The organism is Psychrobacter sp. 5A.1 (genome assembly GCF_030407455.1).
Taxonomy (GTDB): domain Bacteria; phylum Pseudomonadota; class Gammaproteobacteria; order Pseudomonadales; family Moraxellaceae; genus Psychrobacter.
The window spans coordinates 1-57,671 of the sequence record NZ_JASDDJ010000005.1; the positions used below are offsets into that span (position 1 = coordinate 1).

General features: G+C 43.5%; 52 protein-coding genes (1 of these 52 running past the window's edge). 25 read left to right on the forward strand and 27 right to left on the reverse strand.

The genetic code is table 11. The features are described 5' to 3' along the window. Window positions 1-356 precede the first annotated feature (356 nt). The 7 genes from QL982_RS01900 to yfaE all read left to right on the forward strand — a co-directional run bounded on the left by QL982_RS01900 (window position 357) and on the right by yfaE (window position 4,392). Complete coding sequence (locus QL982_RS01900; protein ID WP_290164798.1) at window positions 357-608, forward strand: type II toxin-antitoxin system Phd/YefM family antitoxin; 252 nt, start codon at window positions 357-359, stop codon at window positions 606-608. Continuing rightward, window positions 598-885 carry a type II toxin-antitoxin system mRNA interferase toxin, RelE/StbE family gene (locus QL982_RS01905; RefSeq protein ID WP_290164797.1) on the forward strand — a complete coding sequence of 96 codons (288 nt, stop codon included), beginning with the start codon at window positions 598-600 and terminating at the stop codon, window positions 883-885. The genes QL982_RS01900 and QL982_RS01905 overlap by 11 nt, the downstream gene beginning before the upstream one ends. Before the next feature lie 86 nt (window positions 886-971). Then, a complete protein-coding gene (locus QL982_RS01910; RefSeq protein WP_290164796.1) occupies window positions 972-1,409 on the forward strand; it encodes a hypothetical protein in 438 nt (145 codons plus the stop codon). Between the two features lie 76 nt (window positions 1,410-1,485). Then, a complete protein-coding gene (locus tag QL982_RS01915) occupies window positions 1,486-2,319 on the forward strand; it encodes a hypothetical protein (protein WP_290164795.1) in 834 nt (277 codons plus the stop codon). A gap of 50 nt (window positions 2,320-2,369) precedes the next feature. After that, complete coding sequence (locus tag QL982_RS01920) at window positions 2,370-2,741, forward strand: hypothetical protein (RefSeq protein ID WP_290164794.1); 372 nt, start codon at window positions 2,370-2,372, stop codon at window positions 2,739-2,741. 131 nt (window positions 2,742-2,872) lie between these two features. Next, complete coding sequence (gene nrdB / locus QL982_RS01925; RefSeq protein ID WP_290164793.1) at window positions 2,873-4,006, forward strand: class Ia ribonucleoside-diphosphate reductase subunit beta; 1,134 nt, start codon at window positions 2,873-2,875, stop codon at window positions 4,004-4,006. Between the two features lie 119 nt (window positions 4,007-4,125). Then, entirely contained in the window at window positions 4,126-4,392 is a 267-nt protein-coding gene (yfaE, locus tag QL982_RS01930) for a class I ribonucleotide reductase maintenance protein YfaE (RefSeq protein WP_290164792.1), read from the forward strand. 124 nt (window positions 4,393-4,516) lie between these two features. Here yfaE and QL982_RS01935 read toward each other — a convergent pair whose 3' ends face one another. Beyond that, window positions 4,517-5,842: a trypsin-like peptidase domain-containing protein gene (locus QL982_RS01935; RefSeq protein WP_290164791.1), complete on the reverse strand. Its 1,326-nt coding sequence runs from the start codon at window positions 5,840-5,842 to the stop codon at window positions 4,517-4,519. A 353-nt stretch (window positions 5,843-6,195) separates the two neighbouring features. On the opposite strand from QL982_RS01935, the gene QL982_RS01940 reads away from it, so the two are divergent. Continuing rightward, window positions 6,196-7,020, forward strand: coding sequence for a Nif3-like dinuclear metal center hexameric protein (locus QL982_RS01940; RefSeq protein ID WP_290164790.1), 825 nt, complete (start codon window positions 6,196-6,198; stop codon window positions 7,018-7,020). A 1,040-nt stretch (window positions 7,021-8,060) separates the two neighbouring features. After that, complete coding sequence (locus QL982_RS01945) at window positions 8,061-9,269, forward strand: transglycosylase SLT domain-containing protein (RefSeq protein ID WP_290164788.1); 1,209 nt, start codon at window positions 8,061-8,063, stop codon at window positions 9,267-9,269. Window positions 9,270-9,411: 142 nt separating this feature from the next. Here the strand turns inward: QL982_RS01945 and QL982_RS01950 are convergent, their stop codons facing one another. From QL982_RS01950 to QL982_RS01960, 3 genes are all read right to left on the reverse strand, one after another. Continuing rightward, complete coding sequence (locus tag QL982_RS01950) at window positions 9,412-12,405, reverse strand: LysM peptidoglycan-binding domain-containing protein (protein WP_290164787.1); 2,994 nt, start codon at window positions 12,403-12,405, stop codon at window positions 9,412-9,414. Between the two features lie 184 nt (window positions 12,406-12,589). Continuing rightward, window positions 12,590-13,084, reverse strand: a complete 495-nt coding sequence (locus QL982_RS01955; protein ID WP_290164786.1) for a hypothetical protein — start codon at window positions 13,082-13,084, stop codon at window positions 12,590-12,592. A gap of 252 nt (window positions 13,085-13,336) precedes the next feature. Further along, window positions 13,337-14,623: a hemolysin family protein gene (locus QL982_RS01960; RefSeq protein ID WP_290163492.1), complete on the reverse strand. Its 1,287-nt coding sequence runs from the start codon at window positions 14,621-14,623 to the stop codon at window positions 13,337-13,339. A gap of 514 nt (window positions 14,624-15,137) precedes the next feature. Here QL982_RS01960 and yajC point away from each other — a divergent pair. The 6 genes from yajC (at window position 15,138) to QL982_RS01990 (ending at window position 21,960) form a co-directional block, all read left to right on the forward strand. Then, window positions 15,138-15,467 carry a preprotein translocase subunit YajC gene (gene yajC / locus QL982_RS01965; protein WP_290163490.1) on the forward strand — a complete coding sequence of 110 codons (330 nt, stop codon included), beginning with the start codon at window positions 15,138-15,140 and terminating at the stop codon, window positions 15,465-15,467. A gap of 539 nt (window positions 15,468-16,006) precedes the next feature. Further along, window positions 16,007-17,884, forward strand: coding sequence for a protein translocase subunit SecD (secD, locus tag QL982_RS01970; protein ID WP_290163488.1), 1,878 nt, complete (start codon window positions 16,007-16,009; stop codon window positions 17,882-17,884). Between the two features lie 9 nt (window positions 17,885-17,893). Then, window positions 17,894-19,156 (forward strand): protein translocase subunit SecF, encoded by a 1,263-nt coding sequence (gene secF, locus QL982_RS01975; RefSeq protein ID WP_290190137.1) that lies wholly within the window; start codon window positions 17,894-17,896, stop codon window positions 19,154-19,156. A 232-nt stretch (window positions 19,157-19,388) separates the two neighbouring features. After that, a complete protein-coding gene (locus tag QL982_RS01980) occupies window positions 19,389-20,792 on the forward strand; it encodes an MATE family efflux transporter (protein WP_290163483.1) in 1,404 nt (467 codons plus the stop codon). An 87-nt stretch (window positions 20,793-20,879) separates the two neighbouring features. Next, on the forward strand, window positions 20,880-21,611 hold the full coding sequence (locus tag QL982_RS01985; protein WP_290163480.1) for an AzlC family ABC transporter permease: 732 nt from the start codon (window positions 20,880-20,882) through the stop codon (window positions 21,609-21,611). Continuing rightward, a complete protein-coding gene (locus QL982_RS01990; protein WP_290163478.1) occupies window positions 21,601-21,960 on the forward strand; it encodes an AzlD domain-containing protein in 360 nt (119 codons plus the stop codon). Before QL982_RS01985 ends, QL982_RS01990 begins: the two co-directional genes overlap by 11 nt. Window positions 21,961-22,234: 274 nt before the next feature. Here the strand turns inward: QL982_RS01990 and purF are convergent, their stop codons facing one another. The 11 genes from purF to QL982_RS02045 all read right to left on the reverse strand — a co-directional run bounded on the left by purF (window position 22,235) and on the right by QL982_RS02045 (window position 33,085). Then, window positions 22,235-23,770, reverse strand: a complete 1,536-nt coding sequence (gene purF, locus QL982_RS01995; protein WP_290163475.1) for an amidophosphoribosyltransferase — start codon at window positions 23,768-23,770, stop codon at window positions 22,235-22,237. Window positions 23,771-24,006: 236 nt separating this feature from the next. After that, window positions 24,007-24,504 carry a CvpA family protein gene (locus QL982_RS02000; protein ID WP_290163472.1) on the reverse strand — a complete coding sequence of 166 codons (498 nt, stop codon included), beginning with the start codon at window positions 24,502-24,504 and terminating at the stop codon, window positions 24,007-24,009. A gap of 30 nt (window positions 24,505-24,534) precedes the next feature. Beyond that, window positions 24,535-25,569 carry a quinone-dependent dihydroorotate dehydrogenase gene (locus QL982_RS02005; RefSeq protein WP_290163470.1) on the reverse strand — a complete coding sequence of 345 codons (1,035 nt, stop codon included), beginning with the start codon at window positions 25,567-25,569 and terminating at the stop codon, window positions 24,535-24,537. A 225-nt stretch (window positions 25,570-25,794) separates the two neighbouring features. Then, a complete protein-coding gene (locus QL982_RS02010) occupies window positions 25,795-26,196 on the reverse strand; it encodes a hypothetical protein (RefSeq protein ID WP_290163468.1) in 402 nt (133 codons plus the stop codon). Between the two features lie 196 nt (window positions 26,197-26,392). Beyond that, the gene (gene gspM / locus QL982_RS02015) at window positions 26,393-26,962 is read right to left on the reverse strand and encodes a type II secretion system protein GspM (RefSeq protein WP_290163465.1); all 570 of its coding nucleotides are present in this window, start codon (window positions 26,960-26,962) and stop codon (window positions 26,393-26,395) included. A 32-nt stretch (window positions 26,963-26,994) separates the two neighbouring features. After that, window positions 26,995-28,248, reverse strand: a complete 1,254-nt coding sequence (gspL, locus tag QL982_RS02020) for a type II secretion system protein GspL (RefSeq protein ID WP_290163462.1) — start codon at window positions 28,246-28,248, stop codon at window positions 26,995-26,997. Between the two features lie 60 nt (window positions 28,249-28,308). Further along, window positions 28,309-28,767, reverse strand: a complete 459-nt coding sequence (locus tag QL982_RS02025; protein WP_290163459.1) for a phosphoglycerate mutase family protein — start codon at window positions 28,765-28,767, stop codon at window positions 28,309-28,311. A gap of 257 nt (window positions 28,768-29,024) precedes the next feature. Then, complete coding sequence (locus QL982_RS02030) at window positions 29,025-30,317, reverse strand: NAD(P)H-dependent glycerol-3-phosphate dehydrogenase (RefSeq protein ID WP_290163456.1); 1,293 nt, start codon at window positions 30,315-30,317, stop codon at window positions 29,025-29,027. Between the two features lie 112 nt (window positions 30,318-30,429). After that, window positions 30,430-31,089: a nitroreductase gene (locus QL982_RS02035; RefSeq protein ID WP_290163454.1), complete on the reverse strand. Its 660-nt coding sequence runs from the start codon at window positions 31,087-31,089 to the stop codon at window positions 30,430-30,432. Window positions 31,090-31,196: 107 nt separating this feature from the next. After that, window positions 31,197-32,297 (reverse strand): cell division protein ZapE, encoded by a 1,101-nt coding sequence (gene zapE, locus QL982_RS02040; protein WP_290163451.1) that lies wholly within the window; start codon window positions 32,295-32,297, stop codon window positions 31,197-31,199. Between the two features lie 128 nt (window positions 32,298-32,425). Next, entirely contained in the window at window positions 32,426-33,085 is a 660-nt protein-coding gene (locus QL982_RS02045) for an alpha/beta fold hydrolase (protein WP_290163449.1), read from the reverse strand. 302 nt (window positions 33,086-33,387) lie between these two features. Here QL982_RS02045 and QL982_RS02050 point away from each other — a divergent pair, with 302 nt between their 5' ends. From QL982_RS02050 to xseB, 3 genes are all read left to right on the forward strand, one after another. Beyond that, window positions 33,388-33,768: a hypothetical protein gene (locus QL982_RS02050; protein WP_290163445.1), complete on the forward strand. Its 381-nt coding sequence runs from the start codon at window positions 33,388-33,390 to the stop codon at window positions 33,766-33,768. A 231-nt stretch (window positions 33,769-33,999) separates the two neighbouring features. Next, a complete protein-coding gene (xseA, locus tag QL982_RS02055; protein ID WP_290163443.1) occupies window positions 34,000-35,544 on the forward strand; it encodes an exodeoxyribonuclease VII large subunit in 1,545 nt (514 codons plus the stop codon). A gap of 164 nt (window positions 35,545-35,708) precedes the next feature. After that, on the forward strand, window positions 35,709-35,954 hold the full coding sequence (gene xseB / locus QL982_RS02060; RefSeq protein WP_290163441.1) for an exodeoxyribonuclease VII small subunit: 246 nt from the start codon (window positions 35,709-35,711) through the stop codon (window positions 35,952-35,954). Between the two features lie 7 nt (window positions 35,955-35,961). Here the strand turns inward: xseB and pncB are convergent, their stop codons facing one another. The 4 genes from pncB to QL982_RS02080 form a co-directional block, all read right to left on the reverse strand. Continuing rightward, window positions 35,962-37,188: a nicotinate phosphoribosyltransferase gene (pncB, locus tag QL982_RS02065; protein ID WP_290163438.1), complete on the reverse strand. Its 1,227-nt coding sequence runs from the start codon at window positions 37,186-37,188 to the stop codon at window positions 35,962-35,964. Window positions 37,189-37,413: 225 nt separating this feature from the next. Beyond that, window positions 37,414-38,298, reverse strand: coding sequence for an ATP-binding cassette domain-containing protein (locus tag QL982_RS02070; RefSeq protein WP_290163435.1), 885 nt, complete (start codon window positions 38,296-38,298; stop codon window positions 37,414-37,416). A gap of 123 nt (window positions 38,299-38,421) precedes the next feature. After that, the gene (locus tag QL982_RS02075; RefSeq protein ID WP_290163433.1) at window positions 38,422-40,362 is read right to left on the reverse strand and encodes a glycine betaine ABC transporter substrate-binding protein; all 1,941 of its coding nucleotides are present in this window, start codon (window positions 40,360-40,362) and stop codon (window positions 38,422-38,424) included. A gap of 350 nt (window positions 40,363-40,712) precedes the next feature. Further along, on the reverse strand, window positions 40,713-42,197 hold the full coding sequence (locus tag QL982_RS02080) for a coniferyl aldehyde dehydrogenase (protein WP_290163430.1): 1,485 nt from the start codon (window positions 42,195-42,197) through the stop codon (window positions 40,713-40,715). 389 nt (window positions 42,198-42,586) lie between these two features. On the opposite strand from QL982_RS02080, the gene lipB reads away from it, so the two are divergent. The 3 genes from lipB to QL982_RS02095 all read left to right on the forward strand — a co-directional run bounded on the left by lipB (window position 42,587) and on the right by QL982_RS02095 (window position 44,761). After that, entirely contained in the window at window positions 42,587-43,420 is an 834-nt protein-coding gene (gene lipB, locus QL982_RS02085; RefSeq protein ID WP_290163427.1) for a lipoyl(octanoyl) transferase LipB, read from the forward strand. Between the two features lie 183 nt (window positions 43,421-43,603). Further along, on the forward strand, window positions 43,604-44,134 hold the full coding sequence (locus QL982_RS02090) for an inorganic diphosphatase (protein WP_193011041.1): 531 nt from the start codon (window positions 43,604-43,606) through the stop codon (window positions 44,132-44,134). 159 nt (window positions 44,135-44,293) lie between these two features. Then, window positions 44,294-44,761 carry a hypothetical protein gene (locus tag QL982_RS02095; protein ID WP_290163422.1) on the forward strand — a complete coding sequence of 156 codons (468 nt, stop codon included), beginning with the start codon at window positions 44,294-44,296 and terminating at the stop codon, window positions 44,759-44,761. Window positions 44,762-45,064: 303 nt separating this feature from the next. Here QL982_RS02095 and QL982_RS02100 read toward each other — a convergent pair whose 3' ends face one another. The 5 genes from QL982_RS02100 to QL982_RS02120 form a co-directional block, all read right to left on the reverse strand. Then, window positions 45,065-45,370, reverse strand: a complete 306-nt coding sequence (locus QL982_RS02100) for a hypothetical protein (protein WP_290163419.1) — start codon at window positions 45,368-45,370, stop codon at window positions 45,065-45,067. Between the two features lie 179 nt (window positions 45,371-45,549). Next, window positions 45,550-46,167: a hypothetical protein gene (locus QL982_RS02105; protein ID WP_290190138.1), complete on the reverse strand. Its 618-nt coding sequence runs from the start codon at window positions 46,165-46,167 to the stop codon at window positions 45,550-45,552. Window positions 46,168-46,265: 98 nt separating this feature from the next. After that, a complete protein-coding gene (locus tag QL982_RS02110) occupies window positions 46,266-46,412 on the reverse strand; it encodes a transposase (protein WP_290190141.1) in 147 nt (48 codons plus the stop codon). Window positions 46,413-47,027: 615 nt separating this feature from the next. Then, entirely contained in the window at window positions 47,028-47,318 is a 291-nt protein-coding gene (locus QL982_RS02115) for a glutaredoxin domain-containing protein (protein WP_290166034.1), read from the reverse strand. A 434-nt stretch (window positions 47,319-47,752) separates the two neighbouring features. After that, window positions 47,753-48,640: an SDR family NAD(P)-dependent oxidoreductase gene (locus QL982_RS02120; RefSeq protein WP_290166036.1), complete on the reverse strand. Its 888-nt coding sequence runs from the start codon at window positions 48,638-48,640 to the stop codon at window positions 47,753-47,755. Between the two features lie 227 nt (window positions 48,641-48,867). Between QL982_RS02120 and QL982_RS02125 the strand changes: the two genes are divergently transcribed. Next, window positions 48,868-49,269 carry a DUF1622 domain-containing protein gene (locus QL982_RS02125; RefSeq protein WP_290163036.1) on the forward strand — a complete coding sequence of 134 codons (402 nt, stop codon included), beginning with the start codon at window positions 48,868-48,870 and terminating at the stop codon, window positions 49,267-49,269. A gap of 92 nt (window positions 49,270-49,361) precedes the next feature. Here the strand turns inward: QL982_RS02125 and dusB are convergent, their stop codons facing one another. The 3 genes from dusB to QL982_RS02140 all read right to left on the reverse strand — a co-directional run bounded on the left by dusB (window position 49,362) and on the right by QL982_RS02140 (window position 53,410). Continuing rightward, window positions 49,362-50,393, reverse strand: coding sequence for a tRNA dihydrouridine synthase DusB (gene dusB / locus QL982_RS02130; RefSeq protein WP_290163034.1), 1,032 nt, complete (start codon window positions 50,391-50,393; stop codon window positions 49,362-49,364). Window positions 50,394-50,513: 120 nt separating this feature from the next. Next, on the reverse strand, window positions 50,514-52,559 hold the full coding sequence (locus QL982_RS02135; protein ID WP_290163032.1) for a BCCT family transporter: 2,046 nt from the start codon (window positions 52,557-52,559) through the stop codon (window positions 50,514-50,516). Between the two features lie 407 nt (window positions 52,560-52,966). Beyond that, a complete protein-coding gene (locus QL982_RS02140) occupies window positions 52,967-53,410 on the reverse strand; it encodes an HIT domain-containing protein (RefSeq protein ID WP_290163030.1) in 444 nt (147 codons plus the stop codon). A 246-nt stretch (window positions 53,411-53,656) separates the two neighbouring features. Between QL982_RS02140 and QL982_RS02145 the strand changes: the two genes are divergently transcribed. The 3 genes from QL982_RS02145 to QL982_RS02155 all read left to right on the forward strand — a co-directional run. Beyond that, the gene (locus tag QL982_RS02145) at window positions 53,657-54,418 is read left to right on the forward strand and encodes a hypothetical protein (protein ID WP_290163028.1); all 762 of its coding nucleotides are present in this window, start codon (window positions 53,657-53,659) and stop codon (window positions 54,416-54,418) included. 179 nt (window positions 54,419-54,597) lie between these two features. Beyond that, window positions 54,598-56,484: a dihydroxy-acid dehydratase gene (gene ilvD / locus QL982_RS02150; RefSeq protein ID WP_290163025.1), complete on the forward strand. Its 1,887-nt coding sequence runs from the start codon at window positions 54,598-54,600 to the stop codon at window positions 56,482-56,484. Between the two features lie 217 nt (window positions 56,485-56,701). Further along, on the forward strand, window positions 56,702-57,671 hold the 5' portion of the coding sequence (locus tag QL982_RS02155; protein ID WP_290163023.1) for a cation:proton antiporter. It continues 269 nt past the right edge of the window; the window shows 970 of its 1,239 coding nt (coding positions 1-970); the start codon lies at window positions 56,702-56,704; its stop codon lies beyond the right edge, outside the window.

Here is a 57,671-nt window from a genome sequence, read left to right on the forward strand (position 1 = left end):
AGTATTCGATCTGGTATTCTTTTATATTAACTATGGTTATGTCTGATGACAGCATACTTTTTAGAACACCACCAAATATTTTTAAAAGAATTGACTAACTTTGCTTCAAAGAGGCTTTTTAGCCCCGACTATAGCGGTATCCTGCTGACGACGATGGCGATGCAGTCCGTGACTGAACGTAGTATCAGGAATGCGGTCAGACACGATAGACTGCACGCCAGCGGCAAAGCAGATACAAGCGGTAGGCGGGATTGGCTACCCAAAATATTTAAATTGAACACAGTAACAAATAAGACCGGATTTTCGTGCTAAAATTAGCCCTATATTTAGAGCTTAATTTTAACGGAGAATACGTTATGCAACCAATATTTGCGACACAAACAGCCAGTATCTCAGAGCTAAAAAACAATCCTTCTGCCTTGATTAAACAGTCAGATGGTGAATCCATCGCTATCTTAAACCACAACAAACCCGTGGCTTACTTAGTGTCATCAGACGTGTTTGAACGCATGATGGAAGCCATGGACGATATGGCATTAAGCCAAACCGTGAGCGCACGGTTGAACGATGGGCATATACCGATAAAGGTAACATTGGATGACTTATAATCTTGAGTTTCACCCTTTGGCATTAAAAGAGTGGAAAAAGATAGCGCCAAGTATTCAGCAACAGTTTAAGAAAAAATTACAGCAGCGATTATCGAACCCTCATGTGCCTGCGTCAAAACTCTCTGGACACACGAATACTTATAAAATCAAATTACGCACCATAGGTTATCGTCTGGTATATACCGTCAAAGATGATGTGGTGGTGGTTTATGTATTAGCCGTCGGCAAAAGAGAAAACAACAAAGTATATGACAGTCTGGCGACGCGTCAACCATAGAGCGAATATCGTTTATTTTATGGGTTACGTTGAATGCACCCTAGGTCTTAAGCAAACCAACACTGAAATTTATACAAGAATATATTATGCCTAGAATGACACCTTCTTTAGAACAATATTCACTGATGCTTTGTGCTCTATTCTGGACAACTATCACTGTGTTATATGTATTTGGTATATCAGGAGGGCTAGTAGCTATCCTTTCTATCGGTATAGCGCTATTGATCTCTCACTTATTCTATAAGCAGCAAAACCGATTGATGACAGCACATGAACAGCTTGTATTCGCTCGAAAAAGCATATTTAACATTATTACTTTTTCTTGGATACCGTTAGTACTTATCTACTTCTTTTATCTGGATGAGGACAAACAAGCGCTATTCATATCTCTCTTTCATCCAAAAGTATTACCCACCGCTTTTGTCAGTATAGGCATCGTTTCACTGGTTGCCTTTTTGGGGATTTGGGTAACCACCAAGGGTTATACGTATTTATTAAAACGAGACATAGAGAAAAAAGCATAGCAAGTAAATATTGTAGATTCGCATAGTGCGTATCCTCATTTTAGAAATGCTGAGCACATTATCAAGGATAAATTCCATGAAAAATTTTAATATCTCATTACTACTATCGGCGCTATTTTTAACGACTAGCAGTTATGCTGAAACCACAAGTAAGGAAGATGTAGAAGTAAATACACGTGACCAATGTGGATACTATTACAGAGAGGCACTGAGCCATCCTGTTATTAAACGTGATGCTGCCGTGACGATAGATAAAGAGGCTGCTGACTACATTCAACTCAAACGTCGGTTCGCTGACGAATACATTATGAATGCTGATATTGGTAACTTCAGACCGACGGGTGGTGACTATAGTTTTGAAGATAATGAGCAAATGCTACAAGCTCTATCAATGGGTGACATTATATCGCAGAGCACTGCTGTAAAAGAGCTAATAAGCTTATTTGGCTATTATTACTTAGGCGAATACGTGCCAAAGGATGACTATCAAGCCATCGCTTACTTAGAAAAATTGGTTGAATATTATAAACAAGACCGTCCAGAGTATGTTGACGAGCTGATACTAGGTGTGGCTATGTCCTTGAATGGCGGGATCAGCAAAGCCAATCCGCTTTGGGGAAATGATGATCCGACTCAGGTATTTAATTTACTCATAAAAGCAGGGTCAATCGACACAGAAGTGATGATGATCGATGAGGACTTTGATAGCTCAGATGCTAATTGTGTCAAAAACATGCTACCTAAGATTGAAGCGCTTGCTAACCAAGGCAGTCGTTTGGCCATTCATAGGCTAGCAAAGCATTATAAAAAGTTGAGCGCTAAAGGCATGGAAGGAAATAATGAGAAGATGATGTATTGGCAACAAAAAGCTGAAGGAAATCCCCTAATAGGCATCAAATGGTCCATTTAATTTAGGGCATATCATTAAAACACACAAACAATAAAAACGACGGAGGTCATGTGCAATATACCGCAATCATCAAAGACGGTGGTTTGTTTATCCCAAATGTATTTTCAGACCTAAACGATGGTGGATCGCATATCGTGCAAGTCGAGGTTGATATTGCAGAGGTGCGTCAGCAGTTAGGTGTGGATGAATCACCAAAGACAGCGGTCACCAAAAAGGCTGTGGCAAAAGCACCCAAAAAACCAGTATTAAGAGCCACTAAAAAAGATACAAAAAGACTGTCAGAAGATGCTGATGTGAGTACCCTACGCAAAAGCGCACTTGATGAATTGGAAGCACTCGACGATAGTGAGCTGAGCGAGATATTCAAAGCTTATATGAACGATGGACAAGAGTCCTCACAGATATCGTTAGAAAATCTGTAATAGATAACTGGCAATAGCAGATTGATAATAAATAACGTCTAACGCATTTTTGCTCATACTTTTTTACTCATGCTTTAAAACAACATTTTCAAAATTGAATTCACCACCGTATCACTTATAAAGGTAGAACAATGACTTACTCGATTTTTTCTCAAACGCCAAACAATGCGCTAACAGAGCCGATGTTCTTTGGTAATCCAGTCAACGTAGCGCGCTATGATCAACAAAAGCACCCTATCTTTGAGCAATTGATTGAAAAGCAGCTGTCATTCTTTTGGCGTCCAGAAGAAGTCGATGTATCCAAAGACCGTATCGATTTTAGCAATCTGTCCTCACATGAGCAGCATATTTTCTTAAGTAACCTCAAATACCAGACCCTACTCGACTCTATTCAAGGTCGTAGCCCAAACGTGGTACTCTTGCCGCTCGTGTCTATCCCTGAGCTTGAGACGTGGATTGAGACATGGGCATTCTCTGAGACCATTCACTCGCGCAGCTATACCCATATCATTCGCAATATCGTCAATGATCCAAATATTATCTTTGATGACATTATGAAAAACGAGCACATCTTGGAGCGTGCCTCTGATATCGCTCAGTACTATGATGAGCTGTACCGCAACTCGCAGCTATATAGCCTGTACGGCGCTGGTACACACAACGTCAATGGCGAGGAAGTGACTGTCGATTTGCGATCACTGAAAAAGCAGATGTATCTGTGTATCGTCGCGGTCAACGTCTTAGAAGCCATTCGCTTCTATGTGTCATTTGCCTGCTCGTTTGCCTTTGCCGAGCGTAAGCTAATGGAAGGTAATGCTAAAATCATCAAGCTCATCGCTCGTGATGAAGCGCTGCATTTGACGGGTACGCAGCATATGCTTAACCTCATGCGTAATGGTCGTGACGATCCTGAGATGGTCGAGATTGCCGCAGAGTGTTATGAAGAAAGCATCGAGATCTTCCGCAAAGCGGCTGAGCAAGAAAAAGAATGGGCAGGTTACCTATTCAAAGACGGCTCGATGATCGGTCTGAATAAAGACATTCTTTGCCAATATATCGAATTCATCACTAACTTGCGTATGGAAGCGGTTGGCTTGCCAGCCGTGTTCCCGAACTCGAAATCAAACCCGATTCCATGGATCAATACATGGTTGTCGTCTGACAATGTGCAAGTAGCCCCGCAAGAGACAGAAATCAGCTCCTACTTGGTTGGTCAGATTGACTCTGACTTATCAGACAGTGATTTTGATGACTTTGAATTATAAGAGCTTTGAACTTTAAACTTTAGAGCGTTAGAGAAGCACTTTTAATTTAGGGTATGCCCTCATTGTAAACAGTGATGTTTGAGCGCATAAAACGATAGGAAAATGGATAGGACAAAGTGATGACTTGGGTAATGACCAGTAAACAGCAGTTTTACTTGCATGATGACGAGAGTCTGCTCGATGGGCTGCTACGTACTGGACATGATATCAATTATCAATGCCGTGAGGGTTACTGTGGTAGCTGCCGAGTCAAACGCATCGCCAGCTCACACACGGTTGACTATCCGTTTGACCCGCTTGCGATGATTGAAGAAGATGAAATCCTGCCCTGCTGTTGCCGTGTGCAAGGCGTCATCTACCTCAATCATGAGCCTATCGTAAAGTAGAGCAAAATCAACACAAATAAAAACCGCGCTCCTTCTTATAAGAAGCGCGGTTTTTTTATACTATCAGCTAAATGAATGTGCTATCCCATCAACACACGATGAGTCAGCACATTGTCATGACGACTTACTGTGGCGCTCCATCTTGCTCAAACAATTTCATCAGCTCTTCGCGCATACGGTCACGCTCTGCCTTTGACATCATTGGCGTTTCTTCATCACCTTGAATGCTTGGCACTCCCATGCCACCCATGCTCTCATCATGCAGCACGACAGGACGTTCGATCGGTTCTTGTACTGGGCGCTCTTCTAGCTTTATTTTTACTTGTGCATTGCTACCTTGGCGCAATATCTGCGCATCAAGCTCTGTATCTGGTGCCTTGCGCGCGACATACTGAATCAAAGTATTGGCATCGGTCATTTCCACACCATCGATGGTCAGAACGATATCACCGACACGTAGACCACTTTTTGCCGCTGGGCTTTTATCAATGACGTTTAGCACTTCTACGCCCGTTGACGTCTCCAGCTGCGTTGGGTCACGTAGCTGTGACTGAATCTCTATACCTAACCAGCCACGACTGACACGGCCATCTTTGATTAAAGCATTCATCACTTGCTCAACCAGTGCCGTTGGAATGGCAAAACCAATACCCATCGAGCCGCCAGAGCGTGAGAATATGACGGTATTGATACCGACCAATTCACCGCGAGCATCGACGAGTGCGCCGCCTGAGTTACCGGGGTTGATTGCCGCATCAGTCTGAATAAAGTCTTCGAATTTATTGACACCCAGTCCAGTACGTCCAGTCGCTGAAATAATCCCTTGCGTCACAGTCTGACCCACACCAAATGGATTACCAATCGCTAAAGCCAAATCCCCCACGCGAATCGGATCTTCACGGAAGCCAAGTGGCGTCAATCCAGTCATATCGACTTTGATGACGGCCAAATCACTATCAGGATCTGTCCCGATGATTTTGGCGCGGCTCTTGCGACCATCGTTAAACGCGACAGTGATTTCATCCGCTTTTTCGATCACATGCGCATTGGTCACGATGTAGCCATCTTCTGATACGATCACACCCGAACCTAAGTTGGTCGATCCTTGGTCTTGTGCAGGACCACTATGAAACTCAAAAAAACGGCGCAGTACAGGGTCATCCATATAGGGATGCTCTGCCATGGTTTGGGTCGTATAGATATTGACCACAGACTGTGACGCCCGCGCAACCGCATTATGATAAGAAGAGATAGGGGCTGGCGTATCTGAAACTGACTCTGACGCTTGCTGTGCCGCAGGCGGATTTCTTGGTGGCTCCCACGTGGCCTCCGACGTTGACTTCATACTCGTAAACAACCAGATAAACGCTACCAACACTAGCAGCAATAAGACCCAAGGTAACCATTTAAATAAAGACGCCTTGTTATTGGTGTTACGGGATGACGACATATAAAACCTCTATAAATTTAATGCAAACAGACAGTGAAAAACGAATTGAGATAAAAGTGAGAGATTGTCAACTGCTTACTGAGATATTATCAACTCATTCATTGCATGGTCAATTGATCCATCAGCTAGGCAGACTCACATGTATAAATTATAACCGCAATACCAGTAAATAGTAACGTATCGTGTACCATTTCAGTTATCCCGCTTGTCTGCTTGCTTACAACAGCATGTTAAAATAACTTTTATAAAGCTCAAAGCCAAATATTACCAAGCACGACAGATGATACATAATTTTTCTTTGCTTAATCTACCGCACTTTACGACACACACTTCATTGACGAAAGGAAAACACAATGACGGCAAATCATACGATAGCTGAACCTACCAATCCAAGCATTAGCGCCCAGACATTGACACAGTTTTGTGACGACTATTTATCAGCAAATGCGTTTAAAGACTACGCACCAAACGGCCTACAAATAGATGGCGGGCGTCCTATCAAACGCATCGTCACAGGTGTGACTGCTTGCGAAGCGTTGATTGATGCGGCCATCGCTGATGGTGCCGATGCCATTATGGTGCATCATGGTTATTTTTGGAAAGGTGAACCTGCGCCTCTCATAGGCATGAAAGGTCGACGTATCCGCAAATTAATGCAGCATGGCATCTCTATGATTGGCTATCATTTGCCGCTTGATGCACACCCTATCACTGGTAACAATGCACAACTTGCTGACATGTTAGACATGACGATCACGGGTGCGCTCTATCCTGCCGAGTCACACCCTATTGGTAATATTGCCACTTGTACACCGCAAAGTGCTGACGATCTCATTGCAACCATTACTCAAGCACTAGGGCGCACGCCACTACATATCCCAGCGGAGTATCATAAAGACTCAGCTTCTGAGACAAGCAATAAGCAGATAAAACGCGTCGGTATATGTACAGGCGGTGCACAAGATATGATCGAACAGGCGGCCATTATGGGCTGTGATGCATTTATATCTGGTGAAATATCTGAGCGTACCACGCATGTCGCCCGTGAGCTTGGTATTGACTATTTCGCTTGTGGTCATCATGCGACAGAGCGTGGCGGCATCCAAGCATTGGGTGAGATAATCGCTCAAAACTTTGGACTACCTGTGACCTTTATTGATATCGAAAACCCAGCATAAAGCAGTCGCACTGTATCGGTTTTTGATTGAATCTGCTACGGTAGGAGAGCTAAATAAAGGGTTATCAATGATTAGCGTCAATTTATAATTGACAAAGTCTGATTTGGCGCTTACTTGGAATTCGTTAGTCTATTTGTGATTATCACGCACAAAATAGCCAAAAAATGAACCGTTCATGTCTCTATTGTTAAGTTTTATCGCTTTTTTCTTAACTTTACTTGAATAATACAATCAGTAACCGCATATTACTACCTGTAAGAAAGAACGTTTTGTCATGAAACTTCCCATTATTACAGCTTCCGGTTATGGCACTAAAATAATGCTGGTAGTTATCTAAGATTTTATCAAACTATATAAGCGATAAGATTTTAGAGCGCTGCCCATTGAAATACTATGTTTGCACTATATATGTTAGCGACATGGTATTTTTTTATTTTAGGGTCGCGATGACGGTTTTGTATGATCCGTTTGATAGAGCATTTTATAAACTATCAAACGGGTCGTGATGCTTGCCCTCATTGCTGGACAAAAAACTTTCGTAGCCCGCTACCCTATTACCAGTGACTGACGGTGTAGCCCGCTATCAACGTTAGCATAGCAAAAACAGAGGAATTTGCCTCATTGGTGAATGGTTACACCCATGTTTTGCGCGATGTCTTTGTCTCAATGACTTACTCATGACCTTACCTATGTTTGACATATAGTTGTTTGGCCACTAGCCATATTTCGTTATCGATGAAGGAGTCGTCTGATTTATATCCTTCGTGTCGTTGTGCGTTCAGTATTTAAAATCAGTACTTATAAATACGGCTTTAAAACGCTTTTATGACACACCGATAGCTGGCTGACTGACAAACTAACCCACTAACTCTTAGAGAGAGTACGCTAGTGGCATTATATTCAAACAAGATAGCGCTGCATTTATCCTATTAAAAAATGCAACACTATTTAAAATGCGATATCGCTATATGTCAATATTATGGGCATACATTGGTACGCGTTTTTGCGGTAAGAAGGATGGCTAAAATCAGGAGACATCCATGCAGCGTATTACTTATCGTGTAAAAGTATCTGCGCAAGGGGCCAAACGCCGTATTTCTTATCTACTGCGTTCACCTAAACACCTACTGAACACCAAAAGTAACATCGTTTCATCCGTTACCCCTACTGTATCTCATCGTTTTGCCAGAACCAAGAAGCTGGCACAAATATCTAGTATCGCTATGCTCTCTCTACCTGCTGAGAGCCTGACGACCATGAATACCTCAGTACCAGCCTATGACAATGTTATGCTGGAAAACACCTTGACCATTGCAGCGGTGCCAGGCGACAGTACTTACTTTGCGACCGATGGCTTCCAACATGGTTTTGGCTTTGATCTGGTGCGCACTTATGCCGATGAGCTTGGTGTAGATATCGACCTAAAAGCCTATGCAAGTGAAGAAGCGGCGCTAAAAGCATTAAGATTAGGCAACGCTGATATGGCGCTGACAACCGCCAGTACTAAGCTAAAAAACCAGCTAAATCTATCCTCTATCAATGTCAGCTGTGGTTATGATGCCAGCTTGACTAAAAACGGTCTGCATCCTAAGGTGAGTTGGACGTTTAGTTCATCCAATGACCCACTATCACAAAAGGCCAGTTACTTTTTGTGCGATAGCATCAAGCTAAAAAACACACAAAAACTTGCCGCGTTTTATAATCAAAACTTGCTAAAAGACGCCTATAGTCAGGATCATTTTCAAAGAACCTTGACCGAAAAACTGCCTGATTATCAGTCCTCTTTTGAAGAGCAAGCGCGCAATTACAATCATGATTGGGAACTGTTGGTAGCGATGGGTTATCAAGAGTCACATCTCGATGCCGATGCTGTATCACCGACTGGTGTACGCGGACTGATGATGCTGACCAACAATACCGCAAAAGCCATGGGCGTCTCAGATCGCATTGATCCTTATCAAAGCATCGGTGGCGGCGCGCGGTATCTGGAACAAATGAAAACGGACTTCTCTGATGTGCCAAAAACAGATCGAATTTGGTTCGCGCTAGCCGCTTACAATATGGGCCCAAATGCCGTCAAAGGTATTCAGCGCAAACTGCGAGACCAAGGTATTGACGACAAGAGCTGGGCAAATATTTATGCGTATTTGGCAGACAATAAAGCCTCGAATAGTCGCTATGGTCAAGCCATGCACTATGTCAGCAATATCAGAAGTTATCTTGAGACCATCAAAACTCAGACTGTTTAATTCATAGCCTTTTCAGACGTTTTAAAAACCAATGTGTCAAATGCAAAAAAGCTGCTCTTTATAAGAGCAGCTTTTTTATGGTGCGACGTACGATTTATATTGACGCTATTTTTTAAAACATCATGTCGATAATGAGCTATTATTAGCGATTGGGGACCGTTAGACGCTGACCACGCTGCAACATCGTATCGGCTGCGATATTGTTCATATCTGCCAGCTCTTGTGTTGAGACACCATATTTACGTGCCAAGCCAATCAAGCTATCGCCTGATGCAACCGTATAGCTTACCGTCGCTTTTGGCACTTTGAGGGTCTGCCCACGCTGTAGCTGAGCGTTGGTCGCTAAGTCATTGGTCGCCGCCAAATCCTCTACCGATATGCCAAATTGACGCGCTAACGCAATCAGGCCATCACCAGATTTTACTTTATAGCTTTCTGTATTGCCCAATTTTTTGCCACTACTACTCGCGGTACTCGTGTTGTTCGAGCTGTTATTAGTAGTATCCTTGCTTTGGCTGGTCGTACTAGCAACGCTACCACTGGCAGGAATCGTGATACTACGTCCCAGTATTAAGTTAGAACTGGTATTCAGATTGTTCGCAGATGCCAAGTCACTTAAGCCAATATTGTAGCGTTTGGCCACGCCCGTTAAGGTATCACCTGATTTTACTTTGTAACTGATCGCCTTATTATGTAACTGACGATCGACCAGCTCTTTAGAGGCTGGTACTTTGATCGTTTGGCCACGTTGCAAACGTGCTTTTGCATCAAATTTGCTGTTCACGGCAGCAAGCTCAGCCGCACTAACTCCGACGCTATTGGCAATCCCGATTAAGGTATCGCCAGATTTAACTTTATAGTTGGTCGTTGCCACTGAGTTTGAGCTGGCTTGGCTAGTAGAACTACGATCAGCGGTTACAATAGCAGTAAAGTCAACGCTGGCTGGTACTTTCAGCGTCTGACCAACATACAATGAGCTGGTGTTGTTCATACCGTTTAGGCTGGCCAAAGTATCTGTCGACACATTAAACTGGCGCGCCAATGCGATCAAACCATCCCCTGCTTTTACTTTATAGTTTTTAGTCGCTGTGCTTGATTTTTTTGGCTTGGTAGCAGGCGCAGCAGGGGTCGTTGCAGGTGCAGTGACTTTACCGGGGATCAACCAGAGTTTTTGACCTTTTAATAGGTCAGCACGGCTGCTTAGATTGTTATAACTAGAAAGCTGTGTGACGGATAGGCCAAAACGATTGGCCGTACCAATGAGCGTATCACCACCTTGTACTACGTAACTCTCAGGCTGGCTAGCAGCGGCGTTACTAGCCGTGCTTAGTTCATCGATGCTCTTGGCATTGTAGAGATACAAGGTACTACCTGATAGCAGGCTGGCACTGGCATCAATCTGGTTCCATTCTGCGATATCACGCCAGCTAACCCCTGATCTGCTCGCAATATTCGATAAGGTATCACCGCGTTTTACTGTATAAGTGGTACGCGTGCCTGCTGGTTTTGGCTTGCTTACCGAGTTTTTTGCAAAGCTGAGTTTTTTCTCTTCCCCACTGGCTTCTAAAATAGATTGCTGTGTCTGTACGGCTGATAAATTGATGTTGCCATCTGCGTTGATGACATTGGTCTCGGAGGTGTTGCTACGGATCTGACTGGCTATAAAATCGCGTTCTTCTTTGCTGAGCGGTGGCTCTTGGACAATCGTATTGTTTTGAGTAATCTGAGCTGAGGTGGTCGGTAGACTGTTGCTGCTCTTTAGCTCAGCATTGATCTTGTTGGTCTCTGCTGTGGTCAATGGTGGCTCTGTACTCGCTGAAGAACTGCCACTATATACAGAACTGCTGGTCGGTGTGGTAGAAGGTGAGATGTAGCTTGTCGTCTGCTGAGGGACGCTTGCACTGGCAGCATAATCGGCCAATGCACTACCCGTAGATGGCAGTGAAGAGCCCGTATAGGGTTTGTTATTATAACTTGGTGTGGTGGTAGTCGTCGTGCTTGGTGTACTAGCTGCCAGCACGTTACCCGTACCATTACCTCTTAGTGCGCTCAATTTGGAATCGGTATCTAGGCTGACATCATTAGGAATGATAATACGCTGCGGGCCTGAAGAGTCTACTTTTCCTGAGGTGAGCGCTGTATTCAATCTTTCTAACTCATCGTACGTGACACCCGTCAGTTGCGCCACTTCAGATAAGCTGACACCATAGTTGACTGGCACACTACGGAAATGCTGACGGTTAGCAATGGCTGGCAGATACACACCATACTGTTCAGGTTTGGCCACGATTTCGGCCACTGCCAAGAAGCGCGGCACATAATTCATCGTTTCAGTGGGCAGTTGGAGTGACCAGTAGTCTGTTGGTAAGCCTCGCGCCGCATTGGCATCAATTGCCTTTTGAATACGCCCAGGTCCCGCATTGTAAGCAGCCAGCGCCAGCTCCCAGCTTCCAAATTGGTTGTGCAGTGCGGTCAAAAAGTCATAAGCCGCGCGCGTTGATTCGATGACATCACGGCGACCATCATAGGTGTTGCTTTGATTCAAACCATAAATTCGGCCTGTACTTGGGATGAACTGCCATAAGCCTGCGGCGGCAGCACTGCTCGTACCACTTGGATCGTAAGAGCTCTCAATGACTGGCAATAAGGCCAGCTCTGTTGGGATGTTGCGTCTCTCAGCTTCTCGTACCGTATGATAAATATAGCGACTGGCACGCGCCGTTAGGCGGTTTAGATAATCCTGTCTACTGGTAAACCAGCTTTTTTGACCTTCAATACGCTGATTATAAATTGGCTGACCGCCATTCATGCGATAGCCTGCACGCAGACGATTCCATAAATCACCATATTGCTGAATGGCCAGTTTATTGCCTTCCACCATGGTCATGTCAGTGGCTTCCAATAAATCCGCCAACTCATCCAAACTCTCTGCATCTAAAAAGGCAGTTGAATAATCCGTATCACCGGTGGTCGCCCCCTGGTTAGCAGGGCGCTTGGTAATGACAGACGAGCTATTAGTCGCACCTTGGTTTTTTACCGCTGATGTATTGCTACAAGCACTAATCAGTAAAGTGGATACCGCAAGCGTCAATGGCAACGCAATGAATGAGCGAGAGTGTGATAGCACAGTAGACATGGTATGGGAAGTTTCCTAACGACAGAAAATTAATAAGAAAAAGTTAATGGATAGTATAGTACGCAATGTAAAGCAAAGACCAGTCTAATATAAAAGATAATGATAGACGCTTAAGTAGCCAGATTTTGCACACCTTAAGATTCAATGGTCAAATGCACTTTCATCCAAGATAAACAATGATTGGTTAATTAATAGCCACTTGTGAAACTGCACGCAAGAGCACTGCATTACCAGTAGACAACGTTAGTGTCACACGAGATGTGGTGACGAATGAGACTTTCTGACCGTCTTTTACCCAGCTCTCATTTGTCGTCACATTGGCTTTGGCCTGTACCCCTGTAATCACAACATTGTCTACAGAAATATCATAGCGATAATTAGAGGTATCATTCCAGCTATTTTGCAGCAGTTTTAAGTAGGCGTCTTTATCCAAGCTAGTAGACTTGCCCTTTCTAGACAGTGAAATAAGCGCATCATCTGATACCAAGCGTGAGACCTGATTCACATTCTGACTATTTGCTGATGCCTTCATTGCTGCAGCATAGTTCTGTACCAAATCTTCGGTCATAGTAGCCGCTTGTGCACTAATACTAATGGTGCTGGCTACTGCTACAATTGCAGTTATGCTGGCGCTTTTCACCAATAGAGCCAACATCCCTTTTCCCAATAATTTTTTCATGATAATCCTTAGCGATATTTTTTTCGTTAGTGTCATATATTGACGATTAACGCTCTTTTATCATTTATTTTAGCAGTGTATTTATATTGATATAGCTATATAAGTATACGCATATCATGTGCCGAGCCTATCATCAAATTCTCACAGCCATGTGACACCCTGTGTAATTATTGCGAACCAAAAAACACAGAATGCCAAAGCAAATACTCATAAAAAACTGTGCATGGTGACGTTCAGTTGAGCCAACTATTTTTAATTATTGCTGTTTTCAGGTTGCTCATCATCACTGAGCTTCATCCCCAAACGCTCTACACGCCTATCCATCATCTGCCGTGCTAGCGCTTGCATGTCTTCAACACGGTCTATCTCATCGACAATTTCAAGACCCAGTAATGTTTCAAATACATCTTCTAACGTCACGAGTCCTTTGACTTCGCCATACTCACCGACCGTAATCGCAATATGAATACGATTTTTTAGCATCAGCTCTAACAAATCAAAGAGTTTCATTTTGGAAAAAACAAAAGTGATGTCTCTTTTGAACTGCGTTAGTGGTTTGTGCATGGCATGATTGACCTTGGCCAATAGCATGTCCGTTTTTAGGACAAAGCCCGTAATATTATCTAGGTCACCATCATAAATCGGCAGTCGAGAAAACGTCAATTTTGGTCGATCAACCAATAGCTCAGCGACGGTTTTGTTTTCTTCAAACGCCAGCATGACTGAACGGGGCGTCATGATATCTTCGACCTTGATAGCGCCAAACGCGAGCAAGTTACGAATGATACGTGACTCCAACGGATCAATTTGTCCCGACTCTTCACCGATGCTGGCAAGCGCGGCGAACTCACGACGGCTGAACGTTTGAGGCTCTTTGCCGCGTACCAAGAGTTTTGTTAAACGCTCTGACACCCAAATCAATGGATACAGAAGCATAATAATACCGCGAACGAAATAAGCCACCATACCACTTAACTGACGCCAATACACTGTACCCAACGTTTTTGGGATAATCTCAGATAAAAACAAGATAGCAAGGGTCATGATGGCAGAAAACAATCCAAACCAAGCACTACCAAACACAATCGTAGCCTGTGCACCCGCACCGATAGAGCCAAGTGTATGGGCAACGGTATTCAAGGTCAAAATAGCAGCTAATGACTGATCGATATTGTCAATTTTGAGGCCTTTAAGCATTTCTGCTTTTTTGGGGTTCGTTTCTTGCACATCCGCAATAAACGACGGCGTCATGCTCAGCAAAACAGACTCGGCTAATGAACAAACAAAAGAGACACCAATGGCGAGTAAGACAAAAAATATCAATAAAGACACGCTAAGCGTGGTTGGGGCGGCGGCAGCGGTTGGTGTTGCTGCAGCACCGGCTGCCCATACTGACTGCGGTAGCGTCAATACAGCCAAGGCAGAAAATATCGAAAAAGAGGTATAACCAAATCGAGAGCTATTGGTCATTCTTGGGGGAGGTTCTGCAGAGGCGTCTTTACGATGGGCGCGCGGACGACATAAACGAGGTACAAACATAAAAGTGGTGAACAAGTTAGGTAACCTAAAAAGAGAAAAAGGAAAGTAATATAATGAGCAAACCATATCGATTAGCAAAGTAAGACACGCTATCTATTAATCATATGAATAATTGCTTAAAATGGCTTTAATCACTGTTCTGAAGCGATATTTCGCCTCAATAGACAGCATACTAAATGTAGGCAATCATTGCCATTTGATAGTAGCATTGATGCTACCATTTCACAATAAGTCGCTATTTTTAAGTTTTTGTTTTTTGATGACTTTTATTACTCTACTATTAGCGGTTGTATAATGACATCCTCACTAGCCGATTCATCACAGTTATTTAGCCTGAACTTTTATATTAACCATTTGAATATAGTAAAAACATTGTTGTCATACCCGTTGGCTGATAGTATGCCGCTACGCTAAGAAAAACACGCTCAGCCTATGATTAACAGTTACCAAGTCTGGGATTTTTTGTTACTATGCGTCTAATTTTATTATTATCTATGACTTACTGAGAGATATTATGTTCTTATTTATCCAAGCTGCTCATGCTGCACCAGAAGCTGGCGGTGCTGCAGGTCTATTCGGTCAGATTTTACTGCCTGTTGCTTTTTTTGCGATTTTTTACTTCTTGGTCATTCGCCCGCAGTCTAAGCGTACCAAGGAACACCGCGCGATGGTCAATGCACTGACCGTTGGCAGTGAAATCATCTTTGCTGGTGGCTTAATGGGCCGTATCAAAGCGATCGAAGGCGATTATGCCGTTGTGAGCCTAAACAACAATACTGATGTGAAAGTACAACGTGCTTCTGTTATTTCAGTATTGCCTACTGGCACGATCGAAAGTGTCTAAGGAGAATGATCACTGGTTTTTATTAGTGATCGCTCATAGGACATGCTCTCAATTCAAACGATAGTCATCTAACTGGGCTAAATTTTGTCAAACATCACCAAATAGTTGGTCAACATCTCGATATTATCGACACTATTTTTCTTATTTGACGGCAATTTATCTCATTTTTATCGCCATTTTTGAAATGAGGACACACCCTAGTCGTTACATCAATGGATGTCATGACTAAAAAATGACCGTATATGATTTACGGTCATTTTTCGCTCTTAAAACAGCAAGGTAGAATGGCCGTATAAATGAGACTTACTGTTTAGATGTTCTGTCTTTATCCAATTTAACCATATGATTTTTGGTGACTAGATAACGATACGTCTGTATTATTTGCTCTACTGTTTTATGCGTTACTATCATCGCGGATGATCGCAATGGTGCATGATGACGACTGCTGAACATAGCACTCGACCGTTGCTATCGCTAACTTCCCATCTGCTAACTTGTGGCCTACGTCGCCAGTCGTTTATCAACTTAAAGAAGTGATTATGCAATATCCCGCTTGGAAATACTTACTAATTGCCGTCGTGCTATTTGTGGCCGGTCTGTATGCTGCCCCTAACCTCTATCCTGACGAACCTGCCGTGCAGATTACGAGCGCCGCAGCAGGCACGCAACTGTCTGAAGGTATCTTGACCCAGTCCCAAAGCTTGCTCGAAGAAGCTGGTCTAGACAATCATGATGGTACATTTGAGGGCAACAGTGCGCTGGTACGTCTCAACAACCCAGTCGATCAATTAAAAGCGCAAGAAGTGCTACGTAAAAATCTGGGCGAGGACTATGTGGTCGCGCTCAACCTAGCACAGACAACCCCGCAATGGCTACGCGATATTGGTGCAAAACCGATGAAGCTTGGTCTCGATTTACGCGGTGGTGTACGTTTTGTACTCGAAGTCGATATGGATAAGGCACTTGAGCAGCGTTTGACCAGTGCCAGTCGTGATATGCGACGTGAGCTACGTGCTGAGCGAGTTGCGATCAAAGGCATAAAAACCGAAAATCGAGGCGTGGTATTGCATTTTGCTGATACTGATACCCGTAACCGTGCCCAAAACATACTGCAAGGCTCGATGAGCAATACCTTTAACTTGCAGTCTTCTATTGATAATCAAGGTCCTGCATTGGTTCTATCGTACAACGATGCGACGCTTGACGAAATCAATAGCTATGCGGTCAATCAAAACTTGACGACCCTACGTAACCGTATTGCCGAGCTTGGTGTTACCGAAGCCTTAGTGCAGTCGCAAGGTGCTAGTCGTATCGTCGTCGAGCTACCTGGTGTACAAGACACTGCCGAAGCAAAACGTGTCCTTGGTCGTACTGCAAACCTTGAGTTCCGTATGGTGGCAGAAGATGCCGATACCTATACTGGCGGCATACCTCCAGCGGGCACAGAGGCATTCCCATTTGAAACACTCGATGGTCCGCCTGTATTGTTAGATCGTCAAGCGATCGTCACAGGGGACAAAGTCACCAACGCGCAGACGGGCTTGGATGAAAGCGGTCTACCTGAAGTCAGTATTACGTTGGACAGCGCGGGCGGCAAGCTCATGCAGAACGCCACTCGTACCGCTGTTGGTAAACAAATGGCAGTACTGTTCATTGAAAACAAGCAAAGAATCACTTACGAAGACAATCCAGCCACGGGTGAGACTGAAGAAATACGGACACCATATGCTGAGATCAAAGTCATCAACCGTGCCAATATTCAAGCGGTACTTGGTTCATCATTCCGTATTACTGGTCTAGACAGCAGTGCTGAAGCAGCTGAGCTGGCTCTATTACTACGCTCAGGCGCACTTGCTGCACCGATGTACTTTGTAGAAGAGCGCACTATTGGTCCATCATTGGGTCAAGAAAACATTGATAAAGGATTGTTCTCTACGCAGGTCGGCTATCTACTAGTCTTCGCGTTTATGATTATCTTCTATCGCCTATTTGGTGTGATTGCCAACGTTGCGCTAGCCGTTAACGTTATTATTATTATTGCTATTATGTCAATTCTGGGTTCATCACTTACCCTACCTGGTATCGCAGGTATCGTCTTGACCATCGGTATGGCGGTTGATGCCAACGTACTGATCTTTGAGCGAATACGAGAAGAGATTGCCAATGGCGTACGGCCAAAGTCAGCCATCGTGGCAGGTTTTGATCGAGCCTTTAGCAGTATTTTTGATGCCAACATTACAACCTTATTGGTCGCGTTTATCTTATTTGCGATTGGTACTGGTCCGATTAAAGGCTTTGCGATTACGCTAGCTATTGGTATTGTCAGCTCACTATTCACCGCGATTTTGGTGACACGTGCACTGGTACAAATTGCTTATGGTAAGCGTAAATCCATCAAAAGTCTGAGCATCGGTTAGGAGAACATTATGGCAATCGATAATAACAACCCTTTAGAACAGCAGAATAACCCTGATCGAAATGGCTCAAACGGTGATGCGACCAATGCAAGTACGCGCCGCCGTAACAAACCGCGTCGTGATGGCAAAGGTAGCAATACCAAGACCAACAATCCTACTACCACAAAATCAGGTAAAAATACTGGCCGTCGTGGTGGTAAAGATCAAGGTGGTAAAGACAGCCAAGCGCTATCTACAGCGGTCGATTCCAATCTAGTATCAGGTGATGCTGAAGATGATGCAGCAGCCGTTGCTGAAGGCGGTATCAAAGCCGTTGGTAGCCAGCGTATCATTCCATTTATGAAGATAGAAAAGCCAATGGCGCTATTGTCTTTATTTATGGTAATCGCCAGTATCATTGCTATTGCGGTAAATGGTTTGAATTTAGGTCTTGATTTCACTGGCGGTGTGTCTGCCGATGTGCGTTATGAGCAGCCTGTCGAACAGGTTGCTGTCGTAAAAGCACTTGCTGATAATGGCTTCGATGATGCCGTTGTACAGTACCTAGGTACGCGTGAAGAACTACTGGTGCGTCTACCCCCTCAATCTAATAACGTTGATGGACTGAGTGCAGATCTTACTCAAGCATTGGCATTACCAAGTAACACTGCGACAATTAGCAACGTCAATATCATTGGTAGCCAAGTTGGTAATGAGGTTTATCTAAACTCAGTCATGGCCTTGGTATTGGCACTGGTTTGTATGCTTGGCTATGTTGCCCTACGCTTCCAGTTCAAACTGTCTCTGGGTGCAGTATTGTCACTATTCCATGATGCGGTTGTGACCATTGGTGTCTTTGCTTTATTTGGCTTCCCATTTGATTTAACGGTATTGGCAGCGGTATTGGCCTTGATTGGTTATTCATTGAACGATACGATCGTTGTCTATGACCGTATTCGTGAAAACTTCCGCCGTGTCCGTGGTATTACGCCGCGTCAAACCATTGACTTGTCTTTGACTGAAACCTTACGCCGTACAATTATGACCATCTCTACCGTTTTATTAGTGGTATTGGCCATGCTCTTCTTGGGCGGTGATGGGTTATACTGGTTCTCAGTAGCATTATTTATCGGTTTACTGGCAGGTACTTATTCATCGACTTATATCGCAAGCTCGATCCCATTACGCATGGGTCTGTCGCGCGATGACTTTATCGTAAAAGTCAAACCAGAGTTCGAAGAAGAAATTGTCACCTTTAATGACCCAAAAATGTTTGAACAAGACAATGTCTAGTAGGCTATATTAAGCGAAGTAGTACGCTGATATAGTGTGTTATCAACTTGATATTATTGCTGATTGAACCAATTACACTGTTTGAATAAGAGCACCTGACTCATGAATAATGAGTCTAGGTGCTTTTGTCTTTATAGCTATTTTGTCACTCATGTCAAATGTGCTGCCTTACATTTTTATTATTATTCAACACATATATCCTCTTTATCGTCAAAGTATAAATGAGCCCCCCATGTCAGCTAACTCTGCCCCATCCCCTGTGATGCCGCCCATTGATACAAGCTATAAGCGTATTGTCGCGATTGCGCTGCCTGTCCTATTGGCCAATTTGGCCATGCCGCTGCAAAGCGTTATTGACACCGCCATTGTGGGCAATATGAACGATACTGCCAAACTGGCTGGTATGGGTTTGGCAATACAGTTACTGTCCTTGTTGCTCGTCAGTTTTAATTTTTTGCAGTACGCATCGTCTGGACTGTCCGCACAGGCTTTAGGACAGCTGGCTAATAATGCTGGTCATACGACAGCAGCAGCACCCACGCCTTTATTATCTATCTTACAACGCGCTTTATTATTGGCATGTATCATCGGGGCCACGTTGCTGATCGCAAAACCGTGGCTGATTGATTTTGGCTTGCAAGCATTGTCTGCCAATCCTGAAAGTGGGCGTGCTGCAAAGACCTACTTAGATGTGCGCTTTTGGGGTGTGATCGCAGAGCTGATGAATTTTGCGTTTATTGGTTGGTTTGCAGGGCAAGGCAAGACCCGTTATATGCTTTACCAGCAGGGATTTATCGCCGTACTTAATATCGTGCTGACTTTGTTTTTTGTGTTTTCGATGCAGATGGGGCTGGCAGGTGTCGCGTTGGGGACGACTATTGCATTTTGGTTAGGGGTGCTAATGGCTTTATGGCTAAGTCGCCAACATTTAGGCATCTCTTGGACTGCACTATTTCAGGCTGATCGACAGCATTTTGCAAAAGATAAAATGCTTAGGCTATTTTCTTTAAATAAAGATATTTTTGTACGCACACTGGTTTTGACCTTAAGCTTTGCTTGGATTACTCGACTGTCTGCCCAAAGCGGCGACGTCATACTGGCAGCCAATGCTATTTTATTGCAAGTATTGAGCATCTCTGCCTTTGCTCTCGATGGCGTTGCTGTTTCTGCTGAGACATTGAGCGGACAAGCAGCAGGTCGACGTGATTGGCCGCGTTTTCGTATTATCGTGAAGCGTACAGGCGTAGTTAGCTACGGCCTTGCCATCATGCTAAGTGGCATCTGGTGGCTGGCGATGCCAACTTATTTGGGATTTATGACCAATATTGAATCGGTGTTTGCCCTCGCCTATGATTACCATTTATATGCCGTGCTACTGCCCCTCGTTGGCGTTGGTGCCTATTGGCTAGATGGCATATTTTTTGGTTTGACGGCGGGCAGTGTGATTCGTAACGCTGCGCTGATACTGGCTGCTATTTTTTTCCCACTGAGTTGGCTGCTATATCAGCAATGGGACATGACTGGTATTTGGCTCAGCGTATGGTGTCTCTTGCTATTAAGGCTCATCGTGTTAGGTGGGTTTTTATACCGCGCTCACCAATCTGGTCGTTATGAAAAACCACAACCTGAAGCGTAATTATTTTTAAGCCCATAGATTGTATGCCAATAAGTTTTAAGCCCATAGATTTATAAAAAACATCATAAGAAAAATTTAGGACGTCATGTGAACACTCATTCAAATGAATTAAGCCATCAACACAAAAGCCATTACCACTGGGCTGCAGGCTTCAAAAAAAGCTTGCCCGTTGCGATGGGATATTTACCTGCAGGCATTGCCTTTGGTGTGCTGGCACAAGTGGCTGGCATTCCCATATGGGCAACGATTATGCTCAGCATTGTTCTCTATGCTGGTGCGGCTCAGTACGCTTGTTTGCCGATGCTCAGCGCGGGTTTGCCAATTGGCAGTCTCGCCACCAATATCGCTGCGATTAATTTGCGCCACGTATTTTATGGTATGCCATTGTTACAATATCTACCGAAAAATAAGCTGGCCAAAACCTATTGCCTGTTTGCCTTGACTGACGAAACTTTTTCGATCATGACGAGCTTACCAAATGAGTCACGACGGGCATTGATACTGCCTATCAGTTTATTTAACCAAAGCTGGTGGGTACTCGCGAGCACAGTTGGCGTGATGATCGGTAGTACACTCAGTGACTTGGTGCCACATTTGGATTTTGCTTTGGTTTGTCTGTTTGCTATTTTGGCTTATGAGCAGTTTCAAAGTATCAAACGCTATTTCCCGATTGGCATTGCGGTGATTGGCTTGATTATCGCCTCTTTCTTTACCCACAACTGGTTGCTATTGGTCGCCATTACGATCTGTATGTTTATGATCTTGGTACGTGGATTTTGGGTAGAACGTCAGAAGGCAGGAGAATATTATGAGCAGTAGTTATCTTATTTTTGCCACGCTTGCCATGGCTGCCGTCACCTTTATCACACGTGCATTGCCAGCATTGATACCCAGAAAACTGTTGGACACGCCTTGGCTGCATCGGCTAAATGAGAGTTTGCCATTATCAGTCATGGTACTACTTATTTTAACCAGCCTGTCTTATCAAGGCTTATCGGCCACAACTGAGATCAGTAGCCCTGAATTACATTTATTAATGGCGCAAATTGGTGCGATCATTTTGGTGTTATTCATTTATCATATTAGCCAGCAGCTATTGGTTAGTATGGTCGTTGGCATCACCGCCATTAATGGCCTATTATGGGTATTTAACAGTTTTTTGGGCTAAAATATTTCGCCCATTTATATAGGGCGTGTCCTCAATTCAATCGATAGTCATCTAAATGGGTTAAAAATTGCTAAATCTTGCCAAACGGTGTCAAATAGCTGACTAATATCTCGATATTATCTTCGCTATTTTCCTTGTTTGACGGCCATTTATTGCACTTTTATCACCATGTTTGAAACGAAGACACGCCCTAATTATATTTCAAACATAAAAAAGCTAGATTCTATTCAGAATCTAGCTTTTTCTTATCTTAGAATAATGGCTTCAATATGGTTTAAAGCTCTTCAACGCCCATCATGTCAACTGGGGTATCAGCCACGATTTGTACGCCTTTTTTACCTGTCTTAGCCGTGTCGTTGCGCTGCTCTTGTAGATGATCAAGATAGGCTTCATTGATCTGACCAGTGATGTAGCAACCATTGAACACAGCACAATCAAAGCCTTCAACTTTGCTATGCTTGGTATCTTTTACTGCATCAATCAAGTCATCCAAGTCTTGGAAAATCAAACGATCAGCACCGATGATTTCACGCACTTCTTCGACTGTGTGACCTGAAGCAATTAGCTCGCTACGTACTGGCATATCGATACCATACACGTTTGGATACTTAACTGGTGGCGCAGCACTGGCGAAAAATACTTTATTGGCACCAGCGTCTCGAGCCATTTGAATGATTTCATGACAGGTCGTACCGCGAACGATAGAGTCATCAACCAATAGTACGTTTTTACCTTTGAATTCTAACGGCACAGCGCTGAGTTTTTGGCGAACTGATTTTTTGCGTTGCTGCTGACCTGGCATGATGAAGGTACGACCGATATAGCGGTTTTTCATAAACCCTTCACGGTACTTAACATTCATCTTAAGTGCCAACTCCATCGCGGAAGTACGCGAGGTATCTGGAATAGGAATGACCACATCGATATCGTGATCTTCGCCCCATTCAGTCATGATCTTATCTGCCAGTTTTTCACCCATACGTAAGCGGGCTTTATAAACTGAGATATTGTCCATGATTGAATCTGGACGGGCGAAATAGACATACTCAAAGATACATGGTGTGTATTCTTTTTGCGCTACGCACTGATGGGTATGTATTTTATGATCGAGATCAATAAAGATAGCTTCGCCTGGTTTGACATCACGAATAATCGTAAATCCAGACCCTGTCAATGCGACTGACTCTGAAGCGACCATATACTCAGTGCCACCGTTTGGAGCCATACGCTTACCATAGATAAGCGGACGGATACCGTTCGGGTCACGAAAGGCAAGTAAACCATGGCCAGTAATAAGTGCGACCACACCATAAGCGCCTTCGACACGGCCATAAACAGACGTGACTGCTTCAAAAATATCAGCAGGCGTTGCTTTGGTTTTACCCAAATTCTGCATCTCATGTGCCAGTACGTTCAACAGTACTTCAGAATCTGAATCCGTATTAAGATGGCGGCGATCTTCTATGTACAAAGACTTGGCCAAGCTCTCAGCATTGGTCAAGTTACCGTTATGTGCAAGGGTAATACCATAAGGCGAGTTGACATAAAATGGCTGAGCTTCAGCGCTGCTAGAAGTACCCGCTGTTGGGTAACGAACGTGACCGATACCGAACTTTCCAACCAGTTTCATCATATGACGATTCATAAACACGTCACGTACCATGCCATTTTCTTTACGTAGATAAAGTCGTCCATCTTGCAAAGTGACAATACCTGCTGCATCTTGCCCGCGATGCTGTAGCATCGTCAAACCGTCATAAAGTATCTGATTGACTGGTTCGTGAGCTGCAACTCCAATGACTCCACACATAATAGCTATATCCTATTTTGACTCATACATTAGTACGACAATAACGGCAAACTTAACGACAGTATATTGCTAAAATCAGTTACTATCGCTCACCGCTAACCTGATGGTATTGTAAAAAACTTAACGAGATTTTTCGATAATCTATCTTTGATTATCAGTGACACGTGCAAACCTTTAGAAGTATAAAAAGAAGTAGAATGATAGACACTTAAATAGAATAATAGGCAATTATAAAATTACGACTGATTGACCTGATCCCAAGCCATGCCTAATACGTCTGACACCAAGGCCTTGCCCATCGGTGCATAAGGCAATAGCTCAGGCGCAAGCACTGACGTTTGCCATTGTGGCATTTTGACCAGTAATGGTGCGCTGACGCTCAAAACGACTAACACCATCAGTACGTTTTTGGCAGCACCCAATACGCCACCTGCCATTTTGTCCAAGACGCCCAAACGTAAGGTTTTAAGCACGCCTGAAAATACAAACGCCGCTAGATGCATGATCGCCAATATCACGATGACTACCAATAAAAAAGCCATTGCCATTTGTAACACAGGGTTTTGTACGATACCAGATAACTGAGGCGACACCACTCCTGCCAAACGCGTCGCAGCGATAAGGGCGATAAACCAACCCACCAAGCCGATTGCTGTTTTGATCAGTCCCACTTGAAAGCCGCGCCATAAGCCAATCAAGACAACGATAGCAATCACAATATCTAAACCACTCATGCTGTACGCCTTATTACCTTATTTGTTGGATTAGCTTTCCATGGCATCATAATAGCCACCGATTGCTTGAATACAAGACTGCACCAGCCCAGGACCTCTATATATGAGTCCAGTATAGAGCTGTACCATGTCTGCCCCTGCTTCTATTTTTTTGATGGCTTTGGCACCGCTATCGATACCGCCGACGCCTATCAGCGCAACTTTACCCTCTAGCTGATCAGAGAACTGTTGTAAAATCTGGGTACTAATATGGCTCACTGGACGACCAGATAGACCACCCATTTGATCGCCATCACGCAAATCTTCGACACCCACACGGCTCAGCGTCGTATTGGTCGCAATCAAACCATCAATCTCAAAATCTATTAATTGCTGTGAGATATAGTCAACTTGCAGAGGCTCTAGATCGGGAGCAACTTTGAGTACCAATGGCACATAAAAACCATATTCGGTGGCTAACTGACTGTGACGGTTTTTAATCGTATCCATCAGCTGAGTCAGCGCCTCACCGCTTTGTAAATCACGTAGATTTTTGGTATTTGGTGAGGAGATATTGACGGTAATATACGAAGCATACGGATAGGCACGCTCTAAACAATAGACGTAATCATCTGCGGCGTTCTCTACTGGCGTATCGGCGTTTTTACCAATATTGATACCGATATTGCCTTTGTATTTGCAACGTTTGACATTGTCGATCAGATAATCGATACCTTGATTGTTAAAACCCATACGATTGATAATAGCGTCTGCTTGCTTAATTCTAAACAGCCTTGGCTTATCATTACCTATTTGCGGCCTTGGTGTGACCGTCCCTACTTCTATAAAACCAAAACCCAGCTCAGCCAGCGCATCAATATAATCACCGTTTTTGTCTAGACCTGCTGCCAGTCCAACCGGATTAGAAAATTGCAATCCCATACAGTCTGTTGGCTGCATCGATTGACCATACACCAAACCTAAAACACGTGCTTTGTGCGCTTTATCTAATAAAGATAAAGTCATCTCGTGGGCGTGTTCGGGATCCAAGTTAAACAAAAAAGGACGAAGTAAGGCATAAGACATAATGATGACGGACCCTGCTTGGAAGAAATAGTGAATAAAGAATGTGAATAAAATCAGGCGCAGCGATTATATCAGCTTAACAGAAATAAGAGCAAAGTTTCAGTCGCTAAATTTCTACATTTGAGCGGTAACCAATGCTTATGAGTCTCTGTCAAATCACGATCCGTTGCCAGTTGCTACGCTAAAGCGTTAGGGCGCATCCTCAATCTGAACCTTTATAGATATCTAAGGTACAGGGCGACCATCAGTCAATGCTATCCAACCACGGACGATACGATATAGATGCCAGATGAAGGTAAAGACCATAATCAAGCAACCAACCCCCGCCAACAAGAACGAACCAATAGCGACATTGCTACTATCCGCCAATACGCTAATGCCAAAGCCACCCAGCGCAAAGGTGACGAGAATAATACCGATAATGAATCCAACGATACTGTACCAAAAAGTCTTAATCTGCCAATCAAAATGCGTGGCCAACCATGAGCCACTGGCATCGTGGCGCTTGGCATAGTTCATCACAATCGGCACAATCCACAATAGACCAGCGGTAAAGTAGCTAATCACATATAAAAAATAAGTAATATGGTTATAAGTAATTAAAGAACGGCGCTTATCGTTATTCATACGGTCACTCATTGTGTGAGATTTTCCTTACTAGTGATATTTTTTCTCAGTAGTCATAGGGTTAACTATGTAATGGTGGCAGATAAGGGACTTTTCAATGATACCCATGCTAAAGCAAGAGGTTAAGGCCTGCCTTCAATTCACTCGATAGTCATCTAAACGGGCCAAAAATGGCGAAATGCCAGTTTGACGCGTTTTACGAAGTGACCGTCGCTTGTACCTGAATGGATTTATTGGTGATGTCTTGCTGCATGGACAACTGGGTGAATTGCCAGCCTTGTTGCTCAAGCTTACCAAGTGCAGCACTCACAACCGCTTGACTGGGATGGGTAAAGCTCAATTGTATTGAATCCCCTGCTGCGACCACCTGAGCCTCTGTAATGCCTGCGTTATTTAGCAGCGCACTAATGCGATTGGCAGGTGGCATGTCAGCTTTTCCGTTGACCGCAGAGCCAGCACTCGATGTATTGCTATCGATATTACCTGCTTGAGCACGCAACCAAAAATAATCCGCCACTTGCTCCTGATAATTGCTCTTACTGTCACTTGCTGCTTGATGAACGCTATAGCCACCATAGCCGCCGATGAACAGTAATAAAAACATAGATAATATGCCTAACGCTAACTGATCACGTGGCGGCAGTCCTTGCCAGCGCGTCGCCAGTACATTTTGATAACGACTCACACGCTCTGAAAATGCAGGCGTGTTGGTACTGGTTGCAGAGACAGCTGTATTGCGTTTGGTACGGCGTTGTAATCGTTTCATGTTTTGACCTTTATTACCAATACCTTGATGAATTATGACGCTGCCGCATTGTCTGCCATACCGTTGTTTTCTACAACATTGACGGTGACTTGGCCACTAAATTGACCTTGCTCATTGCTATTAACTTGTGCCAGCTTGGCATTTAAGCCTTGCGCCACCAGTGTACTTGTAAATTTATCAAGACTACCGCGATCAGGGGCAATCAAGGTGAAGCTGAGTGCTGATGGCTGCATCACCAATGCTTGTGCACGTAATGAAGACTGCTTGATCAACGGTGATATCCGCGACAGCGCGGCAATATGCGATGCAGGGGCTTGGCTATCACTACGCAATTTTGGCTGCAATTGTACTTGTAATTTGGTGCGTGTACTCAGTGGCTCATCTGCAAACCAAGATTGATACTGCGCCACAATTTCAGTTTTGGTCGCCGCTGTCGCCTCATTATACTTATACCACTGCACCCCATCGGTTGCCATCTGTAGCACTAAGGCAGATAGCGCAACCATCACTGCCACGCGCAGATAAGGTGATACCTGAGAGTCGGTTGATTTAATAAAGAAATTAAGCGCATGACGTTCGGGGTGGTCTATCGGCTTGGGAGTTGTGGTCAATGTGGTTAATAAAAGCTGATGGTCTGCAACCACTTCGGCCGTTTGCGTCATAAAATTCATTGGTACTATTGGTACTGAGGCATTCAAAGATTTATCCATCGCCTCAATAGGCGGTAGCACCATTACTTCACTTAAATGGGGGAAGCGCTCGAAAATCAACGGCAAATAGCTGACCGCCATACCCTGACGCAATGATTGGCGCAAGAGCATGGTTTGTTCATCTTGGTATAAGGTCACTTGCTGACCTGCACCCTCTTCTGGTGTGGGTAACAATAAAAAATCTGGCAGTAATGCCGTTATGCTCAAGCCAACCAGCTGCGCGCTTTGCTGCCATGATTCAATGTCACTTTGTGCCAGTGCATACAGTTGCGTACTATCCGCCTGACTCAATTGGCGGATGGCCAACTGCTCGACAGGCGTCAGTGAGGTTTCTTCAAATAAATACTGCTTGCCGCTATTGCCAAGCTGCTTTAGCTGAGCAGCATTGAGCGCCGTCTCTACTTGTAACGCATGACTTGAGGGAAAGTATAGGCAAAGTGTCTTTTGGCTATTGGACTTATAATTACCATAAATAGCTTGCAGCTGCTGCCAACCATCAACCGTTTGCCACTGCTGTACATCTTCATGCCAGACAGCTAGCGGGCTATGCTGCGCTCGTAACCAAACATGTAACACTAAACGTGTCCTCAATTATTGTTGCAGTTATCAGAATGTTGTTAGGGTCTGCTATCCAGTCTAATACGGCTGATCAGGTACAAAACGCTCAATTTCCGTTGCCATACCTGCCATCACAAAGTCCATTTCAAATACTCTGGCTTCTGCTAAAGAAAATGACTCAGGATAATCACCCGTTAATAGACCAGCGATATAAGCAACGATAGACATATGACAGACGACCACCAGACATTCAGCGTCGATATTAGCAATATCTATTAGCGCCTGACGGGCATCATCAGAGGGCGTGATATTGTCCTGTACGGTTGCTGGAACCTCAGGTGCACGCGACTGAAACGCTGCCAGTGTCTGCTGTGCCCTATCATAAGGGCTTACGACAAAATGATCTGGATGATAATGAGTCGTCACATACTCTGCCGTTTGTGCGGCTTGCTGCTGTCCGATATCAGTCAGCTGCCGCGCACTGTCGGGGCGCGTGTTATCTTCTGCTTGACCATGACGTACTAGTATAATTTTCATAACCCTCCTTGGTGCACTGAATTAGGGCGTGTCTTCATTTCAAAAATGGTGATGAAAATGAGATAAATTGCCGTCAAACAAGGAAAATAGCGCAGATAATATCGGGATATTAACCAACTATTTAACGATGTTTGGCAAGATTTAGCCATTTTTAGCCCATTTAGATGACTATCGGGTGAATTGAAGACACGCCCTAGACTACCTATCAATGATGCTTCTTAATGATGTCGTTCAATACATCTCTTAATAGTCGCCTCTTACTGATCGGCATCGCTATCGTTACTGTTGGCATTGCTGTTTGACGTTTTCATCTGCGCAGTAAGCGATGCATTGCTATGGTCATGCGCCATGACAAACTCAACATCACTACGGAATCCAGCTTCCATCAGATGCAATGCAACACCCAATGCCGCTTTATCTTCATAAATAACTGCATACAGCGCATGGGTAATAGGCATATAAATGCCAGCTTTGGTGGCTTTTTCGTGCACTTGCTGAATGGTATTGACCCCTTCCGCTGTCTGACCAAGTTTTTTGACTGCCGCATCGATAGTCATACCACGGCCCAGCATATTGCCAATACGATAGTTGCGGCTCAATTCTGAGCTACAGGTCGCGTACAAATCGCCCACCCCTGACAGACCTAAGAAAGTCAGTGGATTTGCCCCCGCTTCGACGCCAAAGCGGCTCATCTCTGCCAAGGCACGGGTCAATATCATCGCTTTGGTGTTTTCACCAACATCGTAGGCCGCTGCCATACCCATGGCAATGGCATAAATATTTTTGAGCGCCCCACCAAGCTCTACGCCTTTGACATCATCACTGGCAAATACCCGAAAGAACGCACTGTGTAACGCAGCTTGCACGGCATGGCGCAATGGCTCAGATTCGCTAGCGATGACTGTAGCCGACGGCATATTTTTCATTATTTCTATCGCGAGGTTTGGCCCTGACATGACACCAAAATTCACTTCTGGCAACACTTCTTTGATAATGTCGCTCATCATTGCAAAGGTGTCTTTTTCCATCCCTTTGGTCAATGACACAATAGACTGTCCGCTGATAAAAGGCGCAATATTTTTTAACGTTTCGCGAAAGGCCAAACCTGGCACAGCAATAAAAATAATGTCTTTGTCTTTGACGCTTGCCGCCAAATCATGGCTATATTTCAAGCGATCATCAAGCTTATAACCTGGTAAATACTTTTTATTGGTCTGGGTTTTTACCATCGCCTTTACGGTGCGCTTGTTACGCACCCATAATGTGGTATCACAGCCATTGCGTGCGGCCAAGTTTGCCATGGCTGTACCAAAACTACCACCACCCAAAAATGCCAAACGCAGCTTGGTCGGATTGCTATGAATATCCGCCATGTTTTTTGCCACGGCTGACTCTACCGCACTAGGATTCAGTTTTTTGCGGCCAATGCCTGATTTGGTCGCACGCTCGATGATACCTGCCAGCAGACTGTTTTGTTTTTCAGGCATTGGCTTGTCTGTTTCGCTAGAATCATTGCTGGTTTTTTTATGGCTATTATTAGGGCTGGTCATATTCTTTTATCCATGTTGACTGACGTATCATTAATAGAATCTATCGTACTCAGATACTAGCTTTACTCTTTTTTGAGATTATAATCTCATTAATAGACAATACTGAGTTAAATTACGACTCAAATCGTACTAACGACTCGATATCAATCGGTTTACGGGCGGGCTCGTTTTTTGGGCTGGTGCCAGTATAAACAAAAGCCGTCACATAATCATCTGGGCCTACATCAAAATATGCTTTCACTGCGGGCTCATTACACAATAACCCAGTACGCCATACGGTACTAAACCCTTGGGCTTTTAAAGCCAAAATTAGATTTTGCACAGCTGCGCCTGCACTGAGCATTTGCTCAAAAGATGGGACTTTTTTGTGGGCTTGGATGTTCGTGACAACCGTAATAATCATAGGCGCACGCAAAGGCATACTATGCGTTTTTTCAATGTCTTTTTCGGACAGCGCCTCTCCCTCTCGTTCTGCTTTTACTTGAGCGGCTGCAACCAAAGCTTGACCCAATTGATGGCGAGCTTCACCTTGCGTCACGATGAAGCGCCACGGACGCAATTTTTTATGATCTGGCGCAGTTGCCGCACACTCAATGGCAGTTTCGACCTGAGCATGCGTTGGTGCTGGTGCATCTAGATTGCCCATGCTGCGTCTTGAGTTAATCCAGCCAATCAGCTCGTCACTGGTAGATGATATGTCAGTCGCTGCGACGTTCTTCACAGACAGCTTTTGGTCTGGTGTTGCTTGGTTTTCTGTATCGGATACAGTCATTATTTGTCCTTATTTATTATTATCTATCACTACTTGTTATTTATAACATTATTTTCTTATCTCTCAACGGCTATAAGCCCACAAAAGATATTCAATCAGAAAATCAACTATGTGACATCTTCGACACGATGATCCATGCGTAGATAGTCCTCTGACTGCATCTCAAGCAAGCGTGAGCGAGTACGCTCAATCTCAAACGCCAGCTTCTCTCCTTGATACAATTCCAGAATAGGCTGCTCTGCTCGTACCAACAGCTTTACACGGCGATCATAAAATTCGTCGACAAGGTAAATAAAGCGGCGCGTTGGATCACGCAAGTCGTCATCTAGTGCTGGTACGGAGTCGACTAAGACGGTACTGAATTGCTTGGCCAGCTCAATAAAATCAGCAGCTGAACGCGGTGCCATACAGAGATGACGGAAATCGCAGAATAAAATATCTTCAGTACAAGCGTTGATTTTTACTTCTCGCCCATTAATAGTAATGGGCTCTTTACTGATTTTTTGATTATTCGACAAGCTCGCAAAACGGTTGGCTAACCAATGATAATTCGCCTTAGTAAGCGGCGCTTCATATAATTCAGCTTGCTGCAATACGCGCAGACGATAATCAATTCCCGAGTCGATATTCATTACCGTGGTATGACGCTCAACTTCCGCAATGGCAGGCATAAAACGGTCACGATGTAAGCCATCTTTATACAGTCCAGCTGGCTCAATGTTTGAGGTGGCAACCAAAGTAATGCCGCGATTGAACAGCATAGTGAACAAATCGCCTAATATCATGGCATCAGAGACATTAGAAACAAAAAACTCGTCAAAACAGATGATGACCGCTTCTTTATAAATAATATCGGCAACTTTTTCGAGTGGATCGCTCTCACCTTGCAGTTTGTTAAGCTCTCTATGGACACGCTGCATAAAATGATGGAAATGCAGACGCATCTTGCGCTCAATAGTCAACGAGTCATAAAACATGTCCATCATCCACGTTTTACCGCGGCCCACACCGCCCCACATATAAAGACCCGTTGGCGCAACCGGCTTGGATTTTAAAAAGCCAAAAAAACCTTTCTTTTGCGGTGCACTATTGATGAGCTGATGGTATATCTCATCAAGATAGCTCATGGCCTGAAATTGCTGCTCATCCCGAGTAAACTCATCTGTACTGACGGCTTTCTCGTAACGTTGCAATGGAGATAAACTCATAATACGACTCATCGTTGAATTAAATAAATATCAAAATAATAGGGCAATTTAGCACGGTGCTACCAAGCAAGCCATGCCAAAACATCTCAAAACGAAAACCATGAAGCTGAGCTAGGTAACAAATAAAATTAGCTACCTTGCCCAAAGCTATGCTTGTCTAATAAACCTTTGAGCTCTGATAAGCGACCATGGAAGAAATGACCCGCGCCATCAACCACGCTGACTTCAATGCCTAATCGGTCTGCAAATGCCTGCATATTGTCAGGTTCAATCACTTCATCCGCATTACCATAAATCTCAAAGGTTTTGTCCGCAGGCAGGTTAATATCACTGCTGTCATTTTTTTCGACTGACGGCGCGATAAGAGCGATTTTCGATACCTCAAAATCATCCAACCCCCATATATGTGAGGCTTCAAGCACTTGCTCAGCCACACGTGCCGTGACATAGCCACCAAAAGAGAAACCACCCAACCATAACTTGCGAGCATTGGTTTGTTCAGCAATCCATTGTAGCACGGTCATTGCATCGACCACTTCACCTTCAGCATAATCATGCTCACCCGTTGACTGCCCCACGCCGCGAAAGTTAAAACGCACGACATGCATCCCATTGTCACGGGCAAAACGATACATGGTCGTGACGACTTTATTATTCATCGTACCGTCAAATAACGGATTTGGATGGCAAAGTAATGCCACGGTATCGGTATTTGGATCGTTAGGGTTGTCTTGTTGCCATAGTGCGTCAACTTCTAGCACGCCAGCAGGAGCAGGAATCAATTGCATACAATTACTTATTAATTAAGAGTGAATGACTCAATTATCCTAGATATGGTTTTTATTTCAAGTGATTTGCTGTGTACGGATGCGACTTGTTTTATTTTAGGTCAATAAAGGTTGTCTACCGTTTTAAAATATTGCTGTTTTTTAGGCTTTACACTGATTGATACCTAGCGCAATATTCATCGGCAATATCGCTGTAATACAGCACACAATAACCGTCTAGACACTTCATATATAGATAGGTTACATTCATAAAGCTTCACTCATAGCCACGACGTGTTGTTTATACAAATCAGGAATTATTTATGAATACTTTTAATAAAACCGCCACTAAAACTGCTACCTTAACCGCGACTATGGCTGCTGTACTCGCTTTGAGTGCTTGCCAAAGTACGCCTTCGTCACCCGTTATCCAACGCGCCAACTCTATTTATGAGACAACGGGCATCGCCGATACCAAAGTCAAAGCACAGCAGAATGCGATCGATAGTGCGCAAAAAACTTGCCGAAGCAAGCAAGTTATTATCGTCGATGACAAAGTAACTTATAACGGCATTTTAGATGAACGCACGGGCCGTATGGTTGGACAAGTAGGTGCAGTCGTCGGTTCAATCTTTGGCACTGGCTCACCAGAGTTATCACGTGATGACGATTATGAGTACATGATTAATTTCCGCTGCCAATAATATCAATATTCCTCAGAAAAAAATTGCTGTTTAGCATTTAGCCAATAAGTCTGCGGTTAATATATTATTCTTATCGCAGACTTATTGGCTTCTCTTTTTGTGTGTACGCTTTTGGGGTAAACTACCCTATCTAATGCTCAACAGCTTCTAGTCAATCTATAAGTTATCGGTCTATAGAAAACCAATAAACAACTCGCTTTTAAGCTTTCATCATCTTCGGTCTACTATATTATGCGCAAACCCAATCTTTCAAGTATCAAACAAGCGAAGGTAATAACGCCTGCCAAAGATTTGGCGACTTTAGAGGCTGAGTTAGCTGAGCAAGAAAACAACCTTGAAGTCAATTTAGAAGATACCGTATTGCGTCTGAGCGATTACTTATCAGCGGTTGAAATGGTTATCAAACAAACTTTTGACCACCGTGTCTGGGTAAAAGCTGAAATTCGTAATCTGTCGAGCAAAGGTGGTCATTACTACTTTGAACTGGCAGAAAAAGATGATGATGGCAAAGTAGTCGCCAGCTGCCGTGGTAATCTTTGGCGCTTTAAAGCGGCACGTGTATTAGCAAAGTTTGAGCGCGCAACGGGTATGCCACTCGATCGTGATTTGACCGTTTTATTAAAAGTATCGGCAGGGTTCCATGCACAATATGGCTTCTCGCTCACCATTGAAGACATCGATCCTAGCTATACGCTAGGTGATCTGGCACGACAATATGCGGAAATGGTCGACCGTCTAACAGGCGAAGGCTTATTACATCTCAATCAGCAATTGCCTGTCCCGTTTGATATAGAGCATGTGCTGGTGATTGCACCTGAAAAAGCCGCTGGATTAGGAGATTTTCAAGCAGATGCTGATCGCTTAGCCAGTACGGGTGCATGTCATTTCCATTACCATAACGCTACTTTTCAAGGCAATCATGCGCCTGCGGAGATTCGTCAAGCCATAGTTAGTGCTCAACAGCAATTCTATGACACATATCAGCGACTACCAGATTTATTAGTCATTATTCGTGGTGGCGGTGCCGTTGGTGACTTGGCTTATCTCAATGATTATGAGTTGGCCGCTCTGGTTGCTGAGCAGCCTATTCCTGTCTGGGTGGGTATCGGTCATGAGCGTGACAAAGTTATATTAGATGAAGTCGCGCATACCAGCTTTGACACACCCTCAAAAGTTATCGCTGCGATTGGCAGTCATTTGGCGCAACTGGTCGCTCAGACACTACAATATCAAGCGCAAATCAAGCAAGCCGCTCAGCGCCAACTGAATACTGCCGAGCAACAAACATCGCGACAATTGAGCCAAATACAGTCGCAAACGATTGGTCAACTAACTGCACTACGAAAAGACAGCGATTATGCATGGCGTAATATCCAACAAAGCGCACAGCGCCAAGTAAAGCAAGCCATTAGACTGACAAGCGAGCTACGTGTACAAACACAAACCTCTGCAGATCAGCAATTAGTCACGGCTGCTACTTACAGTCAGAACCATCAGAAATCTGTCATGCAAAACACGCAGCAACAAGTCATACAAGCACAACGTGACAGTGAGCATCTACGTGACATTGTGCTACTGCATCGACCATCTCGTGTGCTTAAGCAAGGCTACGCCATGCTGACTGACACAAAAGAAAAAAAGATACTGACCAGTAGCACCCAGCTATCTCCTGAGCAAACTGTGCATATCGTCCTCAAAGACGGCAAAGCAAAAGCGCGGATTATTGATGTCAATACGGATCAAAAAGCGTCGGAAACCTCAGATATGCCAACTTAACCACATAATAATATCTAACGATTACCCATCTATAGTCGGTGAACTACTAAACCGCTACGGCGTTACCCTCCTTAGATGTACTACTTGTACAATCTGCAGTCGGCTGCCTTGTACCCATTTTAGAGTTCTTTGACTATACTTACCTTTAAAAATTAGGAAACTTTATGACTACCACTACTCGTCGACGCAAAAAAGCCGCCCCAAAGACCTTTAAGGCGGCTTATGATATTCTAAAAACCAATGCGACTGAATTACAGCAGCAAGACGAGCCTGACATTGATAACTTGATGACGACTGTTGAAGAATCCATTGCGGCTTATCGCGTTTGTGAGACCCGCATCAATGCGGTACAACAAGCACTAGATGCCGCCTTTGCTGAAGACGTTATATCTGGTGAAGTAGACAGCTAAGTTACACTTATTCCGGTTCATCCACCTCAAAGACTTGGCGAAGATAGGCAAGATACGTGTCATTATTGATCATGGTCTTGCCTGGGCTATCAGAGAGTTTAGCCACTGGCTGCCCGTTACACTCCACCAATTTAAGCACGATATTAATCGGTGTGATGCCCATATCATTGGTCAGATTGGTGCCAATGCCAAAGCTGGTTCTAATGCGACCTTTAAAGTATTGATGCAGCTCCCAAGCCTTGTCAAGATTCAAACCATCACTAAAGGTGAGTATTTTAGTCTTAGGGTCTATCTTCAATTTCTCATAATGAGCAATCGCTTTATCACCCCAGATATAGGGGTCACCGCTATCATGACGTAAGCCGTCAAACAGCTTGGCAAAATATAAATCAAAATCACGTAAGAATGCATCCATCCCAACGACATCCGTCAATGCAATACCCAAATCGCCACGATACTCATGTACCCATGCTTCAAGCGCAGCTTTTTGTGAATCACGCAAACGCACATCCAATGCCTGAAATGCCTGCATAAACTCGTGCGCCATGGTGCCGATTGGCGTCATACCTAATTTTTTTGCTAGATATACGTTGGATGTGCCACTGACGATTTTTGGTTCAGCGTGATGTAATGTCTGCACCACATGCGCTTGCCACGCTTTGCTAAACCGCCTACGAGTACCAAAATCAGCGACAATAAATGGTGGTGTATCACCGTTTTCTTTTATCTGTGCTGCTGCATATTGATGCAATAAAACAACTTTTTCATCGAGCCTACGCTGACCTTCTTCAATCACAGTATCGTTTGATAACGCATCAAAATATAGTTCATTAACAATGGCTAAGACGAATACTTCAAAAAACATCGCTTGAATCATCGGCCCTTCAATATCGATAAACAAGCGACCTTCTTCATCAGTACTGACAGTAATAAAGCGACGTTTCAGCTTAAACAATTCTAGATAATCGACGAAATCTGAACGCATGAAGCGTAAGCCGCGCAAGTAGTCCAACTCATCTTCTAAAAATCGCAGCTCGCACAAACTGTCTAATTGCCTCTCTAACTGCTCTTTAATATCAGCCAATGGATAGAGGGCATCTTTATTATTACGGCAGCGAAAACGATAGACACCATGCGTCTGTGGAAACTGATGCAGCATGGCTTGTAACATCGTAAATTTATATAAGTCGTTATCGAGTAACGAGGTAATAATAGGTGCATAGGTAGCAGTCATGCTATGGCCTTAAAAAACACAAAAATAAGAAATAAACGCCACCTAATACTCAAAGCGACATCATATGCGAATAAGAAAAGATGAAGAGTCATTAACAAGCCGTCAAGTATAACGAAGTTTGCCGTTCATTTCAGAGTTCGCGATTAATTGCAGCAGAATTACTACGATTACTCACACCTTCCATAAATATACCGCACAAACCTATCAATAAATACTGAATAGGCTTTATGCTTTAGCACGCATAAACTGTGCGACATAATCATCTGCTGGATTGTGGCGTAAGTCATCGGGCGTACCCGTTTGTACTAAGCGTCCACCATTCAAGATGCTAATACGCTGACCGACTTTAACCGCTTCATCTATGTCATGAGTGATAAAAACAATGGTCTTGTGTAGCCGCTCTTGTAGCTCAAGTAGTTGGTCTTGCAATTGAGCACGAATGAGTGGGTCAAGTGCAGAGAACGCCTCATCCATCAGTAAGATTGGATTGTCAGTTGCCAAAGCACGCGCCAGACCCACACGCTGCTGCATGCCCCCTGATAACTCGTCAGGATAGCTATGCTCTAAATTAGGTAGTCCTACCTCATTTAGCCAATACCGTGCGACCTCGTGGCGCTGTTTGGTACTCATTTTTCGCACACGCAAACCGTAAGCGACGTTTTGCATAACCGTCATATGCGGCACGAGGCCAAAGTGCTGAAAGACCATACTGACAGTTTGCTGGCGATAATGTTGCAGCTCCTTATCATTTAGCTCTAACACATTGATAGCCGCAGATGATTTTTGATTAGCTGCAAGTACATCGTCATCTGTGATAGTGGTCTGCGCATCGATACTCGTATCAACCCATATCTTGCCACTGGTTGGATCAATTAGACGGTTGATATGCCGTATCAAGGTTGATTTACCAGAGCCTGACAGCCCCATAATACAGTGTAGCTCGCCCGCTTTAACGTCTAAATTAATATCATATAGCCCAACCGAATAGCCTGTTTGCTCTTTTACCGCAACACTATCCATACCTTCAGCCAATAATGCCATCACAGACTTTGCTTGCGTACTACTGGCATTATAAATCTTACTGATGTTTTCTAGCCGGATGTGATTCATTGCGGTTCTCGCTATTGGTATTTTTTATTGAGGCCTGTCTTCATTGTTAGCCCATTCAAATGTTCATCTTCAAACTCTCATATTCAAATGTCAGCTTATTTTCTTTTACAGTTGACCAAGACATTAACCAATCGAGTGCCTGCTCGCGTCAATCGTTTTTTGACGGGCACGCTTGCCTTGACCAAACGCCTGAGTAATACGGTCAATTATAATAGCAACGATGACAATCGCCGTACCGGCTTGTAAGCCTTGACCGATATTAAGGGTTTGAATAGATTGTAAGACATCTTCGCCAAGGCCAGGCGCACCAATCATAGAAGCAAGCACTACCATGGACAGCGACATCATCACCGCTTGGTTGACGCCCGCCATGATACTAGGCAATGCTTGTGGTAACTTAATCCAGATGAGCAGCTGCAAGTGTGTGCTACCAAATGAGCGCCCCGCTTCTACCATCTCATGATTGACTTGCGTAATTCCTAATGTCGTCAGACGAATCAATGGCGGCAGTGCATAAATAATGGTGGCAAACAATGCAGGCACTTTACCAATCCCAAATAACATGAGCACTGGTATGAGATAGACAAAGCTTGGCATGGTCTGCATGACATCTAGTATCGGTGTCACAATCTTGCGGAGCAGCTTACTGCCAGCCATCGCAATGCCAATAGGAATACCAATCACCACTGTGACCAATACTGATACGATGAGCAAGGCAAAAGTATCAATCAATGCGCCCCATAGTCCAAAGGCACCAATGAGGAACAACCCTGCACCACATGCCAGCGCAAACCAAACCTTGCGCACGCCAAACCAACCTAATACCGTGACAAACGCAATAATCAACCATGGTGGAATTACCGTTAATAGGCGCTCAATGGGTAGCAATAAATAGGTTAATGCCATCGTACTGATGCTGCGAAAGACGTCACCATAGTTTTGAACAACGCTTGCCAATGTATTATTAAGCGGTGTCTCCAGTGACCATGAGGGGAAGCTTGATGCGAGGCCGAGCTGGTTATCACTGGCGGAGTTATTATTAACAGCCGTACTGTCGATAGCATCGCCTGTTAAGCTGATACCTAACTTCGCCGCGAGATTGGTAGCAGCCTCATCGGATAACCATTTTTGCCAAACGTTTGGGTTTTCACGCAAAAAAACCAATGCTTGCTCATCGCCACTACGTTTGCTTTCGCTCATTTCTAAGATAGCGCCATTGAGCTCATCAGAAGTGAATTGTATTTTTTTGAAGACATCCGCCAGCTCAGGATTAGACTCAATAAACGGCGTAGAGACTGCAATACCTAAAGGCGATACAGGGAATCCAGAGACACAATCCATAGCACCATCCGCTCGTAATAAATCCTGCCAACAGGCGTCGTTATGGGCAGGAAACGCTAATGGCGCGAAATCATACTTTGCCATCAGGCCAGTAGGCTGCCAGTAGTAAAATAAGAGTGGCTTATGCTGCTCAAAGGCAGAAGAAATTACGGCATCAAGCGCAGCACCTGTACCAGGATGAGCATTGTTAAAGGTACTGTCTAGACCTGTGGTTTTTAGCAAACGGGTATTGAATATCTCACATGTCCAACCAGAGGGACAGTTCATAAAACGAGACTTGCTAGGGTCTTCAGGATCTTTAAACAGCTCAGCGTATTTGGGCAAATCCTGATAACTGCGTAGACCTGGATTTTCTTCTAATACATAGTCAGGAACATACCAACCTTGAGTTGCACCGCCCTTGAGCGTATCGCCAATGATTGCTACCTTATTCTGCTCAATGGCCTGCTCCATGATTGGTGAGCGGCCAACCCACTGCTCACCAATGACTTGGATATCATTTTGTGACAACGCCGTATCAAGCGCTGGGCCTGCTCCTGGTACCTCTTCAACAGTACAACCATAACCCTCTTCAGCGATGTACTTGAGCACCCCTGAGGTGAACTGGCCACTCTCCCATGTCAGCGCGCCAATCTTAATCGGTGATTCGCAAACTGCTGACGCCGATATCGGCAGTAACAGCGAGATCATACAGAGTAAACTTAACGCAATCCATTGGCGCATGGGGTGTCCTATTGATAAGTGATGCGGCATTAAATCGATGACTCGATACTACTGTCTAGACTTACTACAAAGTGTAGCGACTTATCAGACTGATGACAAATGCTTATTTTTCGGTTGGTCAGCACCATTGTTACGCTGCTAATAATATTAAGAATAGTGATTAAACCTTATCAAATGACTCATATTTTTGACAAAAAAATAGCACCTACTTAAGTAAATGCTATTTCTTATCATATTGTCTGTTTAGCATATCAATGATACGAAATCGATATGGTCAAAACAGCTGCTTAAACACAGTAATATTGAAAGCATCGCTATTTCAAACTTGAATATGTCACTACTTCAAAATACTATTTTAAAAACAGTGCCATGGCCTTTTTGAATAAGCCGCCATAAGGTGGCAATAACAAATTCAGACCGTTGAGCTTCGATTGTACAAACACTGGTTTCATATGACTCAAACGCTCAAACCCTGCTTTGCCATGGTAAACACCCGTACCTGATTCACCGACACCGCCAAACGGCAAATCGTGCTGAGCCACATGTATCAAAACCTCATTGATACATAAGCCACCAGAAACCGTATGGTTACGTACGTTTTCTAGGCCATTATAGTTATCCCCAAAAACGTACAATGCCAATGGCCGTGGACGGGCATTCACAAAATGAATCGCATCGTCAAGCGTCTCATAATGCATCAATGGCAGTATCGGTGCAAAAATCTCATTTTGCATAACCGCACTATCAGGCGCAGGCTCACGGACGATTACTGGCGGCATGAGACGTGTTTCGACATTAGCATCAGCACTCGTAAGCGTGTATATCTCATCGCCTGACAGTGCATCTAGATAGCCCTTAACTCGTTTAAATTGGTCGCCATTGATGATGCGTGAGTAGTCTGGGTTATGTTCAATATTTGGATAGTGCTTTTCCATCCATTCTTTTGCCAAACTGATGAACTGTTCATGATGCTGACGCTGAATCAACACATAGTCAGGGGCAATACAGGTTTGACCAGCATTTAATGTCTTGCCCATCATCACGCGATTGACCACATTTTCTAAATTGGCATCATCTAATACAATCACAGGTGACTTACCACCCAGCTCAAGCGTGACTGGCGTTAAGTTAGGTGCCGCCGCTGCCATGACTTTTTTGCCCACTGCCGTTGAACCGGTATACAGCAGGTGATCAAATGGTAACGAGCTAAAGGCAGCAGCAATCTCAACCTCGCCCAGCACCACACAAACCATGTCTGGCGAAAAATAGCGCGCAACCGCATCCGCAAATGTTTGGGCAAATTGCGGCGCTGCTTCACTCATTTTAATCATCACCCTATTACCCGCAGTCAATGCGTCAATCAATGGCCCGACTGCCAAAAAAAGCGGGTAATTCCAAGGCACCATGATGCCGACGACACCTAATGGCTGTGGCTGGATTTCGTTGTGGGCAGGCATATACAATGCTGAAATAGAAGCACGTTGGGTTTTCATCCATTTTTTGCCATGTTTTTTGGCATAGCTGATACCCGTAAAGCTAGGAAACAGCTCGGCAAACTGCGTCTCCGACTCACTACGATACCCAAAGTCTGCATTAATCGCTTTGGCAAAACTTGCTTGATTATCACTGAGCATGATCTCAAGATTGTCTAGCTGCGTCTCACGAGTTGCCCAGCCATTGATTGGCTTCGTCCGGCTTAGTGCTTGCAAATGCGCAAATTGCGCACGCATCTCATCGATAGTATGAGCAGTACTAAGTGCTGCAATCGCTCGTTGCGACACTGGATGGTTATCGGCTGACGTCTGCTCGTTGATATTTTGATGGTTATCTGTCATTTATCTTCCTTGTTATATTCGTTGGAGTCAATATACTACATTGGGTTAAAACTCTATATTTCTAGTCAAGAGACTGCTTCGATGACAACCTCTAAACGATAAATAATCGTGAGCGTCCGTTCATGACACTTTAATGTAGCGCATCGCTTGTGCAATGAACAGCATCTTTGGTTGACTGCTGCGTTTGTACTCACAGCGCCCTTACTCGCAAGGTAAAGCCATGATAAACACATTGTTTAATTGTCTTTTACTACCGTTTTTCTAACGGCTTTTACCTCACTGATAAACAGCATGATGGCATATAATTTTGGGTGACAGTCACCAAAACTGCTACACTACATTTCAGCATTATTACCTTTAAACCTGACAAGAATAAGACAGATACCCTCATGCAAAATGACACGCAACAGCTTAATGACACGCTTATCAGCAAATCTCTATCAGCGGCCGATTATGTTCCCACTCTCGATGCGATGCTTGCCCGTACGCTTGTGCGTATCGATTTAAAAAAACAACAAGGACTGCGGACACCTGACGAGCTGTGGATTGTCGATCATAATGACGTCTATACGCTTGGACAAGCAGGCAAAGAAGAGCACATATTACAGCGCACTGACACCCCAATTATCAAGACTGATCGCGGTGGTCAAGTCACATGGCACGGACACGGGCAACTGGTTGTTTATTGGTTATTCGACTTACACAGCTTGGGCTGGAGTGTGCGCAACTTGGTCTCACATGCAGAACAAGCTATCGAAGATGTGATTAATGAGTGCTTACAAGATGCAGCGTTATCTAAGCCGACTAATATCAGTGCTCATGCACGCCGTGATGCACCCGGTGTTTATTTATATGCAGATATGCCTGAACCAGATAGCAATACCAATACGCCAACCAACGACACCTCTCTTGATGATAAAATCATGCTTGGGAAAATGGCCTCGTTGGGCTTTAAGATTAAGCATGGCTTTAGCTATCATGGTATTGCCGTTAATTTAAATTGTGACTTGTCCTCGTTCAATGCCATCAACCCTTGTGGCTATGCTGGCATGCAAATGTTGCGACTGTCTGACTTTATCAATATGCAAAAAGAGCCAGCGGCGCAAACCATTGAGCAAGTTGGCGATTCACTCAGCTATGAGACAGTGACTCAAAAACTTATCGATAATATTGCCAAGCGTCATGCTGGACTGATTGAGTTACGAGCACTCGCGCCCAAATAAATGCTTTGAGTCCATTTTTGCATAATCTCTTGCGCCCTTAGACTTAAGCAATATGAGAAAATTTGTAGCAAACTTGCTATAATCGCTGTCGGTACAATTGGTGCAGCGATGATATGACAATATTGCAGCCCAACCCTTATATATTATTCGAATATTTAAAACAAAATAGAACTGGAGCATTTTATGGCTGATTTTAATAAAATTCTAGACGCAGGCGACGTAGATGGCGGCATCATCAACGTAGTAGTAGAAATTCCAGCTGGTAGCAGCCACAAAATCGAATGGAATCGCGAACTAGCCGTATTTGAGCTTGATCGTATTGATCCACAGATTTTTGCCAAACCTTGCAACTATGGCTTTATCCCACAAACGCTTGATGAAGATGGCGATGAGTTAGATGTATTATTGCTTACTGAGCAACCATTACCGACAGGCATTTTCTTAAAAGCCAAAGTAATCGGTGTCATGAAGTTCGTCGATGATGGCGAAGTAGATGACAAAATCGTTGTCGTCCCTGCTGACGACCGTGACACAGGCAATGCTTACAACAGCTTAGAAGATCTACCAAAGCAGCTAATCAACCAATTAGAGTTCCATTTCAGCCATTATAAAGACCTGAAAAAACCAGGTACTACGGTTGTTGAATCTTGGGGTGATGTTGCAGAAGCCAAAGAAGTCATCAAAGAGTCTATCCAACGTTGGAAAGATTTATAATTTATCGAAGATTGGCAGAAATGCTGATAAAGATAGATAGTAAAATACCGCAGTCATTAAGGTGATTGCGGTATTTTTTTGCTTGAACATTGCTTATCTAACATGGTTATAATGAGCCATATTACTCATTCACACTCATACGCCGCAATAAGGACAGTCATGTTTAACCCCGACCCCAGCGCAAAGCCGGTCAATACAAAGTTGCCAAGAGATGTCATGATGATGATCGAAAAAAACAACTTGGTAATGGCCATCAAAACCTTGGCGGCAGACGAAAATATCAGTATGAATGACGCCAAGGATAGGATTGATGCTTATGAGACACAGCTAAAGGTAAAGCAGCAGCAGAAGCTCAATACTATCGCCAACAAGCAAGGTATTCCGAATCAGGCTATTAGTTTTGATAGAGAACCAGAAACGGAAGATAAATCTGATAAATTGGTCAAAAATCGTCTCAAAGCCAATAAGACAGGTAAATCGTTTAAGAACCTACAGGATGGTGTAGAGAGTCAGCTTGATGACTTGGGATATAAAAAACCACTACTGCCTTATTGGATGAAACGGTTGCTGGTTATCGCTGTCGTTGTGGCAGGGTTATTTTGGATACTGTGGCAAGTATTTGGTTAAAATTTTGTACCGAGTAATCATAGCTAATTTAAGTGGTTCCATTATATCGGTCTATTTTGAGTGGTTCATTAGCTCAAATAGAGGTCTTATTTAGCGGTTCTACTAGGGTATACCAATAAAAGCAATTGTATTAGACAGGCAAACATGCCTAGAATAAACAATCCTATGAAAGCTAAAATAGCTCTTTAAATTACTTATAAACTTAACCCATATACACGAAAAATGCATAAAAACCTCCAGCGATTTGAAGTATGCCTAAGTGCTTATAATCCACTAACTGGAGAATAAGCAATGACTACTCAATCAGTCTGAAAAATATTCAATTTTTATGTCATTCTCACTATAATCTATATGGCAAGTAAGCTTCCCCATTGTCCTTTTATCATAAATCGTTAATTTCTGATCTTTATTATTAACACTAAGTGAAAAACCTTTCTTCTCTGCAAGAAATTTTATGTTCTCAATATTTTCTGCTTTCGCATTGATTGATAACTCATGACAGAGATTCTCAATATCTTTAGAGTGAAAAATAAATGGGAAAATAGTGAAATTGCCGATTAATAGAAAAGATCCTAAGACTAATGCAATATTGATTAACTCATTTTTCAAATTAATTTTCCCTTATTCCATAAACAGCGTCAACCTCATCAATTGAGGGAGGGCTGCCTTTGTAATTAGAGGTGTTAGAACCTGTTACAGCTTCAATTACATTTCCCAAACCATTATGTGCCGCCTTATACATACTATAACCAGGTGATAAAAGATAATTTTAGCATCAAACAACAGCATCAAGAGCATCTTTCTCTGTCTAAACTAACAGATGCTACTGGGTTTCCATCTAATCCATTAAATATTAAGTCAACGATAACGTTATTAGCCATTTTGTAGTTAGAAATATAAAAACTATAGCAAAGTTTTTTAATAGAAGAATCGCTCTTAAGAATGTCCCTATAATATTCAATATTTTCTTCATCAAAACTTCGATCTAATTTATAATAAACAGTCTGATTGTAAGGTTCAATGTTCATATGTATTATTTCGCCATCAGGAATTTTGAACGGAAGGCGTTTTTTTAATTCACTATTTATTTTTTTAAGATGTGCTTCCAAACTAGGTAAGTCTGTATAACGATAGTTAGAATCTACCAATTTAAGATTCATTAACTCTTGATCCATTTCGTCAGATGCTTCTAAGGAGCTAGTAGTCTCTTCTATTCCGCTATTGTCCAAAGGGTTGTTCTCATATACCACCTTCTCTTTAGAATAAAGTTCATGCTCACTGCTAGACAATTTTTTTTCTTGCGCGATACGGATGTAATCAATAGCTGCTAACGCACAACCCAAACTAATAAATAATACAATGACTGCAATTAAACCTTTCTTAAAAGACATATTTTTATCTCTCATAACTGTCTGTAATAGAATTTTTAGTGTCATCTTTTGACATTACACCACCTAAACTTAGTATAAGCTCTTTCATTAACTCTCTGTCAGTTTGTCTATAGTCAATCCACTTTAAAGTTGTAACAACAGACATTGCTAAATAAGCGAGTTAGGTCATGTTCTAACCACCCTTGTCTTAATTTTTTTACCTCTGCCCATTTTTTCTCAATAGGATTTAGATCCGGACTATAAGGTGGCAACCACAACACTCGGTGACCATAACGATTCAATAGCTTTCAGAGCATCAGCTGTAGGCTCTGCACTGTATAGATAATCCAAACTGAATGGTTGTTTTACTTCACTGCTACAAGCTGCTGCTAAGCAAAAAAATAAAAATGGTATAAGTGATCTAATTACCAAAATTTCCTCCATGTTCTTTGCTTGGATGACGAGCAATAGAATTCTTGTATAATTGCCTCATAATAGTATTTTGATGGACTATTGATAAATGGTTATAGAAAAATTTACCGTGAGTGCTATCGTTTTTTATATGTCCAATTTCATGCGCAAGAATAGAGTTTATGTTAAATGATTTTGGAGAGGAAACTAGGCCGTGTCTTCATTTCAAAAATGGAGATAAATTGCCGTCAAACGAGAAAAATAGCGCAGATAATATCGAGATATTGACCAGCTATTTGACGATATTTAGCCCCTTCACATGACTATAGTCGATTCAATTTAAAAGTAGTACAAGGCAACCGAGTGTAGACGTATATTAAATACTTCAAGCGAGGTTAACGCAGTCATACTTTCATAGTGCAATGACTATATCGAGTGAATTAAAGACACGCCCTAGATTAAAGCATCAATCTATCAAATAGATACTAGCCAAAACGCTGTTGTAAATAAGCATTGATATCACTAGATTCATACATCCATTGGACATCTTCGTTTTCTTGAATACGTAAACAAGGCACTTTTATCCGCCCACCATTTTCAGCAAGCTCATTGCGAAATTGCTCATTGTTTTTTGCATCTCGAAGCTCAATAGGTACATTCAACTTATGAATTTGACGACGTACTTTGACGCAAAAAGGACAAGATTGAAATTGATACAATGATAAACCTTCACAAGCCTTATTAACGCGAGCTTGTTCTTCTTCAGTGCGTTTCATAGCATTACCTTGTGTCATGACACTTATACCAGCAATAATTCGTCCTAGACCTTCTCGTAACAATTTAACTAACATTCTTACCTCTTCAAATTATCTTATGTGGATTTTTTAACACTCAGAGAATGAGTGATCAATGTGCATTTATGTGGCTGTTAGGATTTTTCGGATGTGCAAAGCTTAATAATTAGACCATAGCAACTCAATTTTACTATATTCCCAACCGCCTTGGTTAGCCTCGTAAACGAAGCTTTTATTCTAAGGTGCTAAAAGTAAAACCCTACAGCGCCTAACAACCTCGTCGCATTGGTCATCAGATATCTAAAAAGCACCACTGCTCTACCCTTTCATATAAGTATTAATATCTCTTAAGGTACTAAAAAAGGATACCGCAGTATCCTCTTTGATCTTATATCAGAGCCAATCAATCTACTGTTTTAATGATACTCACCAGGAAGGATTCTGGCAAAAGCACGCTGAGCAAGGTTTAACTTCTTATCGGTAGTCAATCCAGCGCGGGTGCTTGGGAAAATACGATAGCCTATCGATTGAATGCCAACATTGATCGCTGGTGCCAATGAGTAAGTAGCTGACGCAAATTTGCCCATATTACTAGCAATGCTATTTGGCTTATGAACGATGGCTTTTGCAACCATCATTGCTGCTTCGTCAGGCATCAATGCTGGCATATAACGGTATAGCTTGGTTGGCGCAATCATTGGGGTACGTACAAGTGGCATAAAGATATTGGTTACTTTGATGTTATCGCCTTTGACTTCAGCAGCCAAACAGCGACTAAATGCATCTAAGGCAGCCTTTGACGCGACATACGCTGAAAAGCGAGGACTATTTGCCAATACCCCAATTGAAGATATATTCACGATTTGACCAGTCTGGCGACCAATCATCGTTGGCAAGAAGCCAAGAATTATTTTGACGGCGCCAAAATAATTAATCTCCATGGTACGTTCAAAGTCATGAAAACGGTTGACCGACTCATGCACTGAACGACGAATCGAACGTCCTGCATTGTTGACTAGTACATCGACATGTTTAAAGTCAGCCAAAATCTTTTCACTGGTTTTTTCAATCTCATCCATATTGGTAAGGTCGCATGGATAGTAGCTAGCCGCGCCGCCAAGCGTTTCAATATTTTCCTTGACCATTTTTAGCTTATCTTCAGTACGGGCCAGCAAAATAACATGCGCGCCACATTCACTGAGCAAAAAAGCCGTACGCTCGCCGATACCACTTGAAGCGCCTGTGATGATAATATTCTTGCCTTTGACGGCTTTGGTGATTGCTTTTTTCGAGAGATTGGCCATAAAAAGTCCTTTTCGTTTATTCTATAGTTATTGGTATTCGGTTATAGCATAGCAAAAAAATGTTGTATGGAGTGAACAAAACCATAGTGGGCGTTAGCTGACGGGATCTTTACAAATTTCGTCGTCAACATAAATATTTATAAATACATTTTTAGCTTATTGTTAATTACTAAGTGCTAAGTGCTAAGTGCTAAGCTTTTTTTGATTAATTATGAGGAGTACCTGCTTTGATAGACACACTAACTCACTATATCGACATAATTGCTAAAATGATCGAAGTCATTGGCGTCCTCATTATGTTTTTTGGGCTATTTCTTGCTTTATATAGGGCTTTTCGAGCGTCTGGTCATTTCAATAATGATACTTATGTTGAAATCAGACAGACCGTAGGCAAGTCTATATTGTTGGGGTTAGAAGTGCTGATTGCCGCTGATATCGTGGCTACAGTCGTCACCGAGCCATCGCTACGCAGCGTATTGGTGCTAGGTTTTATCGTACTGATTCGAACCTTTTTAAGCTTATCGTTACAGGTTGAACTAGAAGGTCGATTCCCTTGGCAAAATAGAAAACCTGCGCCTGAGAAACCGTCTGATACTGACAATCATACTGTGCCAATTGATAAAGCATAGCTGTTAGATAAAAGAGCTATCAAAAGGCAGTACGTAAAAAGCACTATTAAAAGTAATTAGCATGAGTTTATAAAACAAGATTTAAGCGTTTGTTATTCGTGCGCCTGCAAAAAAGTCTCGACCACTTTAAACTGTCCAGCCGTGCTTTCTTCGCCATACATCGCCTGTCTAAAGGCGTTAGAGTTTGGAATACCTGTCGTATACCATGCAATATGTTTGCGAGCGATACGGCAGCCTGAGTACTCCCCATAGAAATCATAAAGCTCTTGCAAATGGGCCAGTACGATCTCTTTTATCTCACTAACGCTTGGTGCCTCCAGACGCTCGCCAGTACGCAAAAAATGCTCAATATCGCGAAATATCCATGGTTGCCCTTGTGCAGCACGCCCAATCATCACCGCATCACAGCCTGTCATCTCATACACGTGTTGGGCTTTTTGTGCGCTATCGATATCGCCATTGGCAATGACAGGAATACTAATACTTTCTTTGACTTCGCGTATTAGCTCATAGCGTGCATTGCCTGTGTACATGTCTTCACGCGTACGTCCGTGAATAGCAATCGCTGCAATACCTGCCTGCTCAGCACGCTTGGCGACTCGTAAGATGTTTTCACGACCGTTTTCAAAACCTAGACGTGTCTTTAGCGTGACAGGTGCATCAACGGCATTGACCGTTGCATCTAACAATCGCGCGACCAAATCTTCGTCTTGCAACAATGCAGATCCTGCAAGCTTACGACAGACCTTTTTGGCTGGGCAACCCATATTGATATCAATAATCTGTGCACCATTATCAATCTGATAACGAGCCGCTTCAGCCAGTTTGTCCGGCTCAGCACCTGCTATCTGTGCCGAAATAGGCGCAATCTCATTGTCAAAATTAGCACGGTACAAGGATTTTTTGCGCGCATAAAGGGCCGTATCAGCGATGATCATTTCACTGACCGCATGACCTGCGCCAAATGACTTGCACAATCGGCGGAAAGGATTGTCCGTCACGCCTGCCATCGGTGCGACCATCAAACGGTTTTCAATCGTCAGGCCACCGATATTTAATGGCTGCAATAGCGGATGGTCAGACAAAGTCGAAGAAGAAGGTAAAACAGGAGAATCAATAGTCATAAAAAACGGCTTGATTTGTAAGGAAAACAAGCCGTTATTCTAAGGATTCGTGCACATAATGCAAGCGATTAACGTGAATAGCTTGCATAAGCATTACTCGTTTTTAATACATTCCATGTATTATTTATCAAGCACACTGCCCTGCTCTAGTGTGATGTCATCATCATGCTCTTGCATGCGCCACGGTAGACTATCAGGCGATACATTGAGGAAATGTAAATACTTCTCAAACTGATCAATAATATCATTAATCACTGATTCAGATTTGTAGCCGTATAAGTCATAGGTCTGACCACCACGGCGTAGATACACCTCAGCGCGATGATGATGCTCTTGTGGCAAGGTATCTGCACTGTCTTCAGTATAATAATCAGGCGCATCATGCTCAGATAGGCGCACCTCATACCAAAATTCAACATCGTCACCGCGCTGTAGCTCTAATACGGCTCGGTTATTGACCGCGTCATAGTTGACCTCAATCGTCCAGCCGGTTTCTGCAAATTTAGACGACACCTCCATCATCGAAGGCATAACCACTTCTTTGATATAGCTAAGAACCTTGTCACGCGTTGGCTTATCGGTCATATAATCAATACGCTCGCGCCATGCAGACGGTTTGAGTAAATGCGGCGGCAGTCTGTTGTCATTACCAAGGCTTTGATTACGATGTCCTTCGATACGCAGCGCACGCCACATACCAAACATAGAGATCAGAATAATAATCGCAAATGGTAACGCACTAACGATAGCCGCTGTTTGTAGGGCTTCTAAACCACCTGCAAGTAGCAATACTGCTGCGACAGCACCTTCAGTCACTACCCAAAAGCTACGCTGCCACCATGGTGTATCACTGCGACCACCTGCCGCTAGCGAGTCGATTACCAATGAGCCAGAATCCGATGACGTCACAAAAAAGGTAATAATCAATAAAATGGTCAACGACGACACAAATTCAGTAAACGGTAGATTCTCTAACAGTTTAAACAAAGCAATCGCTTGGTTGTTTTGTACTTCACTGATTAATGAGGTATAACCATCGACCATAATCATGTGTAGCGCGGTATCACCAAACACCGAAAACCAGAAGAACGTAAAGAAAGTCGGTACCAGCATGACACCAAGTACAAACTCGCGAATAGTACGACCACGGCTAATCTTGGCGATAAACAGACCTACAAAAGGTGCCCATGCAATCGTCCATGCAAAAATAAATAAAGTCCAGCTGCCGATCCAATTGCTATTCTCGTATGCCTGCAAGCTAAAGGTACGTTCAACGATGTTACCCAGATAGCTACCCGTATTTTCCATAAAGGCATTCAAGATAAAAATGGTCGGACCGACGACAAATACGAACAGCATCAACGCAGTTGCTAATAGCATATTTAAAATAGATAAGCGTTTTACACCCTTATCCATACCTGCCAACACCGATACCAATGCCGCGGCGGTCACCAAGGCAATGGCTATCACCTGTACGGTCGTATTCACTGGAATAATATCTGGCAGTAAATAATTCAACCCCGCATTGATTTGCGACACCGACAAGCCAAGACTGGTAGCAATACCAAACATCGTACCCAATATCGCAAACACATCGACTGTATGACCGATAGGGCCATGAATCCTGTCACCAATAATCGGGTACAGCGTCGAGCGTATTGATAGTGGTAGACCATGACGAAATGCAAAATAAGCTAGTGATAAACCAACGACACCATAAATTGCCCAAATATGAAAACCCCAATGGAAATACGCAATTTGCATCGCCTCTTTTGCCGCAGCAATAGTCTGCGGATCCGACATTGGCGGACTAGAAAAGTGCATTACTGGTTCCGCTACCCCATAAAACAGTAGCGCAATCCCGTAACCTGCCGAAAACAGCATGGCAAACCATTCAAGGAATCCGTACTCCGCCTCAGCATGATCAGGGCCTAGCTTGATACTGCCATAAGGCGAAAAGGCCAATGCGATAATAAATAATAAGAACAATGCTACTGCCAGCATATAAAACCAACCAAACGTTTCGGTGGTAAAATTCAGCACATCACTGAACAGCGCTCCCGCTGCATCAGGGTTGATAGCCGTACCAACCACCAATAACAGCATAATAATCGCTGCTGGCACAAACACTGGCAGTAAAATAGTCGAACGAGGTAATTTACTCATAAAAAATAATGTCCTCAAAATGAATCAAACGAACGTAGATAGGTATGATTTTTATCACACTCCTTTCAGAAACCCTAGGTAAGCACTGGATTCGTAACATTACTTCAAAGATTGTTACATGACTATTACCAAGCAATAAAAAAAAGGCAGCTTGTTAGCTACCTTTTTATTGATATAGACCTATTTGAGATTTATAACTGACATCTCAAGCGATATTAATGTTTCTAGGGCGTGTCTTCATTTCAAAAATGGTGATAAATTGCCGTCAAACAAGAAAAATAGCGCAGATAATATCGGGATATTAACCAGCTATTTGACGATGTTTGGCAAGATTTAGCCATTTTTAGCCCATTTAGATGACTATCGGGTGAATTGAAGACACGCCCTAATCTCTGATTGTATTTTATTTATTCAGCATCAATCACCGCTGCCAACTGCTTAGCCAAATTGGCCAACTGCTCTTGGTCAGCCATCACAGCGGCATGGCGACCCAGCTCATGAATACTGCTAGGAATCAAATGTATATGATAATGAAACACTGTCTGCCCTGCCTGCGCACCATTTAATTGCATTTGAATAATTCCTTCGCGCGCAAACACTTGGCGCTGGGCTTGCATGACTTTCTTAGACGTCATTAACACCGCAGCAGCATATTCAGGCTCCAGATCGGCTAAATCAACGGCCTTCTGTTTTGGTATGACCAATACATGGCCTTCTGCTTGTGGCATGATATCCATAAAGGCAAGGGTTTTATCATCTTCATACACCTTATGATAGGGAATATCACCGTCTAGCATTTTGGCAAAAATGTTGTTGTCATCATAAGTAGTTTGTTGATTCAATTCAGTCATTATTTTTCCTTTGAGGGTTTTATTATTAGTCAATTACTTGCTTCATAGTTATCTAAAATAGATGAAAGCGTCTGTCATATAGTGGACGAAATATAAGTTGAGTACAAGGTATTATCAAGTGTTTAATCAGAATCTATAATTCATACATTGAGTGCCATAACTCACCAATTTATTAGCGAGCCATGCCCTTAAAATGTTATATTAACCCTCTATTTTAATAACATGATGTTTATGGACTCGCCTACCTTGACGACTCAATCAGATGACAATCACGCTCATTCCATACTTAATGATACGCCATCAACCTCTATATCCGATGACACAGTGTCTGCGAACGATGCGGAGCAAACCAATGCTAATAATAACGCGCAAACCCTTGCGCCTAATACCATTATTTTGGCAGACGCATTAACTGATAAAACAATCGCTTGGCGGATTCATAACTGTAAAATCAGCAAAAAAACAGTCACTCAAGACCTCCCACTGCCCTTTCTATATCATTACGACAGTTTAGATGATGTAATTAAACAGACACATCCACTCACACCTGCGCTACTGGCTAAATTCAATATACCAATGACAGCTCATGAAGCTGCTCAATTCATTGGTATTAGTGAAGCGCTATTGAGTAGTCCGTGGCATGTTAAAGTCATTGGCTCATTGGTTGTCTTTAGTGAGAGTCTGCAACTAGCAGTACGTCTACATTGGACCAATACAGGCAAAGAGACGCAGCAGATATATACCAAGGAAGCCGCAGACGCGATTACGGCGGCTTTTAAAGACTGGCAGTTTTTTGGCCGAGTGGATGTACTCTATAAAAACACTCAGCAGACACTGGTCAGTATCGATGAACAAGCGCCAACCAACGATCAGATTATGAACATCGATGTGAGTGGCGACTATCAGCTTTTGCCGTCGACTCATGCGTTAGTGATTATCGCCAAACTGGATGCAGATAAAGTTGAGCTGCCGTGGTTTGAGACAGCGATACTAGAGCGTCTTGAATAGCACTTTTTTGACTCATCATTTATCATAAGCAACGAATTGTTTTTAGGTATTCATATCTAATGGTATGGTAACAACCTAGAATTATTCACTAGTCCTCACTCTCTATAAAAAGCACACTATCTCTATTAAAACTGAGGGTGCACACTTTAACAACCCCGCCTATTTGTAAGGAATATCACATGGATTATCGCTCAAAAACCTCTACTGGTGGTCGTAATATGGCAGGCGCGCGTGCATTATGGCGTGCAACTGGCATGACTGATGGCGACTTTGGCAAGCCAATCATTGCCATTGCCAACTCATTTACCCAATTTGTACCTGGTCATGTGCATCTAAAAGACCTTGGACAGCTGGTCGCGCGTGAGATTGAGCAAGCAGGCGGCGTTGCCAAAGAATTCAACACTATTGCAGTCGATGATGGTATTGCGATGGGTCATAGCGGTATGTTGTACTCGCTACCAAGTCGCGACCTGATTGCTGACTCTGTCGAGTATATGGTCAATGCTCACTGCGCGGATGCGTTAGTGTGTATTTCTAACTGCGATAAAATCACGCCGGGTATGTTGATGGCCGCCATGCGCCTTAACATTCCAGTGGTGTTTATCTCAGGTGGCCCAATGGAAGCAGGCAAAATCTTAGCCAGTACCGTTGGTAAGAGCCATAATACGGATAGTAGTGACAGCAGTGCTGTTCGCAAACTTGACCTCGTCGATGCAATGATGGATGCCGCTGATGACAGCATTAGTGATGAAGATGTGGCCGCTATCGAAGCCTCAGCCTGCCCGACTTGTGGTTCATGCTCTGGTATGTTTACTGCCAACTCGATGAATTGTTTGACTGAAGCTTTAGGCTTGGCATTACCGGGTAATGGCTCGCTACTAGCCACTCACTCACTACGCCGTGAGCTATTCTTAGAAGCAGGTCGCACCATTGTGTCATTGGCCAAACGCCGTTATGAGCAAGATGATGATTCAGTATTGCCACGCTCAATCGCTAGCAAAGCGGCTTTTGAAAATGCGATGACCTTAGATATTGCGATGGGCGGCTCGACCAATACTATTTTGCATCTGTTAGCGGCTGCTAATGAAGCAGAAATCGACTTTAAAATGCATGATATTGACCGTCTAAGCCGTGGTGTTCCTTGCCTTGCAAAAGTAGCCCCTGCCTCACAAAAATACCATATGGAAGATGTGCATCGTGCGGGCGGTGTCTTTGCCTTACTGGCCGAGCTTGATCGTGCTGGATTACTGAGCACTGACGTACCGACCATTCATAGTCCAACGATGAAAGCTGCTATTGATAGGTGGGATATCATGAACGCTGATAACCTTGAGGCGCGCGCACGCTTCCTTGCAGCACCTGGTGGCGTACGTACCACTGAAGCGTTTTCACAATCGAAAGAGTGGTCAAACCTCGACGTCAACCGCGAGTCTGGCTGTATCCGTAGTGCCCAACATGCCTATTCTACAGATGGCGGCTTGGCCGTATTGTATGGCAATATCGCAGAGCGTGGCTGTGTGGTAAAAACCGCAGGCGTTGACGAAAGCATCTTAGTATTTACTGGTCGCGCGCGCCTATTTGAGTCACAAGATGATGCTGTCGCAGCAGTGTTGGCTGATGATATCGTTGCCGGTGATGTGGTCATCATCCGCTATGAAGGCCCTAAAGGCGGCCCGGGTATGCAAGAAATGCTTTACCCAACGACTTACCTAAAGTCTAAAGGCTTGGGTAAAGAGTGTGCCCTACTCACCGATGGTCGCTTCTCTGGTGGGACATCAGGCCTATCAATCGGTCATGCCAGCCCTGAAGCAGCCGAAGGTGGTGCCATCGGTCTGGTTGAAGAAGGTGATACTATCCATATCGACATCCCAAACCGTACTATCAACATGCAAGTCAGTGATGCCGACTTGGCCGCTCGCCGAGACGCAATGGAAGCACGCGGACGCGATGCATGGAAACCTGTGAGCCGTGATCGTCATGTAACCCCTGCGCTACGTGCCTATGCTGCTATGACGACCAGTGCCGATACTGGTGCTGTCCGTGATGTGAGCCAAGTAGAACGCTAAAATGTGCATACTGTGTTTTAAGGTAAATAAACTATCTTAAAACACATAAACCTGAATACCTATGAAAAGCCTGCATATCTTATGCAGGCTTTTTTTCACCAAAAAACAACGTAGCAGACGTTTTAATAACGATTTTTTGCGGTAATAAATATTTTTAAACGTCATGATAAGGGTTATCAAAACTGCCCCCTTAAAAATCACGACGTGCCTACTCCTTATGATCGAAAACTATAATTTATTCTTATTAATTTGCGGTGTCGCTTTCTTACTAGGAGCGTTGTTTCCTATTATGTTTAAACGCACGCCCGTCTCCTTACCGATGCTACAGGTCAGCTTCGGCCTAATCATGGGCTATTGGTGGACGACCTTATCATTTTTAGATCCGATGGATAACGGTTTAATCATCGAAAAATTAACCGAAATCGTGGTGCTCGTATCATTGGTGGGCGCTGGTATTAAGATTGATACCAAGCTGTCTTGGCGATTGTGGAGGCCAACAGTACGCCTATTACTGATTACCATGCCGATTGGTATCTTTGCGATGGCCATTTTGGGATATTATGCGTTTGGTTTGAGCCTTGGAGCGGCTATTTTATTGGGCGCCGTACTTGCCCCAACTGATCCAGTGTTGGCGTCGAGCATTCAGGTAGGGCCACCTAATACGGGCGGCGAAGACACACCGCGCTTTACCTTAACGTCAGAGGCAGGACTTAACGATGGACTGGCGTTCCCTTTCGTTTATTTGGCTATAAAAATAGCGGAAGCGTTTAGCGAGGGTAATAGCTTCACTAGTGAGATGCTTTGGTCGTGGTTTACCCATGATGTACTGTGGAAAATTGGCGCAGGTTTGGTGGTTGGTATCGTCGTGGGTAAAGTCATGGCAAAGCTGGTATTTTCGAAATATAGCCAAGACACTACTATTTCTCAAGGCTATGTGGTCATCGCCCTGACACTTGTAGCATACGGATTAGCAGAGTATGTACACAGTTATGGGTTTATCGCCGTCTTTGTGGCTGCTTTTGCCTTTCGACGCTCCGAGTGCAAGCATACTTATCATCAAAAACTGCATGACTTTGCTGAGCAATCAGAAGGTTTATTGATGTCATTGGTACTGGTTATCTTTGGTATGTTCCTTGGCCAAGGATTACAGGCTGATATTGAGCTGACATGGCGTGTCTATATCGTCA

Excerpts from the sequence above, each read along its gene's own strand:
- QL982_RS02095 (WP_290163422.1), top strand. The coding sequence starts at position 44,294 with ATGTTTAACCCCGACCCCAGCGCAAAGCCGGTCAATACAAAGTTGCCA.
- secD (WP_290163488.1), top strand. The coding sequence starts at position 16,007 with ATGCAATATCCCGCTTGGAAATACTTACTAATTGCCGTCGTGCTATTT.
- pncB (WP_290163438.1), bottom strand. The coding sequence starts at position 37,188 with ATGACTGCTACCTATGCACCTATTATTACCTCGTTACTCGATAACGAC.
- QL982_RS02035 (WP_290163454.1), bottom strand. The coding sequence starts at position 31,089 with ATGACTGTATCCGATACAGAAAACCAAGCAACACCAGACCAAAAGCTG.
- QL982_RS02045 (WP_290163449.1), bottom strand. The coding sequence starts at position 33,085 with ATGCAATTGATTCCTGCTCCTGCTGGCGTGCTAGAAGTTGACGCACTA.
- QL982_RS02090 (WP_193011041.1), top strand. The coding sequence starts at position 43,604 with ATGGCTGATTTTAATAAAATTCTAGACGCAGGCGACGTAGATGGCGGC.
- QL982_RS02005 (WP_290163470.1), bottom strand. The coding sequence starts at position 25,569 with ATGTCTTATGCCTTACTTCGTCCTTTTTTGTTTAACTTGGATCCCGAA.
- QL982_RS02025 (WP_290163459.1), bottom strand. The coding sequence starts at position 28,767 with ATGAAAATTATACTAGTACGTCATGGTCAAGCAGAAGATAACACGCGC.
- lipB (WP_290163427.1), top strand. The coding sequence starts at position 42,587 with ATGCAAAATGACACGCAACAGCTTAATGACACGCTTATCAGCAAATCT.
- QL982_RS02000 (WP_290163472.1), bottom strand. The coding sequence starts at position 24,504 with ATGAGTGGTTTAGATATTGTGATTGCTATCGTTGTCTTGATTGGCTTA.
- QL982_RS02120 (WP_290166036.1), bottom strand. The coding sequence starts at position 48,640 with ATGGCCAATCTCTCGAAAAAAGCAATCACCAAAGCCGTCAAAGGCAAG.
- QL982_RS01990 (WP_290163478.1), top strand. The coding sequence starts at position 21,601 with ATGAGCAGTAGTTATCTTATTTTTGCCACGCTTGCCATGGCTGCCGTC.
- gspM (WP_290163465.1), bottom strand. The coding sequence starts at position 26,962 with ATGAAACGATTACAACGCCGTACCAAACGCAATACAGCTGTCTCTGCA.
- nrdB (WP_290164793.1), top strand. The coding sequence starts at position 2,873 with ATGACTTACTCGATTTTTTCTCAAACGCCAAACAATGCGCTAACAGAG.
- QL982_RS02115 (WP_290166034.1), bottom strand. The coding sequence starts at position 47,318 with ATGAAACGCACTGAAGAAGAACAAGCTCGCGTTAATAAGGCTTGTGAA.
- QL982_RS02080 (WP_290163430.1), bottom strand. The coding sequence starts at position 42,197 with ATGACAGATAACCATCAAAATATCAACGAGCAGACGTCAGCCGATAAC.
- zapE (WP_290163451.1), bottom strand. The coding sequence starts at position 32,297 with ATGAGTTTATCTCCATTGCAACGTTACGAGAAAGCCGTCAGTACAGAT.
- QL982_RS01935 (WP_290164791.1), bottom strand. The coding sequence starts at position 5,842 with ATGTCGTCATCCCGTAACACCAATAACAAGGCGTCTTTATTTAAATGG.
- xseA (WP_290163443.1), top strand. The coding sequence starts at position 34,000 with ATGCGCAAACCCAATCTTTCAAGTATCAAACAAGCGAAGGTAATAACG.
- xseB (WP_290163441.1), top strand. The coding sequence starts at position 35,709 with ATGACTACCACTACTCGTCGACGCAAAAAAGCCGCCCCAAAGACCTTT.
- QL982_RS01900 (WP_290164798.1), top strand. The coding sequence starts at position 357 with ATGCAACCAATATTTGCGACACAAACAGCCAGTATCTCAGAGCTAAAA.
- QL982_RS02030 (WP_290163456.1), bottom strand. The coding sequence starts at position 30,317 with ATGACCAGCCCTAATAATAGCCATAAAAAAACCAGCAATGATTCTAGC.
- QL982_RS01915 (WP_290164795.1), top strand. The coding sequence starts at position 1,486 with ATGAAAAATTTTAATATCTCATTACTACTATCGGCGCTATTTTTAACG.
- yajC (WP_290163490.1), top strand. The coding sequence starts at position 15,138 with ATGTTCTTATTTATCCAAGCTGCTCATGCTGCACCAGAAGCTGGCGGT.
- QL982_RS02105 (WP_290190138.1), bottom strand. The coding sequence starts at position 46,167 with ATGAGAGATAAAAATATGTCTTTTAAGAAAGGTTTAATTGCAGTCATT.
- QL982_RS02010 (WP_290163468.1), bottom strand. The coding sequence starts at position 26,196 with ATGAATAACGATAAGCGCCGTTCTTTAATTACTTATAACCATATTACT.
- QL982_RS02135 (WP_290163032.1), bottom strand. The coding sequence starts at position 52,559 with ATGAGTAAATTACCTCGTTCGACTATTTTACTGCCAGTGTTTGTGCCA.
- QL982_RS01950 (WP_290164787.1), bottom strand. The coding sequence starts at position 12,405 with ATGTCTACTGTGCTATCACACTCTCGCTCATTCATTGCGTTGCCATTG.
- yfaE (WP_290164792.1), top strand. The coding sequence starts at position 4,126 with ATGACTTGGGTAATGACCAGTAAACAGCAGTTTTACTTGCATGATGAC.
- QL982_RS01910 (WP_290164796.1), top strand. The coding sequence starts at position 972 with ATGCCTAGAATGACACCTTCTTTAGAACAATATTCACTGATGCTTTGT.
- QL982_RS01905 (WP_290164797.1), top strand. The coding sequence starts at position 598 with ATGACTTATAATCTTGAGTTTCACCCTTTGGCATTAAAAGAGTGGAAA.
- QL982_RS01940 (WP_290164790.1), top strand. The coding sequence starts at position 6,196 with ATGACGGCAAATCATACGATAGCTGAACCTACCAATCCAAGCATTAGC.
- purF (WP_290163475.1), bottom strand. The coding sequence starts at position 23,770 with ATGTGTGGAGTCATTGGAGTTGCAGCTCACGAACCAGTCAATCAGATA.
- dusB (WP_290163034.1), bottom strand. The coding sequence starts at position 50,393 with ATGACTATTGATTCTCCTGTTTTACCTTCTTCTTCGACTTTGTCTGAC.
- secF (WP_290190137.1), top strand. The coding sequence starts at position 17,894 with ATGGCAATCGATAATAACAACCCTTTAGAACAGCAGAATAACCCTGAT.
- QL982_RS01980 (WP_290163483.1), top strand. The coding sequence starts at position 19,389 with ATGTCAGCTAACTCTGCCCCATCCCCTGTGATGCCGCCCATTGATACA.
- ilvD (WP_290163025.1), top strand. The coding sequence starts at position 54,598 with ATGGATTATCGCTCAAAAACCTCTACTGGTGGTCGTAATATGGCAGGC.
- QL982_RS02050 (WP_290163445.1), top strand. The coding sequence starts at position 33,388 with ATGAATACTTTTAATAAAACCGCCACTAAAACTGCTACCTTAACCGCG.
- QL982_RS02070 (WP_290163435.1), bottom strand. The coding sequence starts at position 38,298 with ATGAATCACATCCGGCTAGAAAACATCAGTAAGATTTATAATGCCAGT.
- QL982_RS02075 (WP_290163433.1), bottom strand. The coding sequence starts at position 40,362 with ATGCGCCAATGGATTGCGTTAAGTTTACTCTGTATGATCTCGCTGTTA.
- QL982_RS02140 (WP_290163030.1), bottom strand. The coding sequence starts at position 53,410 with ATGACTGAATTGAATCAACAAACTACTTATGATGACAACAACATTTTT.
- QL982_RS01945 (WP_290164788.1), top strand. The coding sequence starts at position 8,061 with ATGCAGCGTATTACTTATCGTGTAAAAGTATCTGCGCAAGGGGCCAAA.
- QL982_RS01960 (WP_290163492.1), bottom strand. The coding sequence starts at position 14,623 with ATGTTTGTACCTCGTTTATGTCGTCCGCGCGCCCATCGTAAAGACGCC.
- QL982_RS01955 (WP_290164786.1), bottom strand. The coding sequence starts at position 13,084 with ATGAAAAAATTATTGGGAAAAGGGATGTTGGCTCTATTGGTGAAAAGC.